The following is a 55,257-nucleotide window of genomic DNA, read 5'->3' on the forward strand; positions in this document are numbered from 1 at the left end:
CCTCGAACGCCTCCGCTTCACACCGCTCACCACGACCACGCCGTACCTGTACATGAGCTGATCTCCCGGGCCCTGCCCGCCGCCGGGGTCGGCGGGGAGGACCGGCCCACCGGGCCCGGCCGGCCGGCAAGGCGCTCACACTCGGGCGGAAGGAACCACACCATGACCACCCCGCGCCCTTCCCTCTGGCGCCCACCCCGATCCATGTGCCCGACGAGGTCCTCGACGATCTGCGCGTCCGTCTCGCCTTGACCCGTGCGCCGCTGGACGAGGGGAACGAGGACTGGTCCTACGGCGTCCCGGGCAGCCGTCTGCGTGAGCTGGTCTCCCACTGGCGGGACGGCTACGACTGGCGCAGGGCCGAGGCCGCCATCAACGCCTACGAGCACTACGAGGCGAGCGTCGCCGGTGTCCCGGTGCACTTCATGCGCAAGCCCGGCCGCGGGCCCAGCCCCATCCCGCTGATCCTCACCCACGGCTGGCCGTGGACGTTCTGGCACTGGTCGAAGGTGATCGACCCGCTCGCCGACCCGGCCGCGTTCGGCGGCGACCCCGCCGACGCGTTCGACGTCATCGTGCCGTCCCTGCCCGGCTTCGGTTTCCCCGGCCCGCTCACCGGCTTTCCGGACGTCAACTTCTGGAAGGTCGCCGACCTCTGGCACACCCTGATGACCGAGACCCTGGGATACGAGAAGTACGCCGCCGGGGGCTGCGACATCGGCGGCATCGTCTCCAGCCAGCTCGGCCACAAGTACGCCGACGAGCTGTACGGCATCCACATCGGCTCCGGGCTGCCGCTCGACTTCTTCACCGGCCCCCGCGCCTGGGACTTCGCCCGGAACCGGCCCCTCACCGACGACCAGCCCGCCGACGTCCGCGCCCGCGTCGTCGAGCTGGACCACCGCTCGGCGTCCCACCTCGCCGTGCACATGCTCGACGGCGCCACCCTGGCCCACGGGCTGAGCGACTCACCCGCCGGACTGCTCGCCTGGCTGCTGGAGCGCTGGAACGCCTGGAGCGACAACGGCGGCGACATCGAGTCCGTCTTCACCAAGGACGACCTGCTCACCCACGCCATGATCTACTGGGCGAACAACTCCATCGCCACGTCGATGCGTTACTACGCCAACGCCAACCGCTACCCCTGGACCCCCGCCCACGACCGCACCCCGGTCGTCCAGGCCCCGGTCGGCCTCACCTTCGTCACGTACGAGAACCCACCCGGCATCCACACCGCCGACGAGCGCGTCCGGGCGTTCAGAACCGGCCCGCAGGCCGACTGGTTCAACCACGTCAACGTCAACGCCCACGACCACGGTGGCCACTTCATCCCCTGGGAGAACCCCGGCGCCTGGGTGAGCGACCTGCGCCGCACCTTCCGCGGCCGCAGGCCCTGAACGAGCCCGCGGGCGCGTCCGGCAACGGGCCAGGCCGTCGGTGTCCGGAGGGAGCGTGCGCGTCGACCGGCAGGCCCCCACCGCCCGCCTGAACCGGCCCCTGCGAAACGCCGCCAGCGGGCGGCCGGTGGCGCGGATGGCTCAACTGAGGACGCGCCCGCCGAGCCCCGCGGTCAGCATGGGGTGCATGACAGAAACTGGCGAGCGGCGGCGCACGGCCTCCACCCCCACGCGCAGGCGTCCGGTGCGCGGCGCGAAGGACGCCGCCCGGTGCGCCGCGGACGGCCTGGCCCAACTCGTCCGGCACCGCCTGGAGGGCGTTTCCGCGGTGTGCCGGAGCGAGGACGACGGCTGGATCGTCAACGTGGACGTACTGGAACTCGCACGCATCCCCGACACCACCAGCCTGCTCGCCACCTACGAGGTCGAAGTCGACTCGGCGGGTGAGCTGCTGCAGTACCGCCGGATAGCGCGCTACCGGCGCGGCGCCCAGGACCAGTGACCCGCCCGCCCGTCCGCCTCCGGAAGGACACGCATGATCACCTATGACGACGAGGTCGTCTGCGCCCCGCGCGCCGGGACCCTCTACGACGTCCTGGAGCTCATCCTCGATCGCGGCATGGTGATCGACGTCTTCGCGCGCGTCTCACTGGTCGGCATCGAGATCCTCAAGGTGGACGCGCGGATCGTGGTCGCCAGCGTCGACACCTACCTGCGCTTCGCCGAGGCCTGCAACCGCCTCGACCTGGAGCACGACGTGCGCTCGAAGACCGTGCCCGAACTGTTCGGGGGCTCGGCCACCCGGTCGGTGGCCAAGGCCGGCGCCAAGCGGACGGCCCGCTCCCTGACCGCGAAGGTGCGGGACCTGCTCAGCCCGGAGGACGAGGACGAGGACGAGGACGAGGACGAGGACGGGGACGAAGAGGCCGTCCGCAGCCGGCGCAGGCCGGAGCAGGAGCGGTCGCGCCGCCGGCCCGCCGGGGAACACCGCCGTCCCGCCGGTTCCCGGCCCGGCGAACACGGCACACACGCAGAACACGGCGAACGGGCCGAACACGAAGAAGAGGACCGCCCGCGTCCGCGCAAACGGCGCCCCGCCGGAGAGGAATGACCGTGACGGCCACCGCCACCAGCCCACCAGAGACCCTCTACGTCTACGGCATCGCTCCCGCCGGCGTCCGGCCCCCGCGCACCCCCGGCGTGGGCGGCGCTCCCGTCCGGCTGCTGACAGAGTCGGGGCTGTGCGCGGCGGTCTCCGGCGCACCCGAGCGGATCCGCGCGCGGCGCCGTGACCTGACGGCCCATCAGGCGGTGCTCGACGAACTCGCGGCGCAGGGCCCCGTCCTTCCCATGCGGTTCGCGGTCGTGAGCCCGGACCCGGCCGGACTGCGGGAGCAGCTGCGCACCGACGGCCGCCGTCTGGCGGCGCAACTCGACACGGTCCGGGGCTGCGTGGAGATGAACGTGAAGGGCACGACCGTGCCCGGCTGCTTCGCCGATCTCGTACGCCGCGACGACAAGCTGCTCGTCCTGGCCCGCCGAACCCGTCGCCGGCCCGACTACGAGGCCAACGTACGGCTGGGCGAGGCACTGGCCCGGGGCGTCCGGCGCGAGGCGCAGCGCGCGGCTCAGGCGGTTCTGTCCCGCCTGGCCCCGCTGGCCGTGCGCGTCGTGCAGGGACCGCTCGACGACGAGCGGGTGCTGAGCGCCTCGTTCCTGCTGCGTTCCTCCGACCAGGACCGGTTCCGGCAGGCGGTCGCCGACCAGGCCCGCGCCCTGGGGGACCGGCTGGCGCTCAGCCTGACCGGGCCGCTGCCCTGCTACAGCTTCGTCGAGACGCGTCCCACCGCCCGGGCCGGGCGGTGACGGCCGTGGGCATCGTGAGCGGACTTCTGCTGCTGCCCCTCGCCCCGCTGCGCGGCACACTCTGGGTCGCCGACCAACTGGCCCAGGAGGCCGAGCGTCAGACGCGCCACCCGGTGGCGGTGCAGGCGCGGCTGGCCGCGCTCAACCGGGCCCTGGACGAGGGCGCCATCGACGAGGCGGCCTTCGAGCGGGAGGAGGAGCGGCTGCTGGACCTCCTCGACGACCCCGTCCGCCGGCTGGACCGCCCGTCGGCGGCCGCGGGCGCGCCGCGGGGGAGGCACGCATGAGCGGCCGCAGGGCGGCCCTGGCGGCGGACGCGGCCGGCGGCTGCCTCACGCCGCAGCGTGGAAGACGGAGCCCGCTCCCGTCGGCGGCACCCGCCGCGCCGGACGGCGCCTCGGTGTCCCGCCGGTACGGCCGCCGGCCGGGGGGCCCGGCGGGTCGCGGACCCCGCGGCTGCCCGAGCCGTCCGGAGGTGCCCTATGAGTGACGTCGCCGGCTGGAACGAGACGGCGGGCCCGCAGTCGCCGTACTGCGGGCCGCCCAACGGCAGCCTCGCCGACCTCCTCGAACGAGTCCTGGACAAGGGCATCGTGATCGCGGGGGACATCAAGATCGACCTGCTCGACATCGAACTGCTCACCATCCGCCTGCGTCTGTTCATCGCCTCGGTGGACACCGCCCGCAAGGCGGGCATCGACTGGTGGGAGACCGACCCGGCCCTGTCCTCGCGGGCCGCCAAGGACGCCCTGGCGGAGGAGAACGCACAGCTGCGCGCGGAACTCGAGAGCCTGCGGCACGCCGTCACCGACGCCCTGGACGAGGCGGAGACGGCCGGCTGCGGAGCCGGGGCCGGGGGCGCCGCACCGGAGCGGGTCCGGTGAGCGCGAGCCCGGCGGTGCGGCCCCCTCGCGGCGGCCCCGACGCCGCACGGCCCACGCTCACCTACGCGTTCGCGGTGACCGGCACTCCGCCGCCCGCCGGCGTGCTGGCCGCGACGGCGGGCCACGACGGTGGCGGGCCCCTGCGCGCCCTGCGCGCCGGAGCGGTGTGGGTGGTCGTGCAGGACGTCCCCGCGTCCGCCTTCGACGAGGCATCGCTCGCGGCACGGCTCAACCGGCCGGACGAGCTGGAGCGGTGCGTCCGCGCGCACCACCGCGGCGTCGAGGCGGCCGCGCGGCGGGGAGCCGTCGTACCGCTGCCGATGGCCACCCTGTATCTCGGCGACACCGGCGCGGTCGAGGCCGTCACCGCCCGGGAGCCGGCGATGCGAACCCTGCTCGGCCGGCTCCGGAACCGCACGGAGTGGGCGGTGAAGGTGCACGCCGCGGAACCCGCCACGGTCTCCCGGGACGCGGCCGGCGCCGCGCGGGACATGGCCGGAACTCCGCGGGATCCGGTCGGCGCCGCGCGGGACGTGACCGGCACTCCGAGGGACCGCCACGCGGGCGGACGGGCGTACCTCAGCCGGGTCAGCGCCCGCCGCCGCAACCGGCAGGAGGCACAGGAGCGTGCCCTGGCCGAGGCGGCCGCCGCCGACCGGGAGCTGCGGCGGTACGCCGTCGCCGCGACGAAGCACCGGCCGCAGAGCGAGCAGCTGACGGGTCTGGACACCCCGCAGCTGCTCAACGCCGCCTATCTGGTCGATGACGGGGAGCGGGCCGGCTTCACCCGGGCGCTGGACCGGCTCGCCGCCGGCCCCCGCCTCACCCACGTGCGGATCGTCGCGTCGGGGCCATGGATCCCGTACTCCTTCGCCCGGCCGGACGAGGAGTGGAACGGCACCGAACGGGAGGTCCGGGCATGACCGCACCCGCCTTTCACGAGCCCGGCGGCACGGGGCTCCCGTGGGACGGGTCGCAGCCGTACGCGCCGGTCGGAGTACCCCTGGTGGACCTGCTCGACCGGGTGCTGGCGACCGGAGTCGTGATCAGCGGCGACCTGGTCCTGGCCGTCGCCGACGTGCCGCTGGTGCGGATCTCCCTGCACGCCCTGCTGGCGTCGGTCAGCGACCGGGTCCCGGCACCCTGGCCGGACAGTGGGCCGCTGTGACCGCGCCGCGCCCCCACACCCTCGACCTCGACCCCGAAGAGGTCGTCAACGACCTGGCCGCACTGGTCCTGACCGTCGTGGAACTGCTGCGCCAGCTGATGGAACGCCAGGCGGTGCGCCGTTTCGACGAGGGAACGCTCACCGCCGAGCAGGAGGACCGTCTCGGCACCGCCCTCATGCTGCTGGACCGGCGGATGGACGACCTCTGCGCGCAGCACGGGTTGCGCCGCAGCGACCTCAATCTCGACCTGGGGCCGCTCGGCCCGCTCCTGGCCGACCCCGGGCCCTGACGCCGGCACGGCACGGCGGTCCGCTCGACGGCGGCCGGCCGCCGTCAGTGCCGGCCGGAACCGGGCTCGCCGTCGGCTGTTCCGGCGCCGGATGCGGGTAGGCGGCGGGTCCCGGCGATGGGCAGCCACGGCGCGTCGGTACTGCATCGAATCTTCCAGGAGCGGGCCCACCTGTGCGACGGCGTCGCCTGCGGGGCCGGGGCGCGTCACCCGCTCAGGCCGCGGCGTCCTGCGGCGCCGGGTCCGTCGGCACCTCCTGCCGAAGGCGGCGGCGCAGCTGGTGCAGGCCCCGCCTGGCGTGGCTCTTGACCGTGCCCAGCGGCCAGCCCGTGCGTTGCGCGATCTGGGTCTGGGTCAGGTCCTCGTAGAACGCCAGACGCAGCACCCGTTGCTGGGCGGCGGGGAGCCGCTCGAGCTCGCACCGGACGAGAACCCGGTCCAGGGCCGCCTCGGGGCGCCCGGCGGCGGGATCGCGCAGTCCGAGGGCCGACCCGGCGGCCGCGACCAGTTCGCCGCGCCTGGTCCGCGCGGACAGCGCGTCGGCGATCTTGCGCCGGGTGATGCCCACGATCCATCCGGCGAGCGGCCCGCGTTCGGGGCGGTAGCCGTGGCGGCCGCGCCACACCCCGAGGAACACCTGCTGGGTGACGTCCTCCGCCTCTTTGGCGTCACCCAGCGAACGCCAGGCCAGCGTGTGCACCAGGGCGGACCAGCGGTGGTAGGCGGCCGCGAGGCACGCGTCGTCGCCCGCGACCAGGCCCCGTGCCAGCTCCTCGTCGGTCAGATGCTCCTCCGCCGGCGTCCGCCGGGGCGCCTCGGCCGCATCGCCGGGCGGCAGAGCCGTGGCACCGGGCGGCAGGGGCGTGGCGCCGGGCGATGGGGCCGAGGTGCCGGGCGGGTCAACGGCCTGGTCCAGGACACCGGCGTTCTCCGGTCCGCCGGGCTGGGCCGGGAGCCCTGCGGCGGCCGGGAGGCCGGTGGTGGCCGGGAGGTCGGTGGTGGTGAGGGTCGGGCACGGGCTCATGACGTCGGCTCCTCGCGTCGGGACGGATCCGCCCGGCCGCCGGGGGCCCGGTGAAAGCGACCGGTGGCGAGGCGGTTCGAAAAGCGGTCGGCGGGGCGCGCCCCAGTGGCTTCATGCTCCGAGGCACCGAAGGCGCTCGCCAAGTCGCATCGGTTCTGCGTCGTATAGTCGGGTGCATGACGGAAACCGGTGCCGCGGTGGGGACGACGGAAGGCCGACCGGCCCCGGCCACACGGACGGCACGGCCGGCCGGGGCCGGTCTGACGACCGGTGCTCTGGCCCGCCGGCTCGGCGTGTCGCCGACCACCCTGCGCTCTTGGGACCGCCGCTACGGCATCGGTCCCGCGGTGCGCGGCGACGGGCGGCACCGGCGCTGGTCGCCGCAGGACGTGGCGATGCTGGAGACCATGTGCCGTCTGACGTCCGCCGGCGTACCGCCCGCCGAAGCGGCGCGCGCCGCGCAGCGCGGCGCCGTCGGCGGGGGCGCGGCTCCCGAGGACGCCGCCGAGCGGGGCGTGGCGGAGGAGGGCACCGGGTCCGAGCCGGCCGGGTCGCCCGGGCCCCCGAAGTCCTCCCGTCCGCCCTTCGGCGGCAGCCGCCCGGCCAGGTCCGCACCGGAGCCGGAGCCGGAGCCGGAGCCGGAGCCGGCCGCCCGTCGGCCGTCGCGGGCGGCCGGCACCCTGCCGCTGGGCGACGTACGGCAGGAGTGCCGGGGTCTGGCCCGCGCGGCCGTGCGACTGGACGCACCCGCGGTCGAGGAGCGGCTGGCCGCGGCCGTGGAGGAGTACGGCCTCACCGTCGCCTGGCAGGAGGTGATGGTGCCGACCCTGCACGCGGTGGGGCGCAAGTGGGCCTCATCCGGGGACCGCTACGTCGAGGTGGAGCACCTGCTGTCCTGGCACGTCTCCACCGCGCTGCGCCGGTTCACCCGGCCCGTCGTCGCGCCCCGCGATCCGTCCGCCCCGGGACCCGTGCTGCTGGCCTGTGTGCCCGGGGAACAGCACACCCTGCCGTTGGAGGCACTCAACGCCGGGCTCAGCGAGACCCGGGTGCCGACGCGTATGTTCGGCGCGGCCGTGCCCGCGGAGGCGCTGGCGGCCGCGGTGCAGCGCATGGGGCCGTCGGCCGTGGTCCTGTGGGCGCAGGCGCGCTCCACGGCGAGCCTGCCGCTGGCCCGGCACGTCGCCGCCACGCAGTGGGGGGTCAAGGGCGCGCGCAGGCAGCCGCTGGTGCTGCTCGGCGGGCCCGGGTGGGCCGGGCGGCCGGTCCAGGGAATGCCCAGGCCGAGCGGCCTGCGTGAGGCGCTCGACATCCTGGGCGGCCTGTACCGCGCCGGGACAGCCGGGGAACGGCGCTGAGGTAGGCGTACGGCGTGCCTTTCGTCGGGGGTCGGGGCCGTGCCGGGGGGTGTCCGTCCTCGGACCGGCGCGAGTGCCGTGGGTCCCCGGCGGGGCGGGGTGGACGCGCCGGCCGCTGCGGGCGGACACCCCCCGGCACGGCCTCTGCCGCGCGTGGGCGACTGCGGGTGCGGTGGGGCGGATGTCCTGCGTCGTCGGCTGTTGTGCGGGGCGGCACGCGGACGGGGCTGGGAAGCGTGAGGCGGCGCGGGCGCACCCGTCGGCGCCGGAGCCGCGGGCGGCGTACGACGGGGCGCCCGGCATCCCACTCCGTCGGCGCATCCGGTCGCCCGTCGGGACGGGTAAGGAATCAGCGGGGCGTCCCGACCCCACGAGTCGTCCGGCGGTCACGTCGGACGGCGCGACCGCCGCTCCCGGTGGGCGGACCCGCACGGGCCGCGCCGGCCGACCCACGAAAGGGTGGTCACGTGCCCGCGACCCCGTCCGCCACGGACGTCCTGGTGATCGGCGCGGGTGTCGCCGGACTCGCCTGTGCCCGTGATCTGCTCGGCGCCGGACTGGACGTGCGCGTCCTGGAGGCCTCCGACGGGGTCGGCGGCCGGATGCGCTCCGACCGCGTCGACGGCTTCGTCGTCGACCGGGGCTTCCAGGTCTTCAACACCTCCTACCCGCAGACCCGGCGCCGCCTCGCCATGCGCGACCTGCGCCTGCGTCCGTTCACCCCGGGCGCCCTGATCGGCACCGGCCGTGGCCGGCTCCTCTTCACCGATCCGGCCCGTGACCGGCGCAGCCTTCCCGACCTCCTGTCCGGCCGCCTCGCCGGCCCGCGCGACCTGGCGGCCCTGGGAGTGCTGTCGGGCCGGGACATGCTGGCCCCGGCGGCATGGGTGAAGCGGTCGGAGGACCGCACCACACGGACCGCCCTCGCGGCGGCCGGCTTCTCCGACGCGTTCGTCGAGCGCTTCTTCCGGCCGTTCCTGTCGGGCGTCTTCCTGGAGGACCGGCTGGAGACGTCCAGCCGGTTCTTCCACCTGGTGTGGCGCAGCATGCTCCGCGGCACCCTCTGCCTGCCCGCCGAGGGCATCGGGGCGGTGCCGCGCGCCCTCGCCGGCACCCTGCCCGCCGACGCGGTGAGCCTGGAGACGCCGGTCGAACGGCTCACCGGCGACGGGGTGGAGACGTCCGCCGGTGACGTTCTGCCCGCCCGCGCCGTGGTGGTGGCCACCGGGCCCGGCCCCGCCGGCGCCCTGCTGCCCGGCCTGGAGGTCCCGCCCTGCCGGGTGGTGACGACGTACTACCACGTCGCCTCCCGGTCGCCGCTGCCCGAGCCGACCCTGCTCATCGACGAGCGGCGCCGTGTGCTGAACACCTGCGTCCTCAGCGAGGTCGTGCCCGGCTACGCACCGCCCGGCCACGCTCTCGTCGCGACCTCGGTGCTGGGCGCGGACACCGAGGGCCGCCAGGACGATGTACGCGGGGCGCTGTCGGAGCTGTACGGCACGGACACCCGCGACTGGGACCTGCTGACGGTCCGTACGATCGACGAGGCGCTGCCCGCGATGCCGCCGCCGCAGCCCCTGCTGCGCACCTCCCGGGTGGCCCCCGGCCGTTACGTGTGCGGGGACCACCGGGCCACCGGCTCGGTGCAGGGCGCCATGGCCTCCGGTGCGCGGGCGGCCCGGGAGGTGATGCGCGACCTCGCGCGGTGACCTGCCCGGCCCGGCGGACGGAACGGTCGCCGAGGACCCGGTGGGGGCGGGTCTCAGTCGCGGGCGCGGGCCCGCCTGAAGCGGGCCAGCCCCTCGGCGAGGGTCACGATCGGATCCGGGTAGTCGAGCGCGGCCCGCTCCGGGCCCTGGATCCGCCACGGCTCGTGCACCAGGGGCCCGTCGACCCGGGCCAGTTCGGGCACCCAGCGCCGTACGTAGCCGCCGTCCGGGTCGTACCGCTTGGCCTGCGTCAGAGGGTTGAGCACCCGGTTGGGCCGGGTGTCGGTGCCCGTGCCGGCCACCCACTGCCAGTTGAGCTGGTTGTTGGCGAGGTCGCCGTCGACCAGGAAGTCCAGGAAGTGGCGGGCGCCCACGCGCCAGTCCACGTAGAGGGTCTTGGTGAGGAAGCTCGCCGTCAGCAGGCGGCCGCGGTTGTGCATCCAGCCCTCGTGGCGCAGCTGGCGCATCGCCGCGTCCACGACCGGATAGCCGGTGCGGCCCTCGCGCCACGCCTCGACGTCCTCCCGCGCGACCCGCGCGGATCGCCAGCGGTCGTGCTTGGTGCGGTAGTCGGCGAAGGCGGCGTGCGGCCGGGCCGCCAGGAGCTGCCGGTGGAAGTCCCGCCACGCCAGCTGCCGGACGAAGGCCTCCGCGCCCGGGCCGCCCGTCCCGCGTGCCCGGTGGACCAGTTCGACGGGGGAGAGGGTGCCGAAGTGCAGGTGCGCCGAGAGACGGGAGGTGGCGTCTGCGGCCAGGTCGTCGTGCCGGTCCTCGTACGCGGCCACGCCGCCGCGCAGCCAGGCCGCGACCCGTCTGCGGCCCTCCGCCTCACCGCCCGTGGCCAGGCCCTCGGAGACACCCGCCAGGCCGGACCGCGCGGGCAGGGGCTCGGAACCGATCCCGTCGGGGACCCGCACCGTGCGGGGCGCGCCGACGGCGTCGCGCAGCCGCGCCCCCGACCACTGCCTGAAGTACGGCGTGAAGACGGCGAAGTGGTCCGAGGACGCCGGCGTCACCGCTCCGGGTGCCAGAGCCGTGGTCACCGTCTCGTGGACGTGCAGGCGCCGCCCGTCGGCCTCCAGAGCGCGCCGCAGCCGCTCCTCGCGGCGGTGCGCGTAACCGCTGGCGTCGGCCGCCATGTGCACCTCGTCGGCGTCCGCCTCGGCGACCACCCGGCACACCTCCTCGACGACGTCACCGGAGCGGAGCACGAGCCGCCCGCCACGTTCGCGCAGGCCCGCGTCCAGGTCCCGCAGGCAGTCGGCGAGGAACGCCAGCCGGTTGGGCGCGGCGAAGCCGGCCCGGTCCACGCCCCGGTCGCGCACGAACAGGGGCACCACCTCGCGCCCGCCGTCCATCGCGGCCCACAGCGGCGGATGGTCGTGCAGACGCAGGTCGGAGGTGAACAGGACGACCGAGACGTTCATGATGCGGCTCCGGGGACAGGACGGTTGGTCGGTCAGCGGTTTCCGGCCCGGGGCGTCCGGCGGATGCGCGGTGTCAGCGGGCGGCCTCCCGTTCCCTCGTGCGGGTGGGTGGCGTCGTGGCCGCCGCCCGCGCGATGTTGCGGGCCATACCGCCGAACACGACGGCGTGGAACGGGGACACGGCCCACCAGTAGGCGTGGCCGAGCAGCCCGTGCGGGTGGAACAGGGCGCGCTGCCGGTAGCGCGTACGGCCGCCGGCGCGCGCGGTGCCGCCGTCCTCGTCGTGCTCCACGCACAGCTCCAGCCAGGCCAGCCCCGGCAGGCGCATCTCGGCGCGCAGCCGCAGCAGCCGGCCCGGCACGATCTCCTCGACCCGCCAGAAGTCCAGCGAGTCGCCGACCAGCAGCCGCTGCGCGTCGCGCCGTCCGCGGCGCAGACCCACCCCGCCCGCCAGCCGGTCCAGCAGACCACGCAGCGACCAGGCGAGAGGGAAGGAGTACCAGCCGTTCTCGCCGCCGATGCCCTCGATGACCCGCCACAGGACCTCGGGCGGGGCGTCGACCACCTGTTCGCGTTCGTCCGTGTAGAGGCTGCCGCCCGCCCAGTCGGGGTCGGTGGGCAGCGGATCGCTGGGCGCGCCGGGTACCGAGGCGGACGACCAGCGGGTCGTGACCCGGGCGTCGCGGACGCGTTGCAGGGCCAGCCGCACCGACTCGTCGAAGCCCAGCGGATGCCCCGGGGGGTCGGGCACGTACCGGGTGATGTCGTGCTCGTGGCACACCACCTCGTGCCGCAGCGACTCGGTGAGCGGGCGGGCGATGGACGCGGGCACCGGGGTGACCAGCCCCACCCAGTGGCTGGACAGCCCCGGCGTGAGCACGGGGACGGGGAGGATGACCCGGCGGGGCAGGCCCGCAATCGACGCGTAGCGGACCATCATCTCCCGGTACGTCAGCACCTCCGGCCCGCCGATGTCGAACGCCCGGTTCACCTCGGAGGGCATCCGGGCGCTGCCGACCAGCAGGCGCAGCACGTCGCGCACGGCGATCGGCTGGATGCGGGTGCGCACCCAGCTCGGTGTGACCATCACGGGCAGGCGCTCGGTGAGGTAGCGCAGCATCTCGAAGGAGACGGAACCGGACCCGATGATGACCGCCGCGCGCAGGACGGTGGCCGGCACCCCGCAGTCCAGCAGGATGCGGCCGACCTCGGCCCGGGACCGCAGGTGCGGCGACAGCTCCCGTTCCGGCACGCCCTCCGGAGTGAGTCCGCCGAGGTAGACGATGCGCCGCACACCCGCCGCCCGGGCCTGCTCACCGAAGATCCGGGCGGCCCTGCGGTCGGTCTCCTCGAAGTCCTTGCCGGTGCCGAGGGCGTGCACCAGGTAGTACGCGACGTCGACGTCCCGCATCGCCGCGGCGACCGACGCGGCGTCGGTGACGTCGCCGCGCACCACCTCCACCTCCTGCTGCCAGGTCTGGTCGCGCAGCTTGCCCGGGGAGCGGGCCAGGCAGCGCACCCGGTGACCCGCGCCGAGCAGCTCCGGGACCAGCCGGCCGCCGATGTACCCCGTGGCGCCCGTCACCAGGCAGCGCAGCCCGTCCCGCGCCCCCGCGGCGTCCTCTCGTGCGTTCACCGTCCGTCGCCCTCGATCCCTGGGGTTGCGGTCTCTCCTGTGCTCCCTTCCATGCTCGCGCCGTCCGCGGATGCGGCCAGGCGAGTCGCGCGGGCCCTGCGCCGTATGGCCGGTGCCCGTGCGGTACCGGTCGGGCCTTCTGTGGGCCGATCGCGTGGTGAGAGCGCTCGCCGTTGGTGCCCGCCCTGGTGCGGGACATCGGCGCCGTGTCCTGGTGGCCGGGGCGGCTGAGCAGGCACCGCGAACCGGAACCCGCCGGGGACTGACACCCGGTCCAGCGCGGCGCAGCCCGTGACGGCGGGCCGGATCGGGATTTCCCGCACACGGACATGTTCGGCTCGGCAGGGGGCAGCCGAATTGCACGCAACGCGTGGTCCGCTCACGTCGACGGTCGATTCTGGAGGTGTCTGCCGGTATGGACGCGAAGGTGTTGGAGAGTTTTCCCGCGGGGGCGCCACGCGGATCGTGGCCGGCTGAGGAGTACGCGGCGCAGCGCAGGGCCGAGGGTCAGCAGGCCACCGTGGTCATGGACATCAAGGACGACGCCTTCCTCGTCGTGGTGCCCACGGCCGAGAGCGACTGACCCGACCCGCCCGGCGGCGCCCCGTCCCCGGCCCCCGCGTGCCACGACGCGGGGGCCTTGCCATGCCGGCGTGGTGCCTGGCCGGTGTGGTGGCGAGTGAGCCGGTGCAGGGGGCGGAGGTGCCCCGCCACCACGCCTGCGGGCCGAATTTCCCGCCGCGTAGGGCGAGGCGCCCCTCCGGAGGCACGACCGTCGTGTAGGAGGCGAGGGAACCCCCGCTTCGCCCAGGAGGACGTCATGAAGTACTACCTGCTCAGCGTGATCCAGCCGAGTGAGGGCGAGCCGCCCTCGACCGAGGCCCTCGCCTCCATCAGCCGCAACCTCGACATCTTCCACAAGGAACTGCGGCAGGCCGGTGCCTGGGTGTTCGCCGGCGGACTGGACGGCCCCGAGACGGCCACCGTTCTGCGTCCCGCCGACGGGGACGTCCTGACCTCCGACGGGCCGTACGCCGAGGGCAAGGAGTATCTGGGCGGACTGTGCCTGATCAAGGCCGCCGACGACGAGGCGGCACTCCGCTGGGGGCGCAAGGCTGCCTGGGCCACCACGCTGCCCATCGAGGTCCGCCCGTTCGTGCAGCCCGCCGAGCACTGACCTGTCGCCCGGGATCCGGCCGGGAGCGCCCGCAAGCAGCTCCCCGTCGAGCAAGAGGCCCTGGGAGGGGGTCCGCGCAGAGGGAAGAGGCGACCTGCCGAGTAGGGTGCCCGGCCCGTCCCCGCCGACTCCCTCTCGGGCGGCCACGGCCGCTGCCTGACCGACGCTGCGGCGTCGTCCACGGTTCGGCGACGCGGGGCAGAGGCGCGAGCAGCCGTCCGACCGCAGGTCCGACGCGCGGCCCTGCTGCCGGACCGGCCATCCGAAAGGGCAGAGGTGTACCGGCCATTGACCGGTACGCGCCCTCTCCCGCTGATGCCCGCTCGTGCGCCATGGTGTCATGCACCTGACCATCGGACGCACGAAGGGCACACCCTATGCGCACTCCCCACGCCCTGTTCGCCACGGCCGCCGCGCTGGCAGCCTCCGTCGTGGCGCCCTTACCCGCCGGCGCCGCGACGGCTGTTCCGTCCGCCGGAGCGTACTACCTGCAGAGCGCGACGACCGGCCTCAACGCGGCCGCCGTCCAGGGCACCGTGGAACAGCACCGGCCCAAGGGCGACGAGGACCACCAGCGGTGGACCCTCCGGGCGAGCGGATCGTCGTACGTCCTGGAGAGCGCCGACACGGCGGGGAGCTGTCTCGGCCGCTCCGGCGACCAGGCCCGCATCGTCGCCTGCACGACCCCCGAGGCGGCCTGGGACATCAGCCCGTCCGGATCCGACCGGTACACGCTCGCCGCCCCCGGGACCGACCGCCGTCTGACCGTCGCCGCCCAGCCCTCGGGCGGCAACTACCCCGCACAACTGGCCGTCGGCGCGGCGGGCGCGCTCGCCACCTGGTACCTGACCCCGGTGACGCCGGCGACGTCCCCCATGCCGCCGGCGGACCGGCGCACCCTCGACCAGGTCACGTTCCTCACCACCCACAACGCCTACGCGAACGGCGTCGACGGCGGCTTCGCCCCGCCGTTCGTCGACCTCGCCCCGAACCAGGCCCGCGGTATCGAGCAGCAACTCTCCGACGGCGTGCGGGGGTTCATGCTGGACATCCACCAGACCCCGGACGGCGCGATCCTCTGCCACGACAGCTGCACCCTGGTCAGCCGGCCGGTCGCGCTGTGGGTCGACCTCCAGCGGATCGTGAGCTTCCTGAAGGCGCACCCCGATCAGTTCGTCACCGTCTTCCTGGAGGACTACGTCGACCCCGGCGTCCTGCGGGCCGAACTGTCCCGCGTCGACGGCCTGTCGGACCTGCTCTACCGGCCCGACCTCACCGGAGTCCGGCAGAACGGATGGCCGAGGCTGGCCGACCTCACCGCCACCGGCCGGCGTCTGCTCGTCTTCACCGACCACAGCCGCTCCGCCGACGAGGCGGCCGGTCTCACGCGGGACAGCTTCGGCGTCATGTACCAGCGGGAGTGGACGGTCGAGAACTACTGGTCGATGGGCTCGGGTCTCGGCTCCTCCGACTGGTCCTGCTACAGCCGGTGGTACGACGCGGGCACGAACATCCCGCTGACGCACACCGAGCCCGGCTTCCGCCCGCTGTTCGTGATGAACCACTTCCGGGACGTCACGGTCTCCGCCACCGCGCGGACCGACAACGGCAAACTCGCCGACCGGGCCGAGCGGTTCTGCCGCCCCGCGGCCCGCAAGAAGCCCAGCTTCCTCGCCGTGGACCGCTACGACCTCGGTGACCCGGCGTCCGCGGTCGCCACACTCAACACGTACACCTATCCCTGAGACAGCCCAGGGCGGACCACCCGGGGTTACGGGCGGTCATCGAGGGGAGAGGCCGCACGCAGGTCGTTCTCGGGCTGCGCGGCCGACTCCGGGTCGCCCGCCCCTTGAGCCGCCCGTCCGCCCTCCGGGCCGTCCGTCGCCGGGCCGGGGCCTGAGCCGCCCGTCCGCCCTCCGGGCCGTCCACCCCCGGGGCCGGGGCCCGTCCGGGGCCCCGGCCCCGGGGGGTGCGGGGGGTGGCCCGGCGGGCGACGTCGGGGCCGTGCCGGCGTGGGGCCCGGAGGTCAGCCCAGGTGCCGGTGGAGGAACGCCACCGTGGCCGCCCAGGAAGCACCGGCCGCGTCGGCGTCGTAGGTCGGGCGGCGGTCGTTGACACCTCCCACCGCTGATTGGCGCACGAGAGGTTTTACGTATAACCTCACCCGACATTCACCCGACGGCCGCCCGTTCCGAAAGGCCCCGATGAGACGCATCGCCCTGGTCACCCTCGTCGTCGACGACTACGACGAGGCGATCCGGTTCTACACCGAGGCGCTCGGCTTCCGGCTCGTCGAGGACGTCCCGCGCCCCGACGGCTCCCGCTGGGTCGTCGTCGGGCCGGACCCGCACGGCGAGGGCGCCGCAGCCGGTCCCGGGCTGCTGCTCGCCCGCGCCAAGGACGGCGCCCAGCACGCCCGCGTGGGCGACCAGACCGGTGGACGCGTCGGTTTCTTCCTGCACACCGACGACTTCGCCCGTGACCACGCCCGTATGCGCGCCGCCGGCGTGACCTTCCTGGAGGAGCCGCGCCACGAGCCGTACGGCACGGTCGCGGTCTTCCAGGACCTGTACGGCAACCGCTGGGACCTGCTCCAGCCCGTCGGCTGACCCCCGGCCGGCCGCACCAGCCGCCCCCGGAAACGGGCCGCCCGCCCGCAGCCCGGCCCCGCCCTGCCGACCACCCCACCCGAGACCCGTCTGCCGAGGAACACCCGCTCATGACCGCGCCCCGCATCGACACCGACACGCTCCGCCGGCTCCCCAAGGCCGTGCTGCACGACCACCTCGACGGCGGCCTGCGCCCCGCCACGGTCGTCGAACTCGCCGACGCGGCCGGCCACCGGCTGCCCACCACCGACCCCGGTGAGCTGGCCGCCTGGTACTACGACGCCGCCAACTCCGGCGACCTCGTGCGCTACATCGCCACCTTCGAGCACACCCTCGCCGTGATGCAGACCCGCGAGGGCCTGCTCCGCACCGCCGAGGAGTACGTCCTCGACCTCGCCGCGGACGGCGTCGTGTACGGCGAGGTGCGCTACGCCCCGGAGCTGATGCTGCAGGGCGGCCTGACCCTGGACGAGGTCGTCGAGACCGTGCAGGAGGGTCTGGCCGCAGGAACGGCGAAGGCCGCCGCCGCCGGCACCCCGGTCCGGGTCGGCACGCTGCTGTGCGGCATGCGGATGTTCGACCGCAGCCGTGAGATCGCCGACCTCGCGGTCGCCCACCGTGACGCCGGTGTCGTCGGTTTCGACATCGCCGGCGCCGAGGACGGCTTCCCGCCCGCCGACCACCTGGCCGCCTTCGAGCACCTGCGCCGCGAGAACGTCCCCTTCACCATCCACGCCGGCGAGGCGCACGGACTGCCCAGCATCCACCAGGCCCTCCAGGTGTGCGGGGCCCAGCGCGTCGGGCACGGCGTGCGCATCACCGACGACATCGTGGACGGCAAGCTGGGCCGGCTGGCCGCCTGGGTGCGCGACCGCCGCATCGCACTGGAGATGTGCCCGACCTCCAACCTGCAGACCGGCGCCGCCACCTCCATCGCCGAGCACCCGATCACCGCCCTGAAGGACCTCGGCTTCCGGGTCACCCTCAACACCGACAACCGGCTGGTGTCCGGCACGACGATGACCCGCGAGATGTCCCAGCTGGTGGAGGAGGCCGGCTGGACGGTGGCGGACCTGCGCACGGTCACGGTCAACGCCGTCAAGAGCGCCTTCATCCCGTTCGACGAGCGCAACGCCCTCCTGCGCGACGTCGTCCTGCCGGGCTACGAGGCCGCGCTCTGAAGGAGCCCTTTGACGTAGGCGGCCTGTCCGACGTGCTGAAGATCGTCGGACAGGACGCTGACCAGGCGCACCCCGAGAGTGACCGGTGGGTCCCAGCGCTCGTCGACGACGCGGTCGAGGTCCTTCGCGGTCAGGCCGCGCAGGGCGCCGAGGGTCTGTTCGTGTACCGCGTCGTAGTAGCCGGTGAGCAGGTCGGCGGAGTCGACCCGCACCTCGGCGACCTTCGCGGCGGTGTGCCCGTAGCCGGTGTCGTGACGGTCCAGGCCCAGCCCGAAGCGCTTCTCCCAGCCCTGGGCCAGCCACACCTGGTCGAGACCGAAGGCGTCGGCGACATGGTCGTCCTGGACCCGGGTGAGATGCCAGACCAGCCAGGCGACGGAGTTCGCGCCGGCGGCGGGACGGTCGTTGAGCTCTTCGGGCGTCAGGCCGTCGACGGCGGCATGGACTTCTTCCCGGATGCGGCCGTAGCCCTCGATGAGGATGTCCTTCGCATGCATGCGTCCACCATGGCGCATCGCCGGCCGTCCCGCGTCCGCAACCCCGCCTCCGCGACGGTCCGGCGGCACCCGCCGGGTCAGCGCGGGGACGCCCCCTCGCCGGACGGCGCCGGGCGCCCCTGTCCGAGCAGGCCGACCAGTGCGCGGGCCGCCGGGCTGGTGGCCTGCTCCGGCGGCAGCAGGGCGACGGTCTCGTACTCGGTGTCGCCGGTGCCCTTGAGCGGCAGCGCGGTCAGCGACGGGCGCTTGTGCCGGAAGTGCCGGGGGACGACGGCGACACCGAGGTTCTCGTCGACCAGGTCGAGGAGGCTGTGCACGTCGTTCACCTCCAGGGCGACCGAGCGCAGGACGCCGGCGGCCGAGAAGGCGGCGTCCGTGGCGCGCCGCGGACCCCAGTCCGGATGGAAGTCGACGAAGACCTCGCCGCTCAGGTCCTCGGGGGCCAGTACCGCGCCCGCCGCGGCCAGCCGGTGGTCCGGATGGCACAGGACCGTCATCGGCTCGCTGGTCAGCGACACCGATCGGAGCTGGTCCGTGTCCGCCTGCGTCCGGTAGGCGAACGCCAGGTCCAGCCGCCCTGCCGTGACCTCCTCCGCCAGCGCCCCGGAGCCGGCCTGGCGCAGCCGTATCTCCACGTCCGGGTGGCGGCGCCGGAACGCGGCCAGCAGCCCGGCCACGTGCACCCCCGCGATGCACTGCTCGGTGCCCAGGGAGAGGGTGCCACGCAGCACGCCCTGGACCGCGGCCACCGCCTCGTGGGCCGCCCGCACCTGCGCGAGGATGCGCTCCGCCTCGCGCAGCAGCGCCCGTCCGGCCTCCGTCAGCGTCACGCGGCGGGTGGTGCGCACGAACAGCGGCGTCTGCAACTCCCGCTCCAGCGCCCGGATCGAGGCCGACAGGCCCGACTGCGACACCATGAGGCGTTCCGCCGCCCGGGTGAAGTGCTGGTCCTCGGCGACCGCGACGAAGTGCTGGAGGTGGCGCAGTTCCATGACTGAGAAGCCTAACCGCTGAATCGCATCGGATTCTCCTGTTGGACCGCTGCCCCCGGGCCGCGCCAGAGTGGGGCACGGTTCCGTGACCCGCGCCCACCGGCCACCGGGTCACGTGCGACCGGTCAGTACCGTGCCGACCCCCAGGAGACGTGTTGTACACCGCCCACCCCGACCGTTACGCGGACATGCCCTACCGACGCACCGGACGCAGTGGCCTGAAGCTTCCCGCGCTGTCCCTCGGCCTGTGGCACAACTTCGGCCCGGACCGCCCGGCCGAGACCCGGCGGTCGATCCTGCGCCGTGCCTTCGACCTGGGCGTCACCCACTTCGACCTGGCCAACAACTACGGCCCGCCGCCCGGTGCCGCCGAGTCCGCCCTTGGCGAGGCGTTGCGGGCCGACTTCGCGCGGTACCGCGACGAGCTGGTGATATCCACCAAGGCCGGTCACCTGATGTGGCCCGGCCCGTACGGCGAGTGGGGCTCCCGCAAGTACGTGCTGTCCTCGCTCGACCAGAGCCTGAAGCGGATGGGCGTCGACCACGTCGACGTCTTCTACTCCCACCGCCCGGACCCGGAGACCCCGCTGGAGGAGACGATGGGCGCCCTGCACTCCGCGGTGCAGCAGGGCAAGGCCCTCTACGTCGGCGTCTCCAACTACTCCGCGGAGCAGACCCGAGAGGGCGCGCGCATGCTCGGCGAGCTCGGCACCCCGCTGCTCATCCACCAGCCGCGCTACTCGATGCTCGACCGCCGCCCCGAGGAGGAGGGCCTGCTCGACGCCCTGGACGAGCTGAGCGTCGGCTCCATCGCCTACTCCCCGCTGGAGCAGGGCCTGCTGACCGCCCGCTACCTCGACGGCATCCCCGAGGACTCGCGGGCCGCGAGCGACAGCCCCTTCCTGCACTCCGACGCGGTGACCGGGGAGCTCGTGGGCCGGCTGCGCGCCCTGAACGAGATCGCCGCGTCCCGCGGTCAGTCCCTGGCCCAGATGGCCCTGGCCTGGGTCCTGCGCGGCGGCCGCGTGACCTCCGCCCTCGTCGGCGCGAGCAGCCCGCGGCAACTGGAGGACAGCGTGGCGGCCACCCGCAACCTGCACTTCGACGCGGACGAACTCACGCGCATCGACGCGATCGTCCAGCCGTAGGCAGCCGTCGCCCCACCCCCGGCCACCAGCCCGGCCGGTGACAGCCCCGGCCCGCGGCGAGAGCGCCCGGCCGCCCCGCCGCGGCCGCGCCCCGCGAACGCCCCGCCGTCCGAGTGGGGCACCCGGAGCCGCTCGGCGAGACGGACGGTCTCCGGGGCGGGGTCGGTGGCTGCCGGTTGCGGGGCGGTCGGCGTCGGTCTTCCGCTCGCGGCGGTCCCGCTGGTCCGTCAGCCCTCGGACCGCCGTGAGCGGCGGGGCTCGTCGCCCGCGCCGCTCAGGCGCCGGCCGGCACCCGGTCCAGGAAGCCGAGCACCGTCCGGATCCGCCCCTCGCCGTCCAGGGTGATCACGTCGGACCCGGCCACCGGCGCCGTACCGTCCGCCTCGCTCACCAGTTCCCAGGAGAACCGCGCCGTGTCGTGGTGGCCGTCCACGACGCCGTTGAGCCGGAAGGAGAAACCCGGGAACTGCTCCTGGGCCGCGGAGATCACGGCCGCGATCTGCTCGTGCCCGCGGACGTCGGCGAGCGGGTCGGTGTAGGAGCCGTCCGGTGTGAAGGCGGCGGCCACCGTTTTCGTCAGCGTCTCCGTTCCGCGGGCGTTCCAGGCCTCGAAATAGCGGGCGACGGCACGGTCGTGACGGTCGGTCTGCGCGGACATGGTGAATCAGCCTCCATCGAGGTCAGCGTGCTGGTCGGGAGCCGGATCCCCGTCTCGGCAACCCGGTGCGACCACCATGCCCGGACCCGCGGCGGAGGTCGATTACCAGGGGGGTAATGCCCACGCGACCTGGAATGCGCCTGATTTCGGCCATGAAGCGGCGTGAATATGCCGACGAAGTGGCCGGAAATTCATGGTGACACTGTTTCACGAGTCAACATACTCGAAGGTCGAGGGCACTTTCCTCGCCCAGCATCCGTAAGGAAAGCGAGGCACGGCCGGCAACCGAGAACACACAACGGGGGTTGGAGCAGTGCACGACGAATTCCTGTGCCATGTCACCGCGTACGGTGTGTGCGACGGCCGTCGTATCGGCGTACCGCTCGGCACCTACCGGGCGCCCACGCTGGCCCTGGCCCTGTGGTGGCTGCGCGACCGGGCCTGCTGGATCGCCGAGCGGCTCGATCCGAGTCCCGACACCCCGTACGTGCCGCCGGGCGCCCTGACCCCGGTCCCCGACAACGTCCCCGACGTGCCCGCCATCCTGCGTAACTGGTCCGCCGACCTCGTTCAGCAGGAGCTGGTGGCGGACGAGCTGGCGGGCGGGCGGCTGGTGCGGATCGCCGCCGGCGACGAGACCACCGAGTACGAACTCCTTGCCGAGTCCGTGGACGCGCTGCGCATGCAGCGGACCCTGCCCGCGCTCGTCCTGCCGGTGGGCTGACCGGTCGCCGGGACTTCCGGCCGCCGGAACTCCGTCGTCGGGCACCGGCGGGGTGCGCAATCCCCTAACGAATCCCACCCAGGGACGTCCCGGCCTCACCCCGCCGGTGCACCCGCCGGGCCGGGAGCGCTCCGAGGAAGCCGGTGACCAGCCCCCACAGCAGGGCCAGGCCCAGTGCGCCTCCGGTCTGGGGCCACAGCAGCAGTTCCCCGGACAGACCGCCGCCCAGATCACCGATGCCGAGCAACGACAGCCCGTAGTGGGCGGAGATTCTGCCGACCAGACATACCGTCAGCACCGTCACGGCCAGGGCGACGGCCATGCGCAGGGCGTGCCGCCAGGCGCGCACCACGGCCGGTGACCGCACCGCCGTCAGGAAGGCGGCGGCCGACAGGAGCACCACGTCCGCCACGACCAGCCACCACACCCTGGCGTCGTGCGCGGCGAGCGTGGACAGGTCGATCGTGGAGACGTCCGGGCTGCGCAGCACCTCGTCCAGCAGCTGGGGCATGGGCAGGCCGAACGGGCCGTCCACCCTGCCGTGCCAGGCGGCGCCCAGGCCGACGGTGAGGGCGGGCCAGGCGAGGTTCGGCAGGCCGAGCAGGATCACCGCGAACGTCTGGGCGGGATGCCCGCGGGTGACCGCCGTGACGAGCGCGACGACGACGCCCAGGGCCGCGTACGCGAGCAGCAGGACGACCATGGCGTACGCCGCCGGACCCGCCGCGGTCCGCAGCCGCGTCGGCAGCGGCGCCCCGCGGGCGGCCAGCAGGGCCACGACCATGACCCCCGCCAGCCACAGCAGCCCGAACACCACGGTCAGCGCCACGTTCGTGGTGAAGCCGACCCGCGGCGCGATACCGGCGAAGTCGCCGATGTCCCCGAGCAGCCCGTTGCGGGGGTCGACGGCGAACGTCTGGCGGGCCCCGAGGGCCAGACCGACGAGCGCGAGCAGCCACAGCACGGCGATCCGGGCCGCCCAGCCGGCCGGCTCCCGCACCCCGGCGGCCGCCCGGCGGCGCAGCGGACGCAGGAAGCCCCGGGCGACCACGAGCGCCCCGGCCAGCGTGACGGACAGAGGCATCACCGTGACATCGGCGTGCGCCGCGGCGAGGGAACCGGCGTTCCCCGACAGCTCCACGCTGCCGCCGACCGCCGTCACCACGGTCGCGGCGACCACCCGGGGGAAGGCCCGGTCGGGCAGGTCCGCGGCACCGGCCGCCCACAGCCCGAGTGCGGCGACCAGCCCCATGGCGGCCAGCCCGGCCAGGACCGTCCCCGCGGCCTGCGCCCAGCCGTGACGGGGCTCCGGCAGCACGGACGGGCTTCGCGGGCTCACGCCGCCACGCTAAGGGCTGTCCTGTGCTCCCCGGTGGAACAGCGCGCGGCGCGGTGCCGCGACCGCGCTGGCGGCTGCCGGATCGCGCCGGTGTCCCGCGGCCTCGCCGGTGTCCTGAAAAAGGGGGCGAAGGTCACACCGGCCGACCGGGAGTGGGGAGACCGGCTCGGGGTACGAGCACCGGGGCAGGAGCGTCCGGCCACACCGGCTTCCGAGAGAGACACGCATGATCGAGCACCTGGACGGGGCAGTGATACCGACTGGTTTCGACGTCCCCGTGGAACCGCTTCGGCGGACGACGCACTACACGGGGGCACCTGGATGCATCGCCGAGGCGCGGTCGTTCACCACGTTCTTCCTCGAGCAGCTCCGGACCGAGTGGTGCGCGGACGTCGACCGCATGGCCGGCGAGGAAGTGCTCCTGGTGGTGAGCGAACTGGTCACCAACGCGGACCGGCACAGCAACGGGCCCTACATCCTGGAGCTGGAGGGGACGGACGGCGCGGTGACCGTGTCCGTCTACGACAGCAGCCCCGCCGTGCCCCGGCGCTTCCCACGGGACCCGCAGCGCGTGGGCCGTCACGGCCTGGAGATCGTGCACGCGCTGGCGTCCGCCGTGACGGTCGAGCGCGTTCCGGTGGGCAAGCGGGTGCGCGCCGTGGTGGCCCTCAGGCGGACCTGAGCCTCTGATCCCTCTCTCCTGCCGCGTCCCGGTCGAAGCGGGACGCGTCGTTGTGCTGTCCGTCCGCCCGCGCCCGAGTGGCCCACCCTGTTCCTGGCCGCCGGGAACGTGGAAGCCGTCCACGGCCGAGCGTGGGGCGGCTTCCCTTGCGGTCCTCACGAGTGCCGGGCGCGGCCCGGCGGGGATGTCAGGCGCAGCCGAGCTCGCCCAGCATGCCGTTGCGCAGCTGGGTGATGATGCGCTTGATCAGACGGGACACGTGCATCTGCGAGCAGCCGAGCCGTTCGCCGATCTCCGCCTGGGTGGCCTCCTCGACGAAACGGAGATGGATGATCTGCCGGTCCCGCTCGCTGAGCTCGGCGAGCAGCGGCGCGAGGGCGTGGAAGTCCTCGACGAGCCCGATGCCCTCCTCCTCGACGCCGATGAAGTCGGCGAGCACGGCCTCGCCGTCCTCGGCGCCGTCGCCGGTGAGGGCGGCGTCCAGCGACGCGGAGTTGTAACCGTTGGACGCGATCTGCGCCTCGACCACCTGGTCCTCGGACAGGTTCATGAGGGTGGCCAGCTCGGCGACCGTCGGATCGCGGTCGAGACGGCTGGAAAGCTCCTCGCGCGCCCTGGCCAGCTCCACCCGCAGCTCCTGCAGCCGCCGCGGCACGTGCACCGCCCATGTCGTGTCACGGAAGAACCGCTTGATCTCGCCGACGATGTACGGCAGCGCGAACGAGGTGAACTCCACCTCGCGCGAGAGCTCGAACCGGTCGATCGCCTTGATCAGGCCGATCATGCCGGTCTGGACGATGTCCTCCATGTCGTCGCCGCGGTTGCGGAACCGGCCGGCCGCGAACCGCACGAGCGACATGTTCATCTCGATCAGCGTGTTGCGGGCGTACTGGTGCTCGTGCGTGCCCTCCTCGAGTTCCGTCAGGCGCTGGAAGAAGTGGCGGGACAGTTCCCGGGCGTCCCGCGGAGCGACCGTCCGCGGGTCGGCGACGTCCGGCGACGGTCCGTGACCCGTCCGGGTCCCCTGGGTCTCCTCGACCTCGGCCTCAGAGCGGATCGCGGTGTCCATTACCTGGTACCTCTCCCACGTACGTCACGGTTCGGCGTCGCCGGCTTGTGTTCCTGACGCGTCCGGTCGTGCGTGTCCGCGCCGGCCCGGCCCGCGACGGCGCATGTACCCGGTTCGCCCGGCGGTATGCCTGCCGACGTGCGGGATTTCCCGGCTCCTCCGGACACGCGTGCGGGAGCCGTGACCGACCGCGGAGCCGGCGGCGGACCGCGACCGGGGCGACCGCGGAAGCCGACGGCGGAGGGGACCCACGCCGGAGGCGCCGGATCGGGGCGGCACCGGCCCCGGCCGGCCCCTGCGCGGTGCGCCTGACGCGGCGCCCGCGGCGGAGGCAAGCCGCGTCGGGACCGGACGTCCGGACAGCCCGGCGGGTCGTGCGGGCCCCGGTCGTGCGGGCGGCCCTCGGAACGGAATTCACCGAGGGCGGAACGCCAACCCCTTCCGCCGCCGTCCCTGGCTCCTAGTCTGAAGCGGGTGACCGACCAAGCGCCGAACCAAGCCCCCGTCGTCCCCCTGCGCCCGCCGGCCGCGCATCCGGGGACCGCCCGCCCAGCGTCCGACCGCACCGCGTCCGGCCCTCCGGGAACCGCGCCCGCCACTCGCCGGCCCGCCCCCGCGCCCGCCGGGTCCGGGCGGCCCCCCGCCGTGCGGGAACCCCTCTGGCGCGACCTCGTCGGCGACGTCCTGCGGCGCCGGCGCCTCGCCCAGAAGCGCACGCTGAAGGACGTCGCCGACGCGGCCAGGATCTCCATGCCGTACCTGTCGGAGATCGAGCGGGGCCGCAAGGAGGCCTCCTCGGAGGTCCTCGCGGCGGCCGCCCGCGCCCTCGGGCTCGGCCTCGGCGACCTGCTGGCCCTGGCGCAGGGGGAACTCGTCCGGCTCACGAGCCGGACGGCCGTCCGCGGCCGTGGCACCTCCGCCCCGCGCCGCGACGGACTCTGCCTGGCCGCCTGACGACCCGGCGTCCGCGCGCGGGCCGGGCATCACGCCCGGCCCGCCCCCGTTCGGTGCCGCCGCCCCCGTCCGGCCCGGTGCCACCGCCCCCGGCCGAGCCGGTGGGGCACCATGTCCGGCCCGCCGCCGTCCGGCCCGGTGCCGCGCTGGGCATGCGGCACGGTGCTCCGCGCGGGCCGGTGTCTCAGACGGTCGCGAGGCGTCGGCTCAGCACCTCGTCCGCCAGCCCGTACGCCACGGCCTCCGGCGCGCTGAACACCTTGTCGCGGTCCATGTCGGCGCGCAGGGCCGCCACGTCGTGGTGGGTGTGGCGGGAGAGCACCTCCTCCACCTGGCCGCGGATCCGGACCATCTCCTTGGCCTGGAGCGCCAGGTCCGACACCGTGCCCTGCCGGCCTCCGCTCGCCGGCTGCCCGAGCAGCACGCGCGCGTGCTCCAGGACGAACCGCCGCCCGGGGTCCCCGCCGGCCAGCAGCACCGCCGCCGTCGAGGCGGCCTGTCCGACGCAGAAGGTGGAGATCGGCGCTTGCACGAACGTCATTGTGTCGTAGATCGCCATCAGCGAGGTGTACGAGCCGCCGGGGGAGTTGATGTAGACCGCGATCTCCTGTTCCGGTGCCGCCGACTCCAGGTGCAGGAGCTGAGCGATGATCACATTGGCGACACCGTCGTCGATCTCGGTGCCGAGGAAGATGATCCGCTCCGACAGCAGCCGGCTGAACACGTCGTAGGACCGCTCGCCCTGCGGTGTGCGCTCGACGACGTTCGGAATCGTGTACGTCCCCATGACTACAGCCCCATCCGTCGCCGGGTGGCGGCCGGGCGGACGTCGGCGAAGGACTCCACCACCCGGTCCACGATGCCGTACTCCCTGGCCTCCTCGGCGGTGAACCACCGGTCGCGGTCGCCGTCCCGGGCGATGGTCTCCGGGCTCTGACCGGTGTGCTCCGCGGTGATCCGCTCGATGGTCCGCTTGGTGAACTCCAGGTTCTCCGCCTGGATCTCGACGTCCGCGGTCGTACCACCGATGCCGGCCGACGGCTGGTGCATCATGATCCGCGCGTTGGGCAGCGCGAACCGCTTGCCGGGCGCGCCGACACCGAGCAGGAACTGGCCCATGCTGGCGGCGAAGCCCATCGCGAGGGTCGAGACGTCGTTCGGGACGAGCCGCATGGTGTCGTAGATGGCGAGGCCCGCGTGCACCGAGCCGCCGGGGCTGTTGATGAACAGGCTGATGTCGGTCCGCGGGTCCTCCGCCGACAGGATCAGCAGCTGGGCGCAGACCCGGTTCGCGGACACCTCGTCGACCTGGGTGCCCAGCAGCACGATCCGCTGGTCGAGCAGCTGGGCGGCCAGGTGGTCGTCGAAACGGGTCGCAGGGGTGTCGCCGTCCTCGGCCCGCGGTTGCGGGACCGGCGGACGGCCGGCGGTGAGTGGGTGCATCGGCGCTCCTCGTCGAGTGGTCGAGGCGATCGGACGCGGCGTGCTCGCCGCTGTGCCCACTCTGGGCGGGGAATCCGGGGGCGCGGGGATCTCTCTGCCCGCGGCAGATTCGCCGCGGGCAGAGCGTCGCCGGGGCCCGGAAGCGGCGGCCGAGTCCGTCCCGGTCCTCGCAGGCGACGAATGTCCGGCGCGACCGATGAGTTCCGGGCCGCGCGGCAGTCGACACCGGTGACCGCGTTCCACGCTCCAGGAGGTTCACATGCCGGCTGAGGGATTCACGACGTGTCTCTGGTTCGACGGCCAGGCCGAGGAGGCCGCCCACTTCTACGTCTCCGTCTTCAAGAACTCCCGCATCGGACGGATCAGCCGCTCCACCGAGGCCGGTCCCGGGCCCGCCGGCTCGGTGGTCGTCGTCGAGTTCACGGCCAACGGCCACCGGTTCGCCGCGCTGAACGGCGGACCGCAGTTCCGGTTCAACGAGGCCATCTCCTTCCAGATCCACTGCGCGGACCAGGAGGAGGTCGACCACTACTGGAGCAGGCTCACCGAGGGCGGCGGCGAGCCCGGGCCCTGCGGCTGGCTCAAGGACCGGTACGGCGTCTCCTGGCAGGTGATCCCGGACGGCCTCGTCGACATGATCAGCGATGCGGACCCCGGGAAGGCGGCCCGTACCACGCGCGCGATGCTCGCGATGGGCAAGCTGGACATCGCCGCCCTGAGGAAGGCGTACGCGGGGGAGTGACGGCGGACCGCCCGGCAGGCCCGCCCGCCGAGGGGGAGCCGGCCGGGCGGACTCCGGCGGCAGGCGGCCCGGGACCGGGATCGCGCGTGCCCCCTGAAGGACCGCGAAGCCGGACGGTCGTGACCGGTCAGGACAGGTCGTTGACCAGGACCGCGGCCCCGTCGAAGCGGCCCGCCTTCAGATCCCTCAGGGCCTGCCGCGCCTGCGAGAGCGGATACGTGTGCGTGGTGGCACGCACGCCGTGCCGGGCGGCCAGCGCCAGGAACTCCCGGGCGTCCTCGCGCGTGTTCGCGGTGACGCTGCGCAGCTCCTTCTCGTAGAAGAGCTCGCTCTCGTAGCGCAGGGGCGGGACGTCGCTCAGGTGGATCCCGGCGACCGCCAGGACGCCGCCGCGGTCCAGGGCCCGCAGCGCCACGGGGACCAGGTCGCCCACCGGGGCGAACAGGATCGCGCTGTCCAGCGGCTCCGGCGGCGGCGCGTAGGCGTCCCCGGCCGAGGCGGCCCCCAGGTCCAGGGCCAGTCGCCGTGCGGCCGCACCCCGGGTCAGCACGTGCACCGTGGCTCCCTGGGCGAGCGCCAGCTGTGCGCACAGGTGAGCGCTGCCGCCGAACCCGTACAGGCCGAGCCGCCCGCCTGGGGGCAGCGACGCCCGCTTCAGCGCGCGGTAACCGATGATGCCCGCGCACAGCAGCGGGGCCGCCGCGACGTCGTCGACGCCGTCGGGCAGGCGGTGGGCGAAGGCGGCGGGGACGGTGGTGTACTCCGCGTATCCGCCGTCGGCGTCCCAGCCGGTGTACCGCGACGACGGGCACAGGTTCTCCGCGCCACGGACGCAGTACGCGCAGGTGCCGTCGGTGCTCCTCAGCCAGGCCACGCCCACCCGGTCACCGGCCCGGAAACCGGTCACCGCCGCGCCGAGGCCCGCGACGACCCCGACGACCTCGTGCCCGGGCGTGACACCCGTCCGGCGCACCGGCAGATCGCCCTCGGCGATGTGCAGGTCGGTGCGGCACACCCCGCACGTCCGCACGTGCACGAGCAGCTCGTCGTCCCCGGGCACCGGGACCGGCTTCGTCACCAGCTCGAGAGGATCCTGCTCCACCGGTCCGGGGGTGGTCACCGCCCACGCCCGCATCGTCGTGCCGTCCGCCATACCGTGCCCCGTCCTCCGCGGCCGCCCGTGTCCGCCTTCCAGTGTGGCCGCCGCTGCCCGGTCGCCCTCGGCGCGGCGCACGGTGTTCGCGTGGGGTCCGTTCGCGATGGCATGATCGGGCACATGGGTGAACGTGTGGTGGCCGCGTGCGACGGGGCGTCGAAGGGGAATCCGGGTCCGGCGGGCTGGGCGTGGGTGGTCTCCGACGATCTCCGGACTCCCGCCCGGTGGGAGGCGGGGCCGCTGGGCAGGGCCACCAACAACGTCGCCGAACTCACCGCGCTGGAGCGCCTGCTGACGGCCACGGACCCGGACGTGCCGCTCGAGGTGCGCATGGACTCGCAGTACGCGATGAAGGCCGTGACCACGTGGCTGCCCGGCTGGAAGCGCAACGGCTGGCGGACGGCCGCCGGGAAGCCGGTGGCCAACCAGGAGCTGGTCGTGCGGATCGACGCACTGCTCGAGGGCCGCTCGGTCGACTTCCGGTACGTGCCCGCGCACCAGGTCGACGGCGACCCGCTCAACGACTTCGCCGACCGGGCCGCCAGCCGGGCGGCGACCACGCAGGAGCCCGCGGGCAGCGCCCTCGGCTCGCCGGAGCCGCCCCCCTCGCCCACCGTCCCGGCGTCCGCCACGCCGCGCCGGGGGGCGGCCGGCGCCAAGGGCGGCCGGACACGCGGCGGCTCGTCGGCACGCACGATCAAGGCGAAGTTCCCGGGCCGCTGCTCGTGCGGGCGCTCCTACCAGGCCGGTGAGCCGATCGCGAAGAACCCGCAGGGCTGGGGCCACCCGGAGTGCCGTACGGCGGACGCCGGGTAACGCCCCGCCACGGCGCTGCGACTTCCTCGCGTGGGCACCGGCTCCTGCCGGTCCCTGCCCGCGCTGTTCCGGCGCGGCCCGCGGCGGTCCGCCGGGGACGTGACGGCGCCTGTGCCGGCCGTGCCCGCCCGGTCGTCCACCGCCCGCTTCCAGGAGGCGCACCGGTTGGTGAAGGCCCGTTCACCCGCTAAGGTGAATCGACATTCACCAAACATTCCGGGTCGCCCTCTGGAGTGCCGATGGACTCGTCCGCCCCGACGCCCGGCCCGTCCGCCTCCCGCGTCTCCGGGACGCCCGCGCGGGACCGGTTCACCATCCCGGTCCTGGCCTTCGGCGGCATCCTCATGGCCGTCATGCAGACGGTGGTCGTGCCGCTGCTGCCCGACCTGCCGCGGCTGACCGGCTCCTCGCCGGGCGCGGTCTCCTGGATGGTCACCGCGACGCTGCTGTCCGGCGCCGTCCTCACCCCCGTGCTCGGCCGGGCCGGCGACATGTACGGCAAGCGGCGGGTGCTGACCGCGGCTGTGGCCCTGATGACCGCCGGCTCGGTGATGTGCGCCCTGTCCTCGGACATCGGCGTGCTCGTCACGGCCCGCGCCCTGCAGGGCGCCGCCGCCTCCGTCGTGCCGCTGTCGATCAGCATCCTCAGGGACGAGCTGCCGCCGCACCGCCGGGGGTCCGCGGTCGCCCTGATGAGCTCCACCGTCGGCATCGGCGCGGCGCTGGGCCTGCCGCTGGCCGCGCTGGTCGTGCAGTACGCCGACTGGCACACGATGTTCTGGCTGACCAGCGCCCTCGGCGCGCTCGGCGTGACGGCGGTGTGGTGGGCGGTGAAGGAGTCCCCGGTGCGGGAGCCCGGCCGGTTCGACGTCGTGGGCGCGCTCGGGCTGGCCGCCGGGCTGGTGTGCCTGCTGCTGGCCGTGTCCCAGGGCGGGCAGTGGGGGTGGGGCAGCCCGCGGATCGTGGGGCTCTTCCTCGGCGCCGCCGTCGTCCTGGCCGCGTGGTGGTGGCAGCAGCTGCGCGCCCGGCGGCCGCTGGTGGACCTGCGGCTGGTGTCGCGCCCGCGGGTCGGCCTGTCCCACGTGGCGGCCCTGCTCACGGGGTTCGCGTTCTACGCCAACTCTCTGGTCACCGCCCAGCTGGTGCAGGCTCCGAAGGCGACCGGGTACGGACTGGACCTGTCGATCGTCGCCACCGGGCTGTGCCTGCTGCCCGGCGGCGTCACCATGCTGCTCTTCTCACCCCTGTCGGCCCGTATCTCGGCGGCCCGCGGGCCCCGCGTCACGCTCGCCCTGGGCGCCGCGGTCATCGCCTGCGGCTACGCCCTGCGCATCGCCGACAGCCGCGACCTCTGGACGGTCATCCTGGGGGCCACGGTCGTGGCGACCGGGACCACCCTCGCCTACTCGGCGCTGCCCACGCTCATCCTGCACGCCGTCCCGGCCGCGCAGACCGCCTCCGCCAACGGCGTCAACGTGCTGATGCGGACCATCGGCCAAGCCGTCTCCAGCGCGGCCGTCGCCGCGGTCCTCGTGCACCACAGCAGCCCTGTCGGCGGCATACCGGTGCCCACCCTGCACGGCTACCTGACCGCGTTCGCGATGGCCGGCGCCGTCGCCCTCGCCGCGTGCGCCGTTGCCCTGTCGATCCCCGGCGACAGCACCCCCGGCGGCCCCCGGCGCGTCCGCTTGGGCACCCGGGAGGTCAGGGACCAGGCGCTGGAGGGAACATGAGCGCCGTGAGCACTCCACCCGGGACCTCCCCGCCCGCGTCCGCCCGCCGGGACGCCGAGGCGACCAAGGCCGCCATCCTGAAAGCGGCCCGCCACTTCCTGGCCCGGCAGGCGCACGCCGACGTCACCCTCAAGGCGGTCGCCGCGCGCGCCGGGGTCAGCCCGCCGCTGGTGCTCAAGTACTTCGGCACCAAGGACGCGCTCTTCGCCCGGGTCATGTCGTTCGAGGACGACGCCGCGGCCCTGCTGGACGCGCCGCTCGGCGGCCTCGGCCGGCACATGGTCCGCTACGTCCTGGTCAGCCAGCAGGAGCGGGGCGCCGACCCCGTCCTGCGGATCGTCTTCGCGCCCTTGCAGGGCGAGCACGGCGACGTCCTGCGGGCCAACTTCCGCACCCAGGTGACCGCGCGCCTCGCGGCCCGCCTCCCGGGGGCCGACGCCGGCCTGCGCGCCGAACTGGCCGTCGCCGCCCTGCTCGGCCTGGGCGTGATGTACGGCATCGCCCGCGGCAGCCGGATGCGCGCGAGCACGGTCGACGAACTCGTGGAGCGGTACGCGCCCACGGTCCAGGCCCACCTGACGCCCTGACCGTCCCGCGCGCGGAGCGGCGGTCCGGACGGGGCGCTCCCGTGCCCGCTCCGGACGGGGCGCTCCCGCGCGCCTCCGGGCCGGATGACAGACTGACGGCATGGACGAACGTGAATTCCGCAGGTCGGGGCAGCATGCATCCGTTGTCGGCCTGGGCACCTGGCAGCTGGGCGCCGACTGGGGCGACGTCGACGACAAGGAAGCCCTCGCGGTGCTGGAGGCGGCCGCCGAGTCCGGAGTGACCTTCTTCGACACGGCCGACGTCTACGGCGACGGACGCAGCGAGGCGACCGTCGCGAGCTTCCTGAGCTCCCGGCCCGACCTGCACGTGCTGGTCGCGACCAAGATGGGCCGGCGCGTCGACCAGATCCCGGAGAACTACGTCCTGGACAACTTCCGCGCCTGGAACGACCGCTCCCGCCGCAATCTCGGTGTGGACCGCATCGACCTGGTGCAACTGCACTGCCCGCCCACGCCGGTGTACTCCAGCGACGAGGTGTTCGACGCGCTGGACACCCTGGTCGAGGAGGGCCGCATCGCCGCGTACGGGGTCAGCGTCGAGACCTGCGCCGAGGCGCTGGCGGCCATCGCCCGGCCGAACGTGGCCGGCGTGCAGATCATCCTGAACCCGTTCCGCATGAAGCCCCTGCGCGAGGTCCTCCCGGCGGCGCGGGAGGCCGGCGTCGGCATCATCGCCCGCGTCCCGCTGGCCTCCGGACTGCTGTCGGGCAGGTACACCAAGGACACGGTCTTCGCCGCGAACGACCACCGCAGCTTCAACCGGCACGGCGAGGCATTCGACCAGGGCGAGACCTTCTCCGGCGTCGACTACGCCACGGGAGTGGAGGCCGCGGCCGAGTTCGCCGCCCTCGCCCCCGAGGGATACACCCCGGCCCAGCTGGCGCTGCGCTGGATCGTCCAGCAGCCCGGTGTCACCACCGTCATCCCGGGCGCCCGCTCGCCCGAGCAGGCGCGTGCCAACGCCGCCGCCGCGAAGCTGCCCCCGCTGAGCGAGGAGACCCTGGCGGCGGTCCGGGACCTGTACGACCGCCGGATCAAGGAGCAGGTCGAACACCGCTGGTAGTCGCACCGGGCCCCGCCCGCAGCGGACCCGCGCGGGAGCGAACCGCGCCGGGCCGACCCGCATCGGGCATGCCGGGCCCAGCCGGACCGGCCGGTCCGGATCGAGCCGCGCGACGTACGAAGGACGCGACGCACGCGGACGTGCGACAGCCGGGGAGCGCTGGGCGCTCCCCGGCCGTTTCGCGTGCGGCGGTGGTCCGGTGGTTCAGGGCTCCAGGTGCAGTTGCCGTTCCTGCTCCTGGTCTCCCGCGGCCGCTCCCTCGTCCCGTGAGGTGAACGCCTGGGTGAGTGCCTCGCTCGCCTTCCGCACGGCTTCCGGAGTGCCCTGGACGGTCACCGTGACCGGCGCGGACAGCCGGCCGCCGGCGTCCGTGTCACCGGGTGAGCGCTCCGCCGTGGCGTCGGAGAAGGTGGCCGTACGGATGGTGGCCCTCTCGTCGGCGGGGAGCTCGTCCACCGCCCCGAAGACGCCTTCCAGCGTCTTGACGACCGCTCGGGCGTCGGCGACCTCGCCGCCGTCGATCGTCACCGTGAGCTGTGTGCCGGACATCGGCCAGGACCTCCTCGACTGCGCTGTGTGCGTCCCGCACCGGGTAACCGTTGGATGATCGGTCAAACAACCCGGTGACCGGGCACGTTTGCCGTCCACCGGGGAACGTGCGACGACAGATGAGTCGGACAGCCGGAAAAAGGGGAGGCAGTGTGTCGGCCGTGGAAGAGAGCGTGGAGAAGCACCGGGGACGCGACGAGACCGAGGAGGAGAGAGCCGACCGCAAGTGGGGTGAGCTCATACAGGAGGTGCGCGTCGCCCAGACCGGCGTGCAGATCCTGTTCGGCTTCCTGCTGACCGTCGTCTTCCAGCCCAAGTACGCCACCCTGGAGCACTCCAACCAGATCATCTACATTCTCACGGTCGTCCTGGGCGCCTGTGCCACCGGTGCGCTGATCGGTCCGGTCTCCCTGCACCGCCTCGTCGCCGGGCGGCGTGTCAAGCCGCAGGCCGTGCGCTGGGCCTCCCGCATGACGTTCGTCGGCCTCCTGCTGCTGCTCGCGACGACGGCCTCGTCACTGCTGCTGATCCTCCGGGTGGCCACCCATGACGCCTGGGTTCCGTACCTGGTCACGGGCGTGGTCGTCTGGTACGTGCTGTTCTGGTTCGCCGTGCCGCTGTGGACCCGCCGCCGCTACACCGCACGCTGAGGCGGTGCGGGCGGCGAGCCGCCGGGCGCTCCCGGGCGGGCGCACCGGAGACGGCCGCGCCGGCCGGGGCACGGCACAGGTCCTCCCGCGTGTCCCGGACATGCCCGGTGGACCGGCGCGGAACGCGTCCGCGCCGGTCCACCACAAGTCCCGTCGTGGCGAGGCCGCCGGTGACGGCATGAGCGACGCCTCTCAGGTCGCCGGGCTCAGCTCCCGGCGATGACCTCGGCCAGGAAGTCGTCCACGTGGATCTCCTCACGGCCCGGGGCGACCACCCGGTGCGTCTCGCGCAGGAAGGCCGCGACGCCCGGCGCCCACGCGAAGACCGCCGCGTGGTGCCGGTCGCCGCCGGGGTGGGTGTCGCCGTAGAAGTCCATCCGCAGCTCCTCCCACAGTCCGGTCGAGACGGGGCGGAAGCGGACGTCCCCGACACCCACCGGATGGCGCAGTCCCTCGCCGAGCATCTCCCGGTCCAGCTTCCACCGGGCCAGCACCCGTCCGTCGTGGCTGAAGACCGCCGTCACGGCGAACGGGTCGTCGGAGTCGTAACTCAGGTGCGCCAGCACGGGGAAACGGTCCGCCGCACCGGCCTGCAGCTGCATGACGAGAGTCTTGTGCACGTAGGACTTCACGAGGGGGCCTTCCGGGAACAACGAGGACGTAGAGCCCTCTAGTACCCCCTGCACGCGCACAATGCTCAGGCGTCCGGGTGAATCTCCGCCGTGCGGCCGGATGTCGCGGCCGACACTTCGGACAATCCGGCTGAATGGCCGCTAAGCTTCAGTCCAGCGCGTCGTGCAGCGCGGGCAGAAGGGTCTTCGCCGACCAGTCCAGGAACGCCCCCTGCGACTCACCGCCGATCTGCACGAGCGCGATCTCGGTGAACCCGGCCTCGGCGTAGGGGCGTACGGCCTCCACGAAGGCCTCCGGGTCGTCACCGCAGGGGATCGACTCCGCCACGTCCTCCGGCCTGACGTACTGCGTCGCCGCGTCGAAGGAGTCCGGGTGGGGGAGTTCGGCGTTGACCTTCCAGCCGCCGCTGAACCACCGGAACTGCTCGTGTGCGCGCCGGACGGCCGTGTCGCGGTCGGGGTCGTAGCAGACGGGCAGCTGGCCCACGCGCGGCTTGCCCTCGCCGCCGTGCCGGTCGAAGGCCTCCAGCAGGCCCGCCTTGGGCTCCGTCGCGATGGCGAGGTCGGCGAGCCGGCCCGCGAGGCGGCAGGACTGCTCGCCGGAGACCGCGATGCCGATCGGCGGCGGCTGGTCCGGCAGGTCCCACAGCCGGGCCGAGTCCACGTCGAAGTGTGTGCCGTGGTGGGTGACGTGCCCGCCCTCGAACAGCGCGCGGATGATCTCGACGGCCTCCTCGAACATCTCGTGGCGTACGTCGACGGCCGGCCAGCCGACGCCCACCACGTGCTCGTTGAGGTTCTCGCCCGAGCCGAGCCCGAGCCGGAACCTGCCCTCGGACAGCAGCTGCACGGTGGCCGCCTTCTGTGCCACGACCGCCGGGTGGTAGCGGAACGTCGGACAGGTCACGTAGGTCATCAGGGGGATGCGCGAGGTCGCCTGGGCCGCCGCGCCGAGGACGCTCCACGCGTACGGCGAGTGGCCCTGCGAGCGCAGCCACGGGAAGTAGTGGTCGGAGGTGACGGAGAAGTCGAAACCGACCTCCTCGGCACGCACCACGTGGCCGACCAGCTCACGGGGTCCGGCCTGCTCGGTCATCATCGTGTATCCGATTTGCACCATGACCTGCGAGTTCCCACCCGAGGTAGCCGAAAACGGCGGATCAGTCCGGCCCCGGCCGGAAGGACTGGAGGAACACCTCCAGTGCCTGCCGGTTCACCGCCGCGCCGAAGTCGGCGGCCGGGGTCGTCCACCGCAGGGAGAAGCTGCGCCGGCCGCCGAGGAGGAAGCCGCGGCCGAACGTGCGCACCCGGTCCTCGCCGGTCCCGGCCAGCCAGTCCATGTCGGCGGCGCTGCGCCCCTGGTACGTCGTCGCCCGGATCTCGCCGACCCGCCGGTATCCGCCCGTCCGCTTCAGGTCGGGCTCGACCTCGTCCCGCCACACGGCGACCGGGTCCGGGCCGGCGTCCTCGCTGTAGGTGACAGCGAGGGTGCGCGCGTCGCCGTTCGCCCCGAACGTCACCCGGTAGGCCGGGCCGGGCACCCGCGTGGTGCGCAGCCGCGACCAGTCCGCGGGAAGGGCGACGGAGAAGCCCTCCGGGGCCCGGTACAGGCGGTAGCCGGACGGCACGGCCGGGGGCGTGGCGTCCGGCGACGGCCGCGGCGGGCCGCCCCCGGCGCCGCCGCCCGGCGGCGAAGCGGTGGCGGAGGCGGGGGGACGGTCCGCCGTGCCGGCGGCGGAGGGGGAACCCCCGGATCCGGTGCCGGGCAGCCGGTGGGTGGCGGCGAGGACGGCGAGACCGATGGTGACGACGGCCAGGGCCGTGCCCGCGGCCAGGGTGCGCCGGCTCCAGGACCGGCCCGCGTGCCGGGCCGCGGCGCAGACGCCGCGCAAGCGGGGACGGGGCGGCGCCGCGCCGACCGTGCCGGGATCCTCCCTGAGGGCGCGGGCGAGCGCGTCCCGGACGACGGGAGCGGTCAGCCGTTCCCGCGCGTCCTTGCGGAGCAGGCCCTGCACGGCCCGGGTGAGCGGTCCCGCGCGCAGCGGGTTGCGCAGCGGCAGCCGGTCCACGCTCCTCAGCGTGGCCTCGAAGAGGCCACGGTCGCGGAACGGGGGACGGCCCTCGACCATCGTGTACAGGACCGCGCCGAGCGCCCACAGATCGGCCGCGGGGCCCACGCGCTCGTCGCGGGCCTGCTCAGGGGAGGCGTACGACGGCGCGGTGATCCGCGGCGCCAGGGTCGCGCCCACCAGGCCGAAGCCGGCCACCATGACTCCGCCCTCGGCGTGCACGAACACCTGGCCCGGGCTGAGCTCGCCGTGGGTGATGCCCTCTGCGTGCCCGGCCTCCAGCACGTCGAGCAGCTCCAGCCCGATGCGGGCGGTGCGCACGTACGAGAACGTGCCTTTCGCGGTGACGAGTTCGCCCAGCGGCGTGCCGTCGATCCACTCGGTGACCGTCCACAGCGTGCCCGCCTCGACGACGGCGTCGACGACCGTGGCGACCCTGCCCGGCCGCAACAGGCCCATGGCCTCGGACGCCCGCAGGACGCGCGCGGTGATCCGGCGGGCGGTGTCCTCGTCGGCCCCTTCCGGAAGGTCGACCTGCGTCAGCAGGCGGGGGCGCGCCGCCTCGACGTCCTCGCCGTACCAGCAGACGCGGTTGGTCTCGCGGTGGACGACCTCCAGGAGCCGGTAGCGTCCGGCGATCAACTCGTGTGCGGAGACGTGCGCCTTGCCCATGGTCATCCCTCGCTGAAGCCCTGGCTGTCACCTTTCCCTCTGGTACGGGGGTCGCGGGGGAGTGCGTTCAAAGAATCCGTGACCGGGCGGGCGTTCCTGCCTTTTATTCAACCGCGGTGAGCAAGTGTGCGAAGGATTTCGGACGCACGGTGCCGGTAAGGGCTTCCCACCGCGACCGGAGGCGGGCGGGCTCGCCGCCCGAACGGCCGCCTCCCGCGCCGGAAGGACCACGGAGAACGACCCGTGCCGCCCGGGCGCGGACGCCTCCCCCGCGAACGCACCGCGGCATTCCGCGACCCGAATACCGGGACCCGACCTGGTGGTAACCCGAGGTACGCGGGATCGGCGGCCGAATTCCGGCCCACGCCGGCGCGGGTATTCGCCCCTCGACCCTCAACGCAGCCCGAATCGGTGCGCCCAGGAGCCGATGTCCGCCGTCGTCGCGTTGCCTCCGCACACCACCAGTCCGAGCCGGACCCCGGGTCCGACGCGCTCCAGCACCTGCCGGGCGGCCGGCAGGAGGCACCCGGCGGCGGGCTCGGCCCACACCTTGGCGTGCTCGGCGAGGTCGAGACACCCGCGCACCGCTTCCCGGTCCGCGACCACGAGGACGTCCGTGACCAGGGCGGCCACATGGTCGTAGGTCAGCTGGGACACGGACGGCGCGCTCAGCGTCGACACGACCGACGACAGCGCCACCGGCACCGGCCCGCCCGCCACCAGGGCCTCGGACATCGCCTGCGCGCCCTCGGTCTCCACGCCCCACACCCTGACGCCGGGACGGAGCGCCCGCAGCGCCGCCGCCACACCCGAGATCAGACCGCCGCCACCGACACTGACCAGGACGTCGGTGAGGTCGCCGGCGTCCTGCGCCAGCTCCCGGCCGACCGTGCCCTGACCGGCGACGACGACCGGGTCGTCGAAGGGGTGGACGAGGGTGAGCCCCTCGTCCCCCAGCCGCGCCGACAGCGCGAAGGCCTCGCCCATGCCGTCGGTCAGCCGCACCGACGCCCCGGCGGCCTCCGCCATCTCCACGGACCGGGCGGGAGCCGTCCGCGGCATGACCACGGTGGCCTTCACATCGAGGGCCGCCGCCATCACCGCGAGTGCGATCCCGTGGTTGCCGCCGCTCACCGCCACCACGCCCGCCGCCCGTTCGGCCTCGCCGAGCGACAGCAGCTTCGCCGTCGCACCGCGCGCCTTGAACGAGCCGGTGCGCTGCAGCAGTTCCAGCTTCGCGGTCACCGGGGCGCCCAGCAGCGCGGACAGGCCGGGGCTGGGCACGGTGGGAGTGCGGACGACATGTCCGGCGATCCGTTCGGCCGCGGTGTCGATCTCCGAGATGCCGATCAAGACGGTCACCCTTCCGGCGCGGGAGAAAGGGAGCCGCGCCGTCTGCACCCTCACCCGGCAGGGCCGCCGGGGTCAACGGGTCAGAGGTCGCGGCCGACGAGGTAGTCCAGCACCGCCTCCAGTTCGGCGGCGGCCGGAGCCGCCATCGGTACCGCGGACAGCGCCGCCCGCACGGCGGAGACCTGCCGGCGGGCCTCGGCCAGCGCCGCCGCACGGCCGCCGGCCGCCTCGATCAGCGCCGCCGCCTCGCCCGGGTCACCGGCCGACTCCAGCAGCGCGGCCAGCCGCCCGGCGGCCGGGCCGGGCGAGTCCAGCGCGGCCAGCACGGGGAACGTCTTCTTGCGTTCACGCAGGTCGGAGTGGACCGGCTTGCCGGTGACCGCGGGGTCGCCCCAGAGGCCGAGGACGTCGTCCACGATCTGGAAGGCGACGCCGAGGTGGCGCCCGGCCCGGTCCAGCGCGTCGGTGGTCGCCGGGGGCGCCCCGCCGAGCACCGCGCCCAGAGCGGCGGCGCAGCCCAGCAGCGCACCCGTCTTGTGCAGGGCCACGGTCCGGTACGCCTCGGGCCGCACACGGTCCGGGCCGCGGAACGGGCGCGCGGCCAACAGCAGGTCGTCGGCCTGGCCGCGCACCAGATCGGTGAGCGCCGTGGACAGCAGGCGCACGCCCGCGGCGCCGCCGGGGGCGGTGGCGAGCGTCTCGACGGCCAGCGCGAACAGGGCGTCGCCCGCCAGGACGGCCGGACCGGTGCCGTAGGCCTTCCAGACGGCCGGGCGGCGCCGCCGCGTTCCGTCGCCGTCCATGATGTCGTCGTGCAGCAGGGAGAAGGTGTGCACCAGCTCCACCGCGACGGCGGCGGCGACGCCCGCCCGGCCCGGGGCTCCGGCCGCCTCCGCGCCCAGCACCGCCAGCGCCTGCCGCACGCCCTTGCCGCCGGGTGCGGTCACGGGGGCGCCGCCGACCTCGCACCATCCGAGGGCGTAGGAGGCCATCTCGCCGACCCACGGGTGCAGTCGCCCGACGGCCTCCGCCAGCGCGGGCCGGACCAGTGCCCGGCAGCGGTCGAGGACGTCGGCCGCCGTGGGCATCGCCGGCACGGCCGGGGACGGCGCGGTCATCGCCCGGCTCCCGCGTCGGCCAGGGACGTGCCGGCGCCGGCGGGGCGGCCGGTGGTCTTCGCCGGGCTGCCGGTGCCGGCGGGGGAGCCGGCGGCCACCGGGGCGCGGACGCCGGCCGGAGACCCGGTGCCGCAAGGCGTTCCGGCGCCGCCCGGGGAGGCCCCGGCCGGCCGGGGCTCCGGTATGGAGGAGCGGGCGGAGCCCGGCCCGGCGGGACGGGCGGTGGGGGAGGGCGCTGCCCCGCGGGGTCGTGAAACCTCCGGTTCCGCCTGGGTCGTGGGCACGCCGAACTCTTCCTGTGCCCGCGCCACCATCTCCCGCGCGTGCCGCAGTCCGATGCGGTCCACCGTGCGGGCCAGATCGGCCAGTTCTGCCGCCGTCTCGGCCCGGTCGCGGCCCAGGCGGGCGAGGGACTTGGCGAGGCCCAGCCGGCTGAGCGCCTCACCGCGCGGCTCGCCGATGGCACGGAACTCCGCGAGGGCCTCCTCGTACAGAGCCCGCGCCTCGGCGTACCGCCCGGCGCGGTAGAGGACGTTGCCGCGCATCTTGTGGTTGTAGGCCAGCGCGCTCGTCAGCTTCATCGCGCGGCAGCTCTCCTCCGCCTCGGAGAGCAGCGCGAGCGCCCGCTCGGTGTCCCCGTCGCGGACGGAGACGATGTCGGCGAGCCCGCGCAGCGCCCAGGCGTGACCGCGCCGGTCGTCCGCGCGTGCCGCGATGCCGGCCGCCTCCTCGAACATCTCGTACGCGGTGTCGTACGACCCGGTGTTGCGGTGCATCTGCGCGATGCCCTCCAGCGCCCACACCGTGTGCCGCGCCTCGCCGCGCCGGCGGGCCTCGGCGAGCAGCCGCTCGTGCAGCCGGCCGACGGCCTCGTAGTCGCCCTGGATCCGGCCGGTCTCGGCGAGGCCGGCCAGCGAGTAGCCGCGCACGACGACGTCCCCGCCGCGTTCGCCGAGTTCGGCCGCGAGCCCGAGCAGCCGCCAGGCCAGCGCGAACGCCCCGCGCTGGCGGGCCAGCGTGCCGCCGCTCCACAGCGCCCAGGCCATCGCGGCCACGTCGCCGGCCTCCCGGGCGGCCCGGTAGCTGGCCTTCCAGGCCAGGTCCGCCTCCCGCACCTGGCCGAGCCTGCGGTGCGCCTCGGCGACCGCCAGCCCGGACCGCGCGGCCTCGCCCCGCCGCCCGGCCCGTTCGGCGGCCTCCAGCTGCTGCCTTCCGGCGGCCAGGACCTCGGTCAGCGAGGAGTTCACGGAGAGGGAGGTGAGGGCGCCCTGGTACTCGGGGGCGAAAGCCTTGCCGTACATGAATGCCTTTCGGTCCGCTGCCTGATGTCCGTGACGGGGACGCCCGGGCCGGCGCGGCGGGCCGGCGGACCCGCAGCGTACGGACACCGGGTCCGCACACGCGTGTTATACACGCCGTGTATACGCAGGGTGTATAGCACGTCGGGGGCCGGCCCCGGCCGCGGGCGGCCAGGACGTCACCTGTTGCCGATCAAGACGTCGGCAGCGGCGGCGGGGTTGCCTGTGCGGCGCAGATCACCCGCCGGACGCCTTCTCCGCCCGGAGCCCTCAGTGCTGCTGGGCCTTCTGCGGAGTCGCCTCGCTGGGGCGTACGACGACGAACCCCTGGCCCTGCAGCATCAACTGCACGGCCTCGCCGGAGCCGCCGCGCAGCATCGACCCGAGCGACTGCGACCGGTGCAGCGAGGTCCCCAGGTGGGCGGTCCAGCCGACGACGGCGTCCGTGTCGACGTACACGGGCTGCTGCGGGGTCACCGGTATGACCAGCGGATTTCCCTCGCAGACCAGCCCCAGCCGGCCCTGCCCGCTGAACACGCTGTTGAACAGTCCGCCGCCGGCGATGCCCGACCCCTTCACCGTCCTGATCTGGTACGACAACGAGGCGTCGAAACACAGGACGTTGCGGCCGTTGACCGTGAACTCGTCGCCGGGGTCCACCTCGACGACGAAGCAGTTCTGCGCCTCGTGCGCGAACCACGCCTCGCCCTGCCCGCGCACCGCCATCAGCGGCAGACCCTCCCCGGTCACCGCGCGTTTGAGCATGCCGCCCACGCCCTGGCCCTTGCGCTCGAACTGCAGACTGCCGCGGTAGGCCACCATCGAGCCCTGCCGGGCGAACATCTCGCCGTCCACGGTGTACTTGACGCACTTCGCGTTCTCGACGGTCATGCCCGCCGCCGCCGTCGCCTGCCGGACCACGTGCTCGCTGGAAAAGAGTTCACCCTTCATGAGCGCATCCTGGCCCGGAGCGGCAGCTTCCGCCAAGATCACCGGGGAAGTTCGGCGTCTTCCCGCCCCTCGGCCGCGGAGGCGGTGCGGCGCGCCGCCCGCCTGCCGCAGAACACCGACTCCAGCGTGCGCAGCATCGTGGCGTGCACGTCGCCGTTGTTGGAGGTGTTGGCGAGCGCGGTGAGGCTGCGCCGGCCGTCCTTCGTCGTGAACGCGTAGGTGTAGAAGCCCTGGACGGCGCCCGTGTGCCCGTACACCGAGGTGCCGCAGGACAGGTCGCGGCGGCGCAGGCCGAGCCCGTACGCCTGGCCGGTGCCCGCCGGCACCCACCGCTCCATCTCCGCGAGTTGCGCCGCGGGCAGCAGCCGGCCGCCGAGGAGGGCCGACAGGAAGGTGTTCAGGTCGCGTGCGCTGGAGACGACCGCGCCCGCGCTCTGTGCCCAGGACACCGTCTGCTCGGTCGCGTCGACCAGCGGCGCGCCCGCCTCGTCCGGGGTCAGGTAGCCGCGCGCGTGCCGGCCGGGGATCTCCGTGTCGGGATGCACGTAGAAGGTGTCGGTCAGCCCCAGGGGCTTGATGACGCGCTGCTCGTACGCGGCGCCCACGGAGAGCCCCGTCAGTTTCTCGATGAGCATCCCGGCGACCACGAAGTTGGTGTTGGAGTAGGCGTAGGCGCCGCCGGGGGCGTGGACGGGCGCGTGCGCCAGTGACCGGTCCACCAACTGACGGTAGGTGAAAACCTTCGAGCGGACCGCCTCGAAGCCGGGCACGGTCGAGGCGAACATGTCGTTGGTGTAGTCGTGGAGGCCGCTGCGGTGGCTCAGCACGTGCCGGACGGTGATCCGGTCGTCGGGCAGCAGCCCGGGCAGGTAGTGGTCGACGGGGGAGTCGAGCCGCACCGTGCCCTCGGCGGCCAGTTGCAGCAGGACCACGGCGGTGAAGGTCTTCGTGACACTGCCGATACGGAAGCGGTCGGCCGTGTCGATGACCCGCCCGGTGCCGCGGTCGGCGACCCCTTCGGTGGCCTTGTGGACCGTGCCGTGCACAGCGTCGCGTTCGTCGATCCGCGCCATCGCACCCGGCGCGCCCTGCGCCAGGGCTGTCCGCAGGAGGCGGCTGAGGCCGGCGTTGTCGGGGGCCGGAAGAGCGGCGCGGGCCGATGGGCCGGGGTGCCCGCCCGCCGCGTGCGCCGGGCCCGCGAGGAGGCCCAGCACCATGGATCCGAGCAGCGCACTCCTGCACACCGTTCGTGAGGCCATCCGATTCCTCTCCCGCCTCCGCCGCGCACCGTCCGTGCCGGATCGGTCACCACCGGGTGAGGCCACCTTCCCCGATGCCGTCAGATCTCCGGAGGCGACACACAGTCGGGTCACCCGCGATCACCGGGTGGGGTGGATGGGCGGGAAGGGTCGCGAGACGTGCGGGACGGGGCCGGCACCGCCCTGCTCGTTCCTGCGGGGGCGTCCGAACCCGGCCCGCCCTCGGGCACGCGGGGGCCCTACCGGACCGGAGGCCGCGTCCCGCCCGCCGGGTGCGGGCCCGCCCGGAGGTACCTGTCATCGGCGGCGGCCCGCTCCCGGGTCACCCGGGCCGCGGACACCACGGCGAGCCGCCGTGCGACGGCCCCGCCGGGCGTCGCACGGCGCGGGGCGGCGGCCCCGGCGACCGCCCCGGGATGCCCACGGCGCCCGGCGCGGGAACCGACGGCGACTGGCACGGTCCCCCCTCCGCGGGCGGGAGTGCCGCCGGGGCGGCGACGGGTGGGCGGGGGCGGCGGGTGGCACCCGCCCGGCCACAGAGCGCGCAAGGGCGAGGGGCCCCCAGCGGCCTGGGATCCGGCTCACGCCGTGCCACGGGCACGTACCGCCGGGTGCGCCCGCAGCGGCCGGCGGGCGGGCCGAACCCGGCGGGGCTCAGCGCAGCGTGTCCGCCCGGTCCGCCGGGACCCGCCCGGCGGGCCCGGGCGCCGGCTGGTCCGCCGGGTGGCTGACCGGCGGCGCCAGTTCGGGCCCGCACTCGTACAGCTCCCCCGTCGCGTAGTTCCGGAACCAGCCCTCGCCCGGCTCGAAGCTGCGGATCACGGATGCCCGGTGGCCTCGTGGCGCGCCGTGGCGTGCCGCGCGGGGGAGTCGTCGCAGCAGCCGACGTGGCCGCACCCCGCGCAGCGCCCCAGAGGGAACCACCAGCCGCAGGCCACGTCGCACTCGACGCCGCCGGTGCCGCTCGGCGGGACGCCGGGGCGGATTCCGGAGTCGCCGGTCATACCGGCTCCTCGGGCGTGGGCAGGAGGTCGTCGGGGGCCGCGGTGAGCGGCAGGAGGACCTGGAAACGGGTGTCGCCGGGCACCGACTCCACGCGCAGGGCGCCGTGGTGCCTGTTGACGACGATGCGCCAGGAGATGTCCAGTCCCAGCCCGGTGCCCCGGCCCACCGGCTTGGTCGTGAAGAACGGGTCGAAGATGCGGTCGCGGATCTCCGGCGGGACACCGGGCCCGGTGTCCCGGAACTCCACCAGGAGCCGGTCGTCGTGGCGTGCCGTCCGCACCGTGAGCGTGCCGTCCTCACCGCCCTCGCCTATGGCGGCGACCGCGTTGTCGATGAGGTTGGTCCACACCTGGTTGAGTTCGGCGGGACAGGCGGGGATGCGCGGCAGCGTGCGGTCGTACTCCCTGACCACCTCGATGCGCGGCCCGATCCTGGCCGACAGCATCAGCAGCGTGCTGTCGAGGAGTTCGTGCACGTCGGCGACGCGGTGCGGAGCGCGGTCCAGCTGCGAGTACTGCTTGGCGGCGTCGACGAGCTGGGAGATCCGGGTGGTGGAGTCCGCGATCTCGTCCATCAGGAGCTCGGTCTCCACCGTGTAGTTGAGCCACCCGACGGCCCCGGGCAGGATCTCGTCTCCCACGGTCGCCGCGACCTGCTCCAGCCAGTCCACGTCGAGCCCGGCCTGCACGAACGTGGGCGCCAGCCGCCAGCCCCCCTCGACGCCGTGGTCCTCCAGCCAGTCGGTGAGGGCGTCCTCCCGGTCGGAGGCCTCGATCGGAGCGAGCACCGGCGCCTTGGCGACCCGTTCGGCGGTGCGCTCCTGAATCTCGATCAGCTGTGCCAGCGCCTCCCGCGAGAACGGCCCCCCGGCGATGACGGCCAGCTTGCGCCGCATCTTCGCCACCCGCTCCCGCAGCGCCGCCGTGGCGCGGACGGCCGCCGCCGCCGGATTGTTCAGCTCGTGGGTGAGCCCGGCGGACAACGAGCCCAGCGCCAGCAGCCGTTCACGCTGCCCGACGGCCGCCTGGGTGCTCTTCGACCCGAGGAACAGTCCCTCCAGCAGGTGCACCGCCATCGGGAACCACTCCCGCATGATGCTCGCGAACGTGTCCGCGGGCAGCACGAAGAAACGGGTCGGCGCGGTGACGCGCAGCGAGTTGTTGTAGACCTGCCGCACCCGGTCGCCGAGGTAGGCCTGCATGGCGCCCGCGTACACGCCGCGCTGGGAGGTGCGGACGATTTCCACGTCGTCGCCGCCGACCCGGCGTGAGAGCACCACCGAGCCCTCGATCATCACGTAGAAGCAGGTGGCCGGGTCGCCCTCCGTGTACACCGGACCGGGGTCGAACCGCTCCACCCGGCCCTCGCTGCACAGCCGGCCGAGCTGTTCGGGGGACAGCTTCTCGAAGAGGAACAGCGAGCCGACCTCCTTGGGGCTGCACGGCGCCGGACGACCGCTCACGACTGCTCCAGGTACCGGTGGACGAGCATGACGGCCATGGCGCCCTCGCCGACGGCGGAGGCGACCCGCTTGGCGGACTCGGCACGTGCGTCGCCCGCGACGAACACGCCGGGCACGTTGGTCTCCAGGTGGTACGGCGGCCGGTCCAGCTCCCAGTCGGCGGGCGGCCGCCCGTCGGCGGTGAGGTCGGGTCCGGCCAGGATGAACCCGTGCTCGTCGCGCAGGACGGTGCCGTCCAGCCAGTCGGTCAGCGGCGCGGCGCCGATGAACACGAACAGCCAGCCGGCCTCGACGAGTTCGCTCTGCCCGGTGGCGGTGTCGCGCAGCGTCAGCCGCTCCAGCCGCCCCGAGCCGTGCACTGCCTCCACGAGGGTGCCGGTGCGCACCGAGATGTTGGGGGCCTCCTCGATCTGCTGGATCAGGTAGTACGACATGGACGCCGTCAGCGACGGGCCCCGCACCAGCAGCGTGACCGACTTGGCGCCTTTGGACAGGTACATCGCCGCCTGCCCCGCGGAGTTGGCGCCGCCGACGATGTGCACGTCGTGGCCGTGGCAGGCGGGCGCCTCGGTCAGCGCCGAGCCGTAGAACACGCCGCACCCGGTCAGCTCCTCGCTGCCGGGCGCCGGCAGCTGCCGGTAGGACACACCGGTCGCCAGGATCACGCTGTGCGCCGCGATCGCCGATCCGTCGGAGAACCGCACGGTGCGCGCCGCGCCGTTGACCTCCAGGCCCGTGACCTCGCACGTGGTGAGGACCTCCGCGCCGAACTTCGCGGCCTGCCGCCGGGCCCGGTCCGTCAGCTGGGCGCCGGAGACGCCGTCCGGGAAGCCGAGGTAGTTCTCGATCCGCGAGCTCTGTCCCGCCTGTCCGCCGGTCGCCGAACGCTCCACGAGCACCGTCCGCAGTCCCTCGGAGGCCCCGTACACGGCCGCGCCGAGGCCGGCCGGGCCGCCGCCGACGACGACCAGGTCGTAGAAGTCGGCGGCCGGCGTCGTCGCCAGGCCCACGTGCGCCGCGATCTCCGGGGCCTCCGGCGCGACCAGCGGCGTGCCGTCGGGCGTGACGACCAGCGGCAGGCGCTGCCCGTCCTGTCCCGCCGCGGCGAGCAGCCGCCGGCCCTCCGGCTCGTCGGCCGAGTACCAGCGGTAGGGCACCTGGTTGCGGGCGAGGAACTCCCGTACCTCGGACGACCGCGCGGACCAGCGGTGGCCCACCACCTTGGTGCAGGGGACCGGCCGGTGGTCGCGGTCGGCGGCCCGCCAGGTGTCCAGCAGGTCGTCCATGACCGGGTAGAGCTTCTCCTCGGGCGGGTCCCAGGGCTTGAGGAGGTAGTGGTCCAGGTCCACGACGTTGATCGCGTCGATGGCCGCGCCGGTGTCCGCGTAGGCGGTGAGCAGCACCCGTCGCGCGCCCGGGTGCACGTCCATGGCCCGTTCCAGGAACTCGATGCCGTTCAGGCCCGGCATCCGGTAGTCGGCCAGGACGACGGCCACCGGGTCCCCGCGCAGCCTCAGCTCGCGCAGGGCCTCCAGCGCGGACTCGCCGGACTCCGCGCGCACGATGCGGTAGGACCCGCCGTAGCGCCGTCTCAGGTCCCGGGCGACGGCGCGGGAGACCCCCGGATCGTCGTCCACGGTCATGATGACGGTCCGCACGGTGTCCGCGGCGGGTGCCATACGTCTCCCACGCGAGAGCGGTCGGATCGGCGTCCCGGTGTCCCCGTCGCCACCGCGCCGACCCGCCCATCGTATGTTCGACGGACCGCCCTCGCCCGGGTTGCGCGGACCGGGCGCCGGGCCGTGCGCCCAGCCGGACCGCGCGGACGCCGCACCCGTCGCTCTCCGGAGCCCGGCAGGCGGGTCGCCCACGGCTGCCCGTCCCGCCCGAGGCCGGTCCGGGGCCGCCCGGCGCCGCGTCGACGATCACTCGTTCCCCTGCCGGAGGCCGCCGTAGCGGCGTAGGGCGCGATCGTGCGGGCAGCGTGAGAAAGACTGACCGGGGGCGGAGCAGACGCCCGCCCGGAGGACCAGGACGGGGCCGCGCCGGCGGCGCCGCGACAAAGGGAGGCACACGGCATGAGGCGCCCGATCACGGCGGGGTTCGACGGATCCGAGGAGAGCCTTGCCGCGCTGGCGTGGGCGGCCCGGGAGGCCGTGCGCCGGGACCTGGCCCTGCGGGTGGTGCACGTCTGGCGCTTCCAGCCGTACGAGACGGCCGGCGCCGCGGACCGGGACACCCAGGAGCGGTGGGTGCGCGACGCGGTCGGTGAGGCCGTCCGGAGTGTCGCCGGGCGCCATCCGAACCTGAGCGTCGGCACGGACGTGGTCGAGGGGGACGCCGTGGAGACACTGGTGGCCGCGGCGGCCGACGCCGAACTGCTGGTGCTCGGTTCACGCGGCCACGGAGCCTTCGTCGGCTTCCTGGTCGGCTCGGTCGGGCAGCAGGTGATCGCCGAGACCGCGCGGCCCGTCGTGCTGGTGCGGGCAGGCGACGAGCCCGCCGCCGAGGTCGCGGGCCGGGAGATCGTCGTGGGCCAGCACGGCGAGCCCGAGGACAGCGCGGCGGCGCTGCGGTTCGCCTTCGAGGTCGCCGCCGCCCGCGGCGCGACCGTCCGGGTCGTCCGGGCGTGGGCCCTGCCGCCGGTGTTCGCCTACAGCCCCGGCTCCCTCAAGCTCCTCGACGAGGCCGGCGGCCTGGAGCCCTACGAGAAGAAGGGGCTGACGGCCGCGGTGGCGCCGTTGCGGGAGCTCTTCCCGGACGTCCACGTCGTCGAGCACGTCGAGATGGGCAGCGCGGCACAAGTGCTCCTGTCGGTGTCGGGGCGGGCCCAGCTGCTGGTCGTGGGGCGCCGGGCGCACCGTACGGCGGTGGGCGCGCGGATCGGCTCGGTGGCGCATGCCATGCTCCACCACGCGGGCTGCCCGGTCGCCGTCGTCCCCCCGCGCGCCTGAGGAACGGGCGCCGTCGCGCGCACCCGGGCCGACAGGGCCTACCGGCCGTGCACGGTGCGGTCCCGGGCGCGTTCCGCGGCCGCCTTCACGGGTCCGCGGTGCAGCGGGCCGTGCCCGGGCAGCAGGACGTCACCGTCGAGATCCGCGAGTATGCCGAGTGAGGCCAGCGCCCCGTCGCGGTCGTGGTGGAACATGTCCGGCAGCAGTTGTGGGCCCTCGACGCGCGAGGTGGCGTGGCCGCTGACCAGGGCGTCGCCGGAGATGACCACGCCGGCGTGCGGCAGGTGCAGGACGGCGTGGCCCCGGGTGTGGCCCGGCGTGTGCACGGGGACCGGCCGCCCGGGCAGGTCGAGCGGTCCCGCCCCGGGGAACGGTTCGGGCGCGGTGACGGGGACGTGTGCGGTGCCGCCGACGCGCAGGGCGTGCACCGCCCACGGCAGCACCCCCGGACGCCAGCCGTTGCGCAGCACCTGCCTGACGGACACCTGGTGCAGGAACTCCCGTCGGGCGTGCGGCACCTCCTCCTCGTGCACGTACACCGGCGTGCCGTGGGCGCGGTGCAGGTACTCGGCGGAGCCCAGGTGGTCGTTGTGGGCGTGGGTGACCAGCACGGCCGCCACCGCCTCCGGTGCGCTGCCCACCGCGGCCAGCGAGTCGAGCAGCCGCTGCCGGTCCCCGGGGTAGCCGGTGTCGACCAGGGTGACCGCGTCCCCGTCGGTCAGGATCACCCAGTTGGTGTTGCTGCCGTGCACCAAATAGGTGCCCTCGGCGACTTGCCGCACGTCCGCGCGCATCGACTCCCCGCAATCAGGTGGCTGCCCGACGGGAACAGCCAACCAGACGCCCCCCGTGCACGGAAGGAGGGAGCGGGGCACCGGGCCGCGGGTGCCGGGGCGGCCGGCGGCTTCCCGGCGGCGCCCGGAGCTCAGCGCACGCCGGCCGGGCGGAACTGGATGCTGATGCGCGGGCCGGTGCCGCGGGTGGTCTTGGGCACGCAGTGCTCCCAGGTGCGCTGGCAGGAGCCGCCCATGACGATGAGGTCGCCGTGCCCGAGCGGACGCCGGACCGTGCGGCCGCCTCCCACGGGACGCAGCAGCAGGTCCCTGGGCGTGCCCACCGAGAGGATCGCGACCATCGTGTCCTGCTGCGCTCCCCGCCCGATCCGGTCGCCGTGCCAGGCGACGCTGTCGCGGCCGTCGCGGTAGTGGCACAGGCCGGCCGTGGTGAACGGCTCGCGCAGTTCGTCGGCGTAGTGCGTGGACAGGGCGTCCCGCGCCTCGTCGAGCACCGGGTGCGGCAGCGGGTCCGCGGCACCATAGAAGGCGAGCAACCGCGGCACGTCCACGACGTGCTCGTACATCGTCCGGCGCTCGGCCCGCCACGGCACCTCGGCGGCCAGCCGCTCGAACAGGTCGTCCGCCCCGGACAGCCACCCCGGCAGTACGTCGGTCCAGGCGCCGGAGCCCAGCTCGGTACGGCGCAGCCGGGCGAGCGAGCCGAGCCGGAGTTCGTCGCTCTGGTTGAAGAGGGAGCCCTGGAGGTGGTGCGCGGTCATGCTGCCAGCGTACCGCTGAATCGAAAGTGTGTTCCCGTAACCGGTTGCCGTGCCGCTTCCGGCCTCCCGTCTCCCTCCGGCCCCTACGCATACAGAGGTGTATCCGATACATTCCTGTATCGGATCGGAGGCGGACATGACGGCGGAGGGAACGGCCCGGCGTGTCACCAAGCGGCGGATCCGGACCCGGGCGGACCTGCTCGACGCCGCGTTCACGGTGTTCGCGGCGAAGGGCTTCGGCCGGGTGTCCATCGAGGAGGTCTGCGAGGCCGCCGGCTACAGCCGGGGCGCCTTCTACTCCAACTTCGCCACGCTGGACGAGCTGTTCTTCGCCCTGTACCGGGAGCGCGCCGAGCTGATCGCCGAGCAGGTCGCCGGGGCGCTCGCCCTGGACGGGCCCGCCCTCGACGTGCCGGCCGCCGTCGACCGGGTCACCGAGGTGCTCCTGCTCGACCTGGACTGGCTGCTGGTCAAGACGGACTTCCTGGCGCACGCTGCCCGCGACCCCGCCGTGGCACAGACCCTGCTGGAACACCGGTCACGGCTGCGGCGCGCGATCGCGGACCGGCTCGCGCGGGCCCGGTGGCACGGCGGGCCGCCCGCCGCGCTCGGCGGCGTCGACGGCGCGGCCCACGCCGTGGTCGCCGCGTACGACGGAGTCACCGTCCAACTGCTGCTGGACAAGGACGCCGAGCGTGCTCGCGCCTGGCTCAAGCAGCTGCTCACCGCGCTGCTGACGGACGGCGGCGCCACCCCCGTACGAGCCGAATGAGGAAGGAAACGGTCGCCATGGACGCGGACGTCATCGTCGTGGGAGCGGGTCTCGCGGGCCTGGTCGCGGCGCACGAGCTGACCAGCCGGGGCCGCAGGGTCGCCCTCGTGGACCAGGAGAGCGCCGCCAACCTCGGCGGACAGGCCTACTGGTCCTTCGGCGGGCTGTTCCTCGTCGACTCGCCCGAGCAGCGGCGCCTGCGCATCAAGGACTCCCTCGAACTGGCCTGGAACGACTGGCAGGGCAGCGCGCGGTTCGACCGGCTGGACGACGAGGACTCCTGGGCCGTGCGCTGGGCGCGCGCCTACGTCGAGTTCGCGGCGGGGGAGAAGCGGTCCTGGCTGGCCGGGCACGGGATCACGCTGCTGCCCACGGTCGGCTGGGCCGAACGCGGCGACCTGCGGGCGGACGGGCACGGCAACTCCGTACCCCGTTTCCACATCGCCTGGGGCACCGGCACCGGCGTCGTGGAGCCGTTCGCCGACCACGCCCGGCAGGCCGCGCGCGACGGGCTGCTCACCTTCCACCACCGCCACCGGGTGGACGAGCTCGTGATCGAGGGCGGCGCGGCCCGCGGGGTGCGCGGCACCGTGCTGGCCGGCGACGAGGCGCCCCGTGGTGTCGCCTCCAACCGCGATCCGGTGGGGGAGTTCGAGCTCACCGCGCAGGCGGTGATCGTCACCACCGGCGGCATCGGCGCGAACCACGACATCGTCCGCCGGTACTGGCCCGAACGTCTCGGCACCCCGCCGAGGACGATGGTCACCGGTGTCCCGGCGTACGTCGACGGCCGGATGCTCGACATCAGTGCCGCCGCCGGCGTGCGCCTGGTCAACCGCGACCGGATGTGGCACTACACCGAGGGCCTGCAGAACTGGGACCCGATATGGCCCGGCCACGGCATCCGGATCCTGCCCGGACCGTCGTCCGTCTGGCTGGACGCCCTCGGCCGCCGGCTGCCCGAGCCGTGCCTGCCGGGCTATGACACGCTGAGCACCCTGAAGCACCTGCGTGCCAGCGGGGACATCGCCGGGTACGACCACTCCTGGTTCGTCCTGACCCGGAAGATCGTCGAGAAGGAGTTCGCCCTGTCGGGCTCCGAGCAGAACCCCGACATCACCGCCAAGGACCGCGGGGCGGTGCTGCGCGCCCGGCTGCTGGGCAGGGGCGCGCCCGGGCCCGTGCGTGACTTCCTGCGGCACGGTGCCGACTTCGTCGTCGCCGACACCGTCGAACAACTCGTCGAGAAGATGAACAAGCTGACCGACGAGCCCCTGCTCGATGCGGCCGCGGTTCGGCGCCGGATCGAGGCCCGCGACCGGCAGATGGCCAACCCGTACAGCAAGGACGCCCAGGTCCAGGGCATCCGCAACGCCCGCCGCTACCTCAGTGACCGCCTCAGCCGGGTGGCGGCCCCGCACCGCCTGCTGGACCCGGCGGCCGGGCCGCTGATCGCTGTGAAGCTGCACATCCTGACCCGCAAGACCCTCGGAGGCATCCAGACCGACCTCGACTCGCGCGCCCTCGGCGCCGACGGCCGGCCCGTCGAGGGCCTGTACGCCGCGGGGGAGGTGGCCGGCTTCGGCGGGGGAGGTGTCCACGGCTACAACGCCCTGGAGGGCACCTTCCTCGGCGGCTGCCTGTTCTCGGGCCGCGCGGCGGGCCGGGCCGCCGCGGGGCAGACCGCCTGACGGGGAGACCGCCCGCGCGGCGGCCGGAGCCGCGGACGTTGAGCGCGGCGGGTTGCCCGCCTCGCCCGGGACCGGTGGCGCGATGGGCAGCGGCAAGACACCCGGGGCCCGGGACCGCTGCCGGGGTGACCCGCGCGCGCGGGTCCGCGGTCGACCGGCCCTTGCCCGTCCCGCCGCGACCGCGGCAGGCCGCCCGGGCGGCCCGCGGTGCTTGCCCACCCGGCTCGGGACCGCGGCGGGCGGCCCCGCGGCGTAGGGTCCCCCGGTCCGGCCCGGGACCACGGGAGGCGCGTGTATGGCTGGTGGCGTCTGCCGCTCGGCCCGGCGCTGCGACGAGTGTGTCCGGGCGGCGGGCGGTGTCCGTCTACTCGTTCCGGGAGCGCAGCAGGTCGGCCAGTACCGTCGCGTGGCTCTTCTCGGGCACCTTCGACGCGGTCACCAGCGTCACCGGGCCTTCGCGCACCAGTTTCCCGAGGTGATCGAGGGCCTCGGCGGCCTCCGGGGAGCCGAGTTCCGTCTCGTACCGGTGCCGGAACTCCTCGTGCGATCCCTCGCCCGCGTGGTACCAGCGGCGCAGCTCGGTGGACGGAGTGATCACCTTGGGCCACTCGTCGACGTGTGCCTCCTCCTTGGAGAGACCGCGCGGCCACAGCCGGTCCACCAGGACGCGCACACCGTCGTCGGGCTCGGGCGGTTCGTAGACACGGCGGACACGGATGCTCACAGGGCCTCCCTCGACGGCGGGCGGGTCGTGCCGGGAGCCTACTGCGGCCCGCCCGGGCAGCGGCCGAACCGGGCGGGCGACGGGCCCGGCTCGACCTGTTGGAGGGCACCCGCCGGTGGCACCGGCAGGCCCGCCGCGCCCCGGGGCCGCCTCTGCGGCAGGGGAGTCGCGCCGCGGAGGGCGGTGGGCGACCCGCACCGCTCGGCACCGGCGGTGTCCTCACGCCGTACGGTGCGCGGATCCTCGTGGTCCCGTCCCACAGTCGCCGGCCGACGGCCGTCCGGAACAGAATATTCCGGACGGGGTTCCGCTCGCCCCGTCCGGGTACCCCGAGCGCCTGAACAGCGGGGAAGCGAAAAAGGGGAATCACGGGAGTCACCGGATGAGCGCATCGGACGACCTGCCGGTCATGCATTCGCTGGCCGACCTGGCGGCCCTGGTGGAGGGGCGTCGCGGTCTGTACGTCCGTTGGTCGCGCGGTCCGGGTATCGACCTCGGTGCCACCTCCAGCACGGACGAACTCACCGGCGTCCCCATGCCCGGACTGTCGGCCAGCCCCCTCGACGTGGAGGAGTGGTGGGAGGGGCGGTCGGTGGAACTGTGGGTGGCGCGACGTCTGTACGACTACGCGCACCTGCCGCACGACAAGGGCCCCGGCGTCCGCGCCTGGGTGCTGAGGGGCGGGGAGCGGGGCCGGGGCCCGGACAACGAGCCACTGGTGGTCGACGTGGAGCCGGTGTGCTGGATCGACTCCGGCGTCATCGCGGAGGCGCGGGCGGAGGTAGCCCGGCAGGAGGCGGAGTGGGGGACGTTGCGCCGTTCGGAACGCTAGGGGTCGTCCGGCGGGTCCTGCCGCGGACGCCGGGTCCGTCACGCCCGTCTGCGGCGTCACCGTGCGTTGCCGAGGCTCCGCCTCGACGTCCTCCTCCGCCTTGCGGCCGCCCGCACCGGACCCCGCTCATCTGGGCGGGGACTCGTTACGGTTCGCTCCGGCCGGGGTAGGTATCCCGCGCTGGTGCTCGCGCAGGCCCCGGCCGCTGCGGGGCGACGCCCGGCAGCGGCCGAAGGCCGCTCGCCGTCCCGTTCGACGCACCGCACGCCGAGGGAAAGCCGACGCGCCGGCCGGCCGCCGGTGTTCACGCTGCCCGTCACCCGGTCGCCGGCGCGCCGCGGACGGGGGTGCGTGGCACCCC

Annotated in this window: 54 protein-coding genes and 2 pseudogenes; 30 read left to right on the top strand and 26 right to left on the bottom strand. The window is 74.4% G+C overall.

Going from position 1 to position 55,257, the window contains the following annotated elements:
* Positions 1–206 precede the first annotated feature (206 nt).
* The 9 genes from ACWDNY_RS18230 to ACWDNY_RS18270 all read left to right on the top strand — a co-directional run bounded on the left by ACWDNY_RS18230 (position 207) and on the right by ACWDNY_RS18270 (position 5,605).
* Complete coding sequence (locus ACWDNY_RS18230; RefSeq protein ID WP_451646772.1) at positions 207–1,397, top strand: epoxide hydrolase family protein; 1,191 nt, start codon at positions 207–209, stop codon at positions 1,395–1,397.
* A 187-nt stretch (positions 1,398–1,584) separates the two neighbouring features.
* The gene (locus ACWDNY_RS18235; protein WP_451646773.1) at positions 1,585–1,899 is read left to right on the top strand and encodes a gas vesicle protein GvpO; all 315 of its coding nucleotides are present in this window, start codon (positions 1,585–1,587) and stop codon (positions 1,897–1,899) included.
* A gap of 33 nt (positions 1,900–1,932) precedes the next feature.
* Positions 1,933–2,508, top strand: coding sequence for a gas vesicle protein GvpJ (gene gvpJ / locus ACWDNY_RS18240; protein ID WP_451646774.1), 576 nt, complete (start codon positions 1,933–1,935; stop codon positions 2,506–2,508).
* Entirely contained in the window at positions 2,505–3,263 is a 759-nt protein-coding gene (locus ACWDNY_RS18245) for a GvpL/GvpF family gas vesicle protein (RefSeq protein WP_451646775.1), read from the top strand. The genes gvpJ and ACWDNY_RS18245 overlap by 4 nt, the downstream gene beginning before the upstream one ends.
* A 5-nt stretch (positions 3,264–3,268) precedes the next feature.
* Entirely contained in the window at positions 3,269–3,550 is a 282-nt protein-coding gene (locus ACWDNY_RS18250; protein ID WP_451646776.1) for a gas vesicle protein GvpG, read from the top strand.
* A 195-nt stretch (positions 3,551–3,745) separates the two neighbouring features.
* Positions 3,746–4,147: a gas vesicle protein gene (locus ACWDNY_RS18255; RefSeq protein WP_451646777.1), complete on the top strand. Its 402-nt coding sequence runs from the start codon at positions 3,746–3,748 to the stop codon at positions 4,145–4,147.
* Positions 4,144–5,070, top strand: a complete 927-nt coding sequence (locus tag ACWDNY_RS18260; RefSeq protein ID WP_451646778.1) for a GvpL/GvpF family gas vesicle protein — start codon at positions 4,144–4,146, stop codon at positions 5,068–5,070. The genes ACWDNY_RS18255 and ACWDNY_RS18260 overlap by 4 nt, the downstream gene beginning before the upstream one ends.
* Positions 5,067–5,315 carry a gas vesicle protein gene (locus ACWDNY_RS18265; protein ID WP_451646779.1) on the top strand — a complete coding sequence of 83 codons (249 nt, stop codon included), beginning with the start codon at positions 5,067–5,069 and terminating at the stop codon, positions 5,313–5,315. The genes ACWDNY_RS18260 and ACWDNY_RS18265 overlap by 4 nt, the downstream gene beginning before the upstream one ends.
* Positions 5,312–5,605, top strand: a complete 294-nt coding sequence (locus ACWDNY_RS18270) for a gas vesicle protein K (RefSeq protein WP_451646780.1) — start codon at positions 5,312–5,314, stop codon at positions 5,603–5,605. Before ACWDNY_RS18265 ends, ACWDNY_RS18270 begins: the two co-directional genes overlap by 4 nt.
* 214 nt (positions 5,606–5,819) lie before the next feature.
* Here the strand turns inward: ACWDNY_RS18270 and ACWDNY_RS18275 are convergent, their stop codons facing one another.
* Entirely contained in the window at positions 5,820–6,443 is a 624-nt protein-coding gene (locus ACWDNY_RS18275; protein WP_451646822.1) for a sigma-70 family RNA polymerase sigma factor, read from the bottom strand.
* Between the two features lie 362 nt (positions 6,444–6,805).
* Here ACWDNY_RS18275 and ACWDNY_RS18280 point away from each other — a divergent pair, with 362 nt between their 5' ends.
* Both ACWDNY_RS18280 and ACWDNY_RS18285 read left to right on the top strand, forming a co-directional pair.
* Positions 6,806–7,987, top strand: a complete 1,182-nt coding sequence (locus tag ACWDNY_RS18280; protein ID WP_451646781.1) for a MerR family transcriptional regulator — start codon at positions 6,806–6,808, stop codon at positions 7,985–7,987.
* Positions 7,988–8,454: 467 nt separating this feature from the next.
* On the top strand, positions 8,455–9,696 hold the full coding sequence (locus tag ACWDNY_RS18285; RefSeq protein WP_451646782.1) for an NAD(P)/FAD-dependent oxidoreductase: 1,242 nt from the start codon (positions 8,455–8,457) through the stop codon (positions 9,694–9,696).
* A gap of 53 nt (positions 9,697–9,749) precedes the next feature.
* Here the strand turns inward: ACWDNY_RS18285 and ACWDNY_RS18290 are convergent, their stop codons facing one another.
* Positions 9,750–11,123, bottom strand: a complete 1,374-nt coding sequence (locus tag ACWDNY_RS18290) for a cryptochrome/photolyase family protein (RefSeq protein WP_451646783.1) — start codon at positions 11,121–11,123, stop codon at positions 9,750–9,752.
* A 73-nt stretch (positions 11,124–11,196) separates the two neighbouring features.
* The gene (locus ACWDNY_RS18295) at positions 11,197–12,759 is read right to left on the bottom strand and encodes an SDR family oxidoreductase (protein ID WP_451646784.1); all 1,563 of its coding nucleotides are present in this window, start codon (positions 12,757–12,759) and stop codon (positions 11,197–11,199) included.
* Between the two features lie 415 nt (positions 12,760–13,174).
* Between ACWDNY_RS18295 and ACWDNY_RS18300 the strand changes: the two genes are divergently transcribed.
* From ACWDNY_RS18300 to ACWDNY_RS18320, 5 genes are all read left to right on the top strand, one after another.
* Positions 13,175–13,342 carry a hypothetical protein gene (locus ACWDNY_RS18300; protein WP_451646785.1) on the top strand — a complete coding sequence of 56 codons (168 nt, stop codon included), beginning with the start codon at positions 13,175–13,177 and terminating at the stop codon, positions 13,340–13,342.
* Positions 13,343–13,579: 237 nt separating this feature from the next.
* A complete protein-coding gene (locus ACWDNY_RS18305) occupies positions 13,580–13,936 on the top strand; it encodes a YciI family protein (RefSeq protein WP_451646786.1) in 357 nt (118 codons plus the stop codon).
* A 377-nt stretch (positions 13,937–14,313) separates the two neighbouring features.
* Positions 14,314–15,681: a phospholipase gene (locus ACWDNY_RS18310; protein ID WP_451646787.1), complete on the top strand. Its 1,368-nt coding sequence runs from the start codon at positions 14,314–14,316 to the stop codon at positions 15,679–15,681.
* Between the two features lie 459 nt (positions 15,682–16,140).
* A complete protein-coding gene (locus ACWDNY_RS18315) occupies positions 16,141–16,545 on the top strand; it encodes a VOC family protein (protein WP_451646788.1) in 405 nt (134 codons plus the stop codon).
* 110 nt (positions 16,546–16,655) lie between these two features.
* On the top strand, positions 16,656–17,726 hold the full coding sequence (locus ACWDNY_RS18320; RefSeq protein ID WP_451646789.1) for an adenosine deaminase: 1,071 nt from the start codon (positions 16,656–16,658) through the stop codon (positions 17,724–17,726).
* Here ACWDNY_RS18320 and ACWDNY_RS18325 read toward each other — a convergent pair.
* Positions 17,708–18,223, bottom strand: a complete 516-nt coding sequence (locus tag ACWDNY_RS18325; RefSeq protein ID WP_451646790.1) for a mycothiol transferase — start codon at positions 18,221–18,223, stop codon at positions 17,708–17,710. The genes ACWDNY_RS18320 and ACWDNY_RS18325 overlap by 19 nt on opposite strands.
* 77 nt (positions 18,224–18,300) lie before the next feature.
* Complete coding sequence (locus ACWDNY_RS18330; RefSeq protein ID WP_451646791.1) at positions 18,301–19,215, bottom strand: LysR family transcriptional regulator; 915 nt, start codon at positions 19,213–19,215, stop codon at positions 18,301–18,303.
* Between the two features lie 155 nt (positions 19,216–19,370).
* Here ACWDNY_RS18330 and mgrA point away from each other — a divergent pair, with 155 nt between their 5' ends.
* A complete protein-coding gene (mgrA, locus tag ACWDNY_RS18335; RefSeq protein WP_451646823.1) occupies positions 19,371–20,363 on the top strand; it encodes an L-glyceraldehyde 3-phosphate reductase in 993 nt (330 codons plus the stop codon).
* A 274-nt stretch (positions 20,364–20,637) separates the two neighbouring features.
* On the opposite strand, the gene ACWDNY_RS18340 is transcribed toward mgrA, so the two are convergent.
* On the bottom strand, positions 20,638–21,021 hold the full coding sequence (locus ACWDNY_RS18340; protein WP_451646792.1) for a nuclear transport factor 2 family protein: 384 nt from the start codon (positions 21,019–21,021) through the stop codon (positions 20,638–20,640).
* 313 nt (positions 21,022–21,334) lie between these two features.
* On the opposite strand from ACWDNY_RS18340, the gene ACWDNY_RS18345 reads away from it, so the two are divergent.
* Positions 21,335–21,745, top strand: a complete 411-nt coding sequence (locus ACWDNY_RS18345; RefSeq protein WP_451646793.1) for a hypothetical protein — start codon at positions 21,335–21,337, stop codon at positions 21,743–21,745.
* A 64-nt stretch (positions 21,746–21,809) separates the two neighbouring features.
* On the opposite strand, the gene ACWDNY_RS18350 is transcribed toward ACWDNY_RS18345, so the two are convergent.
* Positions 21,810–23,084 carry a streptophobe family protein gene (locus tag ACWDNY_RS18350; protein WP_451646794.1) on the bottom strand — a complete coding sequence of 425 codons (1,275 nt, stop codon included), beginning with the start codon at positions 23,082–23,084 and terminating at the stop codon, positions 21,810–21,812.
* A 226-nt stretch (positions 23,085–23,310) separates the two neighbouring features.
* On the opposite strand from ACWDNY_RS18350, the gene ACWDNY_RS18355 reads away from it, so the two are divergent.
* Entirely contained in the window at positions 23,311–23,766 is a 456-nt protein-coding gene (locus ACWDNY_RS18355; RefSeq protein WP_451646795.1) for an ATP-binding protein, read from the top strand.
* Positions 23,767–23,953: 187 nt separating this feature from the next.
* Here the strand turns inward: ACWDNY_RS18355 and ACWDNY_RS18360 are convergent, their stop codons facing one another.
* Complete coding sequence (locus ACWDNY_RS18360) at positions 23,954–24,835, bottom strand: RNA polymerase sigma factor SigF (protein ID WP_451646796.1); 882 nt, start codon at positions 24,833–24,835, stop codon at positions 23,954–23,956.
* Positions 24,836–25,309: 474 nt separating this feature from the next.
* On the opposite strand from ACWDNY_RS18360, the gene ACWDNY_RS18365 reads away from it, so the two are divergent.
* Positions 25,310–25,789: a helix-turn-helix domain-containing protein gene (locus ACWDNY_RS18365; RefSeq protein ID WP_451646797.1), complete on the top strand. Its 480-nt coding sequence runs from the start codon at positions 25,310–25,312 to the stop codon at positions 25,787–25,789.
* Between the two features lie 184 nt (positions 25,790–25,973).
* Here ACWDNY_RS18365 and ACWDNY_RS18370 read toward each other — a convergent pair whose 3' ends face one another.
* Together ACWDNY_RS18370 and ACWDNY_RS18375 are read right to left on the bottom strand one after the other, a co-directional pair.
* Positions 25,974–26,576 carry a ClpP family protease gene (locus ACWDNY_RS18370; protein ID WP_451646798.1) on the bottom strand — a complete coding sequence of 201 codons (603 nt, stop codon included), beginning with the start codon at positions 26,574–26,576 and terminating at the stop codon, positions 25,974–25,976.
* A gap of 2 nt (positions 26,577–26,578) precedes the next feature.
* Entirely contained in the window at positions 26,579–27,232 is a 654-nt protein-coding gene (locus tag ACWDNY_RS18375; protein ID WP_451646799.1) for an ATP-dependent Clp protease proteolytic subunit, read from the bottom strand.
* A 259-nt stretch (positions 27,233–27,491) separates the two neighbouring features.
* Here ACWDNY_RS18375 and ACWDNY_RS18380 point away from each other — a divergent pair, with 259 nt between their 5' ends.
* Positions 27,492–27,974 (top strand): VOC family protein, encoded by a 483-nt coding sequence (locus ACWDNY_RS18380; protein WP_451646800.1) that lies wholly within the window; start codon positions 27,492–27,494, stop codon positions 27,972–27,974.
* A 127-nt stretch (positions 27,975–28,101) separates the two neighbouring features.
* Here the strand turns inward: ACWDNY_RS18380 and ACWDNY_RS18385 are convergent, their stop codons facing one another.
* On the bottom strand, positions 28,102–29,109 hold the full coding sequence (locus ACWDNY_RS18385) for a zinc-binding alcohol dehydrogenase family protein (protein WP_451646824.1): 1,008 nt from the start codon (positions 29,107–29,109) through the stop codon (positions 28,102–28,104).
* Positions 29,110–29,238: 129 nt separating this feature from the next.
* On the opposite strand from ACWDNY_RS18385, the gene ACWDNY_RS18390 reads away from it, so the two are divergent.
* The 4 genes from ACWDNY_RS18390 to ACWDNY_RS18405 all read left to right on the top strand — a co-directional run bounded on the left by ACWDNY_RS18390 (position 29,239) and on the right by ACWDNY_RS18405 (position 33,350).
* Positions 29,239–29,946: a ribonuclease H family protein gene (locus ACWDNY_RS18390; RefSeq protein WP_451646825.1), complete on the top strand. Its 708-nt coding sequence runs from the start codon at positions 29,239–29,241 to the stop codon at positions 29,944–29,946.
* 239 nt (positions 29,947–30,185) lie between these two features.
* Positions 30,186–31,679 (top strand): MDR family MFS transporter, encoded by a 1,494-nt coding sequence (locus tag ACWDNY_RS18395; protein WP_451646801.1) that lies wholly within the window; start codon positions 30,186–30,188, stop codon positions 31,677–31,679.
* Positions 31,676–32,266, top strand: a complete 591-nt coding sequence (locus tag ACWDNY_RS18400; protein ID WP_451646802.1) for a TetR/AcrR family transcriptional regulator — start codon at positions 31,676–31,678, stop codon at positions 32,264–32,266. Before ACWDNY_RS18395 ends, ACWDNY_RS18400 begins: the two co-directional genes overlap by 4 nt.
* Positions 32,267–32,366: 100 nt before the next feature.
* Positions 32,367–33,350 carry an aldo/keto reductase gene (locus tag ACWDNY_RS18405; protein ID WP_451646803.1) on the top strand — a complete coding sequence of 328 codons (984 nt, stop codon included), beginning with the start codon at positions 32,367–32,369 and terminating at the stop codon, positions 33,348–33,350.
* Between the two features lie 204 nt (positions 33,351–33,554).
* Here ACWDNY_RS18405 and ACWDNY_RS18410 read toward each other — a convergent pair whose 3' ends face one another.
* The gene (locus ACWDNY_RS18410) at positions 33,555–33,899 is read right to left on the bottom strand and encodes a hypothetical protein (protein ID WP_451646804.1); all 345 of its coding nucleotides are present in this window, start codon (positions 33,897–33,899) and stop codon (positions 33,555–33,557) included.
* Positions 33,900–34,051: 152 nt separating this feature from the next.
* Between ACWDNY_RS18410 and ACWDNY_RS18415 the strand changes: the two genes are divergently transcribed.
* Positions 34,052–34,549: a DUF6328 family protein gene (locus ACWDNY_RS18415; RefSeq protein ID WP_451646805.1), complete on the top strand. Its 498-nt coding sequence runs from the start codon at positions 34,052–34,054 to the stop codon at positions 34,547–34,549.
* A 206-nt stretch (positions 34,550–34,755) separates the two neighbouring features.
* Here the strand turns inward: ACWDNY_RS18415 and ACWDNY_RS18420 are convergent, their stop codons facing one another.
* The 11 genes and pseudogenes from ACWDNY_RS18420 to ACWDNY_RS18470 all read right to left on the bottom strand — a co-directional run bounded on the left by ACWDNY_RS18420 (position 34,756) and on the right by ACWDNY_RS18470 (position 48,047).
* Positions 34,756–35,181 (bottom strand): SsgA family sporulation/cell division regulator, encoded by a 426-nt coding sequence (locus tag ACWDNY_RS18420; protein WP_451646806.1) that lies wholly within the window; start codon positions 35,179–35,181, stop codon positions 34,756–34,758.
* A 148-nt stretch (positions 35,182–35,329) separates the two neighbouring features.
* Positions 35,330–36,301 carry an LLM class F420-dependent oxidoreductase gene (locus ACWDNY_RS18425; protein ID WP_451646807.1) on the bottom strand — a complete coding sequence of 324 codons (972 nt, stop codon included), beginning with the start codon at positions 36,299–36,301 and terminating at the stop codon, positions 35,330–35,332.
* Between the two features lie 40 nt (positions 36,302–36,341).
* Positions 36,342–37,928, bottom strand: a complete 1,587-nt coding sequence (locus ACWDNY_RS18430) for a serine/threonine protein kinase (protein WP_451646808.1) — start codon at positions 37,926–37,928, stop codon at positions 36,342–36,344.
* Positions 37,929–38,315: 387 nt separating this feature from the next.
* Positions 38,316–39,275: a threonine/serine dehydratase gene (locus ACWDNY_RS18435; RefSeq protein ID WP_451646809.1), complete on the bottom strand. Its 960-nt coding sequence runs from the start codon at positions 39,273–39,275 to the stop codon at positions 38,316–38,318.
* An 80-nt stretch (positions 39,276–39,355) separates the two neighbouring features.
* On the bottom strand, positions 39,356–40,393 hold the full coding sequence (locus tag ACWDNY_RS18440) for a polyprenyl synthetase family protein (protein ID WP_451646810.1): 1,038 nt from the start codon (positions 40,391–40,393) through the stop codon (positions 39,356–39,358).
* A 281-nt stretch (positions 40,394–40,674) separates the two neighbouring features.
* A pseudogene (locus ACWDNY_RS18445) lies at positions 40,675–41,694 on the bottom strand (tetratricopeptide repeat protein); the annotation flags it as partial.
* 267 nt (positions 41,695–41,961) lie between these two features.
* Positions 41,962–42,642 (bottom strand): AIM24 family protein, encoded by a 681-nt coding sequence (locus ACWDNY_RS18450; protein ID WP_451646811.1) that lies wholly within the window; start codon positions 42,640–42,642, stop codon positions 41,962–41,964.
* Between the two features lie 38 nt (positions 42,643–42,680).
* Positions 42,681–43,901 (bottom strand): serine hydrolase domain-containing protein, encoded by a 1,221-nt coding sequence (locus tag ACWDNY_RS18455; protein ID WP_451646812.1) that lies wholly within the window; start codon positions 43,899–43,901, stop codon positions 42,681–42,683.
* A gap of 654 nt (positions 43,902–44,555) precedes the next feature.
* Positions 44,556–44,905: pseudogene (locus ACWDNY_RS18460) on the bottom strand (UBP-type zinc finger domain-containing protein).
* The gene (locus ACWDNY_RS18465) at positions 44,902–46,368 is read right to left on the bottom strand and encodes an ATP-binding protein (RefSeq protein WP_451646813.1); all 1,467 of its coding nucleotides are present in this window, start codon (positions 46,366–46,368) and stop codon (positions 44,902–44,904) included. The pseudogene ACWDNY_RS18460 and the gene ACWDNY_RS18465 overlap by 4 nt, the downstream one beginning before the upstream one ends.
* Positions 46,365–48,047, bottom strand: coding sequence for an FAD-dependent oxidoreductase (locus ACWDNY_RS18470; RefSeq protein WP_451646814.1), 1,683 nt, complete (start codon positions 48,045–48,047; stop codon positions 46,365–46,367). The genes ACWDNY_RS18465 and ACWDNY_RS18470 overlap by 4 nt, the downstream gene beginning before the upstream one ends.
* A gap of 399 nt (positions 48,048–48,446) precedes the next feature.
* Here ACWDNY_RS18470 and ACWDNY_RS18475 point away from each other — a divergent pair, with 399 nt between their 5' ends.
* Entirely contained in the window at positions 48,447–49,322 is an 876-nt protein-coding gene (locus tag ACWDNY_RS18475) for a universal stress protein (protein WP_451646815.1), read from the top strand.
* A 38-nt stretch (positions 49,323–49,360) separates the two neighbouring features.
* On the opposite strand, the gene ACWDNY_RS18480 is transcribed toward ACWDNY_RS18475, so the two are convergent.
* On the bottom strand, positions 49,361–50,116 hold the full coding sequence (locus ACWDNY_RS18480; protein WP_451646816.1) for an MBL fold metallo-hydrolase: 756 nt from the start codon (positions 50,114–50,116) through the stop codon (positions 49,361–49,363).
* A gap of 131 nt (positions 50,117–50,247) precedes the next feature.
* Entirely contained in the window at positions 50,248–50,877 is a 630-nt protein-coding gene (locus ACWDNY_RS18485) for an alpha-ketoglutarate-dependent dioxygenase AlkB (protein ID WP_451646817.1), read from the bottom strand.
* A 136-nt stretch (positions 50,878–51,013) separates the two neighbouring features.
* On the opposite strand from ACWDNY_RS18485, the gene ACWDNY_RS18490 reads away from it, so the two are divergent.
* Complete coding sequence (locus ACWDNY_RS18490) at positions 51,014–51,649, top strand: TetR/AcrR family transcriptional regulator (protein WP_451646818.1); 636 nt, start codon at positions 51,014–51,016, stop codon at positions 51,647–51,649.
* 17 nt (positions 51,650–51,666) lie between these two features.
* Complete coding sequence (locus ACWDNY_RS18495) at positions 51,667–53,340, top strand: FAD-binding dehydrogenase (RefSeq protein ID WP_451646819.1); 1,674 nt, start codon at positions 51,667–51,669, stop codon at positions 53,338–53,340.
* 364 nt (positions 53,341–53,704) lie between these two features.
* Here the strand turns inward: ACWDNY_RS18495 and ACWDNY_RS18500 are convergent, their stop codons facing one another.
* Entirely contained in the window at positions 53,705–54,064 is a 360-nt protein-coding gene (locus ACWDNY_RS18500) for a DUF488 domain-containing protein (protein ID WP_451646820.1), read from the bottom strand.
* Positions 54,065–54,446: 382 nt separating this feature from the next.
* Between ACWDNY_RS18500 and ACWDNY_RS18505 the strand changes: the two genes are divergently transcribed.
* The gene (locus ACWDNY_RS18505) at positions 54,447–54,896 is read left to right on the top strand and encodes a DUF6098 family protein (RefSeq protein WP_451646821.1); all 450 of its coding nucleotides are present in this window, start codon (positions 54,447–54,449) and stop codon (positions 54,894–54,896) included.
* The last annotated feature ends 361 nt before the right edge of the window (positions 54,897–55,257 follow it).

The sequence above is a fragment of the Streptomyces sp. NPDC003697 genome (assembly GCF_053587115.1).

Excerpts from the sequence above, each read along its gene's own strand:
- ACWDNY_RS18235 (WP_451646773.1), top strand. The coding sequence starts at position 1,585 with ATGACAGAAACTGGCGAGCGGCGGCGCACGGCCTCCACCCCCACGCGC.
- gvpJ (WP_451646774.1), top strand. The coding sequence starts at position 1,933 with ATGATCACCTATGACGACGAGGTCGTCTGCGCCCCGCGCGCCGGGACC.
- ACWDNY_RS18245 (WP_451646775.1), top strand. The coding sequence starts at position 2,505 with ATGACCGTGACGGCCACCGCCACCAGCCCACCAGAGACCCTCTACGTC.
- ACWDNY_RS18255 (WP_451646777.1), top strand. The coding sequence starts at position 3,746 with ATGAGTGACGTCGCCGGCTGGAACGAGACGGCGGGCCCGCAGTCGCCG.
- ACWDNY_RS18265 (WP_451646779.1), top strand. The coding sequence starts at position 5,067 with ATGACCGCACCCGCCTTTCACGAGCCCGGCGGCACGGGGCTCCCGTGG.
- ACWDNY_RS18280 (WP_451646781.1), top strand. The coding sequence starts at position 6,806 with ATGACGGAAACCGGTGCCGCGGTGGGGACGACGGAAGGCCGACCGGCC.
- ACWDNY_RS18290 (WP_451646783.1), bottom strand. The coding sequence starts at position 11,123 with ATGAACGTCTCGGTCGTCCTGTTCACCTCCGACCTGCGTCTGCACGAC.
- ACWDNY_RS18300 (WP_451646785.1), top strand. The coding sequence starts at position 13,175 with ATGGACGCGAAGGTGTTGGAGAGTTTTCCCGCGGGGGCGCCACGCGGA.
- ACWDNY_RS18305 (WP_451646786.1), top strand. The coding sequence starts at position 13,580 with ATGAAGTACTACCTGCTCAGCGTGATCCAGCCGAGTGAGGGCGAGCCG.
- ACWDNY_RS18310 (WP_451646787.1), top strand. The coding sequence starts at position 14,314 with ATGCGCACTCCCCACGCCCTGTTCGCCACGGCCGCCGCGCTGGCAGCC.
- ACWDNY_RS18315 (WP_451646788.1), top strand. The coding sequence starts at position 16,141 with ATGAGACGCATCGCCCTGGTCACCCTCGTCGTCGACGACTACGACGAG.
- ACWDNY_RS18320 (WP_451646789.1), top strand. The coding sequence starts at position 16,656 with ATGACCGCGCCCCGCATCGACACCGACACGCTCCGCCGGCTCCCCAAG.
- ACWDNY_RS18325 (WP_451646790.1), bottom strand. The coding sequence starts at position 18,223 with ATGCATGCGAAGGACATCCTCATCGAGGGCTACGGCCGCATCCGGGAA.
- ACWDNY_RS18330 (WP_451646791.1), bottom strand. The coding sequence starts at position 19,215 with ATGGAACTGCGCCACCTCCAGCACTTCGTCGCGGTCGCCGAGGACCAG.
- ACWDNY_RS18340 (WP_451646792.1), bottom strand. The coding sequence starts at position 21,021 with ATGTCCGCGCAGACCGACCGTCACGACCGTGCCGTCGCCCGCTATTTC.
- ACWDNY_RS18355 (WP_451646795.1), top strand. The coding sequence starts at position 23,311 with ATGATCGAGCACCTGGACGGGGCAGTGATACCGACTGGTTTCGACGTC.
- ACWDNY_RS18360 (WP_451646796.1), bottom strand. The coding sequence starts at position 24,835 with ATGGACACCGCGATCCGCTCTGAGGCCGAGGTCGAGGAGACCCAGGGG.
- ACWDNY_RS18370 (WP_451646798.1), bottom strand. The coding sequence starts at position 26,576 with ATGGGGACGTACACGATTCCGAACGTCGTCGAGCGCACACCGCAGGGC.
- ACWDNY_RS18375 (WP_451646799.1), bottom strand. The coding sequence starts at position 27,232 with ATGCACCCACTCACCGCCGGCCGTCCGCCGGTCCCGCAACCGCGGGCC.
- ACWDNY_RS18380 (WP_451646800.1), top strand. The coding sequence starts at position 27,492 with ATGCCGGCTGAGGGATTCACGACGTGTCTCTGGTTCGACGGCCAGGCC.
- ACWDNY_RS18385 (WP_451646824.1), bottom strand. The coding sequence starts at position 29,109 with ATGCGGGCGTGGGCGGTGACCACCCCCGGACCGGTGGAGCAGGATCCT.
- ACWDNY_RS18390 (WP_451646825.1), top strand. The coding sequence starts at position 29,239 with ATGATCGGGCACATGGGTGAACGTGTGGTGGCCGCGTGCGACGGGGCG.
- ACWDNY_RS18395 (WP_451646801.1), top strand. The coding sequence starts at position 30,186 with ATGGACTCGTCCGCCCCGACGCCCGGCCCGTCCGCCTCCCGCGTCTCC.
- ACWDNY_RS18400 (WP_451646802.1), top strand. The coding sequence starts at position 31,676 with ATGAGCGCCGTGAGCACTCCACCCGGGACCTCCCCGCCCGCGTCCGCC.
- ACWDNY_RS18405 (WP_451646803.1), top strand. The coding sequence starts at position 32,367 with ATGGACGAACGTGAATTCCGCAGGTCGGGGCAGCATGCATCCGTTGTC.
- ACWDNY_RS18410 (WP_451646804.1), bottom strand. The coding sequence starts at position 33,899 with ATGTCCGGCACACAGCTCACGGTGACGATCGACGGCGGCGAGGTCGCC.
- ACWDNY_RS18425 (WP_451646807.1), bottom strand. The coding sequence starts at position 36,301 with ATGGTGCAAATCGGATACACGATGATGACCGAGCAGGCCGGACCCCGT.
- ACWDNY_RS18430 (WP_451646808.1), bottom strand. The coding sequence starts at position 37,928 with ATGACCATGGGCAAGGCGCACGTCTCCGCACACGAGTTGATCGCCGGA.
- ACWDNY_RS18440 (WP_451646810.1), bottom strand. The coding sequence starts at position 40,393 with ATGACCGCGCCGTCCCCGGCCGTGCCGGCGATGCCCACGGCGGCCGAC.
- ACWDNY_RS18450 (WP_451646811.1), bottom strand. The coding sequence starts at position 42,642 with ATGAAGGGTGAACTCTTTTCCAGCGAGCACGTGGTCCGGCAGGCGACG.
- ACWDNY_RS18455 (WP_451646812.1), bottom strand. The coding sequence starts at position 43,901 with ATGGCCTCACGAACGGTGTGCAGGAGTGCGCTGCTCGGATCCATGGTG.
- ACWDNY_RS18470 (WP_451646814.1), bottom strand. The coding sequence starts at position 48,047 with ATGGCACCCGCCGCGGACACCGTGCGGACCGTCATCATGACCGTGGAC.
- ACWDNY_RS18475 (WP_451646815.1), top strand. The coding sequence starts at position 48,447 with ATGAGGCGCCCGATCACGGCGGGGTTCGACGGATCCGAGGAGAGCCTT.
- ACWDNY_RS18480 (WP_451646816.1), bottom strand. The coding sequence starts at position 50,116 with ATGCGCGCGGACGTGCGGCAAGTCGCCGAGGGCACCTATTTGGTGCAC.
- ACWDNY_RS18485 (WP_451646817.1), bottom strand. The coding sequence starts at position 50,877 with ATGACCGCGCACCACCTCCAGGGCTCCCTCTTCAACCAGAGCGACGAA.
- ACWDNY_RS18490 (WP_451646818.1), top strand. The coding sequence starts at position 51,014 with ATGACGGCGGAGGGAACGGCCCGGCGTGTCACCAAGCGGCGGATCCGG.
- ACWDNY_RS18495 (WP_451646819.1), top strand. The coding sequence starts at position 51,667 with ATGGACGCGGACGTCATCGTCGTGGGAGCGGGTCTCGCGGGCCTGGTC.
- ACWDNY_RS18505 (WP_451646821.1), top strand. The coding sequence starts at position 54,447 with ATGAGCGCATCGGACGACCTGCCGGTCATGCATTCGCTGGCCGACCTG.